At 42.0% G+C, this 52,303-nt stretch carries 47 protein-coding genes and 3 tRNA genes (1 of these 50 cut by a window edge); 6 read left to right on the plus strand and 44 right to left on the minus strand.

What is annotated here, in order from left to right; translation table 11 throughout:
- The 9 genes from ABS301_RS10785 to ABS301_RS10825 form a co-directional block, all read right to left on the minus strand.
- Nucleotides 1-1,020 carry the 5' end (the start) of a YfhO family protein gene (locus tag ABS301_RS10785; RefSeq protein WP_349672236.1) on the minus strand. It extends 1,836 nt beyond the left edge of the window, so 1,020 of the gene's 2,856 nt are visible here — the first part of the coding sequence; the start codon lies at nt 1,018-1,020; the stop codon falls past the left edge of the window.
- Nucleotides 1,021-1,025: 5 nt separating this feature from the next.
- A complete protein-coding gene (locus ABS301_RS10790; RefSeq protein WP_277408954.1) occupies nt 1,026-1,460 on the minus strand; it encodes a GtrA family protein in 435 nt (144 codons plus the stop codon).
- A 68-nt stretch (nt 1,461-1,528) separates the two neighbouring features.
- Nucleotides 1,529-2,530, minus strand: a complete 1,002-nt coding sequence (locus tag ABS301_RS10795) for an FAD:protein FMN transferase (protein WP_349672237.1) — start codon at nt 2,528-2,530, stop codon at nt 1,529-1,531.
- Nucleotides 2,527-3,324: a sirohydrochlorin cobaltochelatase gene (locus tag ABS301_RS10800; protein ID WP_349672238.1), complete on the minus strand. Its 798-nt coding sequence runs from the start codon at nt 3,322-3,324 to the stop codon at nt 2,527-2,529. Before ABS301_RS10800 ends, ABS301_RS10795 begins: the two co-directional genes overlap by 4 nt.
- Before the next feature lie 148 nt (nt 3,325-3,472).
- Nucleotides 3,473-4,663, minus strand: coding sequence for an iron-containing alcohol dehydrogenase (locus tag ABS301_RS10805; protein WP_349672239.1), 1,191 nt, complete (start codon nt 4,661-4,663; stop codon nt 3,473-3,475).
- A gap of 123 nt (nt 4,664-4,786) precedes the next feature.
- Complete coding sequence (locus ABS301_RS10810) at nt 4,787-5,695, minus strand: LysR family transcriptional regulator (RefSeq protein WP_349672283.1); 909 nt, start codon at nt 5,693-5,695, stop codon at nt 4,787-4,789.
- Between the two features lie 5 nt (nt 5,696-5,700).
- A complete protein-coding gene (locus tag ABS301_RS10815; RefSeq protein WP_349672240.1) occupies nt 5,701-6,384 on the minus strand; it encodes a redox-sensing transcriptional repressor Rex in 684 nt (227 codons plus the stop codon).
- A gap of 60 nt (nt 6,385-6,444) precedes the next feature.
- Nucleotides 6,445-7,497, minus strand: a complete 1,053-nt coding sequence (queA, locus tag ABS301_RS10820) for a tRNA preQ1(34) S-adenosylmethionine ribosyltransferase-isomerase QueA (protein WP_349672241.1) — start codon at nt 7,495-7,497, stop codon at nt 6,445-6,447.
- Nucleotides 7,498-7,559: 62 nt separating this feature from the next.
- Entirely contained in the window at nt 7,560-8,375 is an 816-nt protein-coding gene (locus ABS301_RS10825) for a hypothetical protein (RefSeq protein WP_349672242.1), read from the minus strand.
- 112 nt (nt 8,376-8,487) lie between these two features.
- Here ABS301_RS10825 and ABS301_RS10830 point away from each other — a divergent pair.
- Nucleotides 8,488-8,559 (plus strand) — tRNA-Arg (locus ABS301_RS10830).
- 338 nt (nt 8,560-8,897) lie between these two features.
- On the opposite strand, the gene ABS301_RS10835 is transcribed toward ABS301_RS10830, so the two are convergent.
- The 3 genes from ABS301_RS10835 to ABS301_RS10845 form a co-directional block, all read right to left on the minus strand.
- Nucleotides 8,898-9,293: a hypothetical protein gene (locus ABS301_RS10835; protein ID WP_349672243.1), complete on the minus strand. Its 396-nt coding sequence runs from the start codon at nt 9,291-9,293 to the stop codon at nt 8,898-8,900.
- A gap of 262 nt (nt 9,294-9,555) precedes the next feature.
- Nucleotides 9,556-11,673 carry a methyl-accepting chemotaxis protein gene (locus ABS301_RS10840; RefSeq protein ID WP_349672244.1) on the minus strand — a complete coding sequence of 706 codons (2,118 nt, stop codon included), beginning with the start codon at nt 11,671-11,673 and terminating at the stop codon, nt 9,556-9,558.
- The gene (locus tag ABS301_RS10845) at nt 11,663-13,960 is read right to left on the minus strand and encodes an efflux RND transporter permease subunit (RefSeq protein ID WP_349672245.1); all 2,298 of its coding nucleotides are present in this window, start codon (nt 13,958-13,960) and stop codon (nt 11,663-11,665) included. The genes ABS301_RS10840 and ABS301_RS10845 overlap by 11 nt, the downstream gene beginning before the upstream one ends.
- 272 nt (nt 13,961-14,232) lie before the next feature.
- On the opposite strand from ABS301_RS10845, the gene ABS301_RS10850 reads away from it, so the two are divergent.
- On the plus strand, nt 14,233-15,198 hold the full coding sequence (locus ABS301_RS10850) for a DUF5688 family protein (RefSeq protein ID WP_349672246.1): 966 nt from the start codon (nt 14,233-14,235) through the stop codon (nt 15,196-15,198).
- Here ABS301_RS10850 and ABS301_RS10855 read toward each other — a convergent pair.
- From ABS301_RS10855 to ABS301_RS10895, 9 genes are all read right to left on the minus strand, one after another.
- On the minus strand, nt 15,161-15,580 hold the full coding sequence (locus ABS301_RS10855; RefSeq protein ID WP_349672247.1) for a threonine/serine exporter family protein: 420 nt from the start codon (nt 15,578-15,580) through the stop codon (nt 15,161-15,163). The genes ABS301_RS10850 and ABS301_RS10855 overlap by 38 nt on opposite strands.
- Entirely contained in the window at nt 15,574-16,353 is a 780-nt protein-coding gene (locus ABS301_RS10860; RefSeq protein ID WP_349672248.1) for a threonine/serine exporter family protein, read from the minus strand. The genes ABS301_RS10855 and ABS301_RS10860 overlap by 7 nt, the downstream gene beginning before the upstream one ends.
- A gap of 19 nt (nt 16,354-16,372) precedes the next feature.
- Nucleotides 16,373-18,370 (minus strand): ferrous iron transport protein B, encoded by a 1,998-nt coding sequence (gene feoB, locus ABS301_RS10865; RefSeq protein WP_349672249.1) that lies wholly within the window; start codon nt 18,368-18,370, stop codon nt 16,373-16,375.
- A complete protein-coding gene (locus ABS301_RS10870) occupies nt 18,363-18,596 on the minus strand; it encodes a FeoA family protein (RefSeq protein WP_104439758.1) in 234 nt (77 codons plus the stop codon). The genes feoB and ABS301_RS10870 overlap by 8 nt, the downstream gene beginning before the upstream one ends.
- A 131-nt stretch (nt 18,597-18,727) precedes the next feature.
- Entirely contained in the window at nt 18,728-20,713 is a 1,986-nt protein-coding gene (gene uvrB, locus ABS301_RS10875) for an excinuclease ABC subunit UvrB (RefSeq protein ID WP_349672250.1), read from the minus strand.
- A gap of 117 nt (nt 20,714-20,830) precedes the next feature.
- Nucleotides 20,831-22,078 carry a 3-isopropylmalate dehydratase large subunit gene (locus ABS301_RS10880; RefSeq protein WP_349672251.1) on the minus strand — a complete coding sequence of 416 codons (1,248 nt, stop codon included), beginning with the start codon at nt 22,076-22,078 and terminating at the stop codon, nt 20,831-20,833.
- Nucleotides 22,079-22,087: 9 nt separating this feature from the next.
- Complete coding sequence (locus tag ABS301_RS10885; protein WP_349672284.1) at nt 22,088-22,579, minus strand: LeuD/DmdB family oxidoreductase small subunit; 492 nt, start codon at nt 22,577-22,579, stop codon at nt 22,088-22,090.
- Between the two features lie 20 nt (nt 22,580-22,599).
- The gene (locus ABS301_RS10890) at nt 22,600-23,841 is read right to left on the minus strand and encodes a 3-isopropylmalate dehydratase large subunit (protein ID WP_349672252.1); all 1,242 of its coding nucleotides are present in this window, start codon (nt 23,839-23,841) and stop codon (nt 22,600-22,602) included.
- Nucleotides 23,832-24,323, minus strand: a complete 492-nt coding sequence (locus ABS301_RS10895; RefSeq protein WP_349672253.1) for a LeuD/DmdB family oxidoreductase small subunit — start codon at nt 24,321-24,323, stop codon at nt 23,832-23,834. The genes ABS301_RS10890 and ABS301_RS10895 overlap by 10 nt, the downstream gene beginning before the upstream one ends.
- Before the next feature lie 194 nt (nt 24,324-24,517).
- On the opposite strand from ABS301_RS10895, the gene ABS301_RS10900 reads away from it, so the two are divergent.
- Nucleotides 24,518-25,546 (plus strand): threonine aldolase family protein, encoded by a 1,029-nt coding sequence (locus tag ABS301_RS10900; protein WP_349672254.1) that lies wholly within the window; start codon nt 24,518-24,520, stop codon nt 25,544-25,546.
- A 60-nt stretch (nt 25,547-25,606) separates the two neighbouring features.
- On the opposite strand, the gene ABS301_RS10905 is transcribed toward ABS301_RS10900, so the two are convergent.
- From ABS301_RS10905 to ABS301_RS10970, 14 genes are all read right to left on the minus strand, one after another.
- Entirely contained in the window at nt 25,607-26,911 is a 1,305-nt protein-coding gene (locus ABS301_RS10905) for a S41 family peptidase (RefSeq protein ID WP_349672255.1), read from the minus strand.
- Between the two features lie 16 nt (nt 26,912-26,927).
- The gene (locus ABS301_RS10910; RefSeq protein ID WP_502877960.1) at nt 26,928-28,085 is read right to left on the minus strand and encodes a murein hydrolase activator EnvC family protein; all 1,158 of its coding nucleotides are present in this window, start codon (nt 28,083-28,085) and stop codon (nt 26,928-26,930) included.
- A gap of 57 nt (nt 28,086-28,142) precedes the next feature.
- On the minus strand, nt 28,143-29,051 hold the full coding sequence (gene ftsX, locus ABS301_RS10915) for a permease-like cell division protein FtsX (RefSeq protein ID WP_349672257.1): 909 nt from the start codon (nt 29,049-29,051) through the stop codon (nt 28,143-28,145).
- The gene (ftsE, locus tag ABS301_RS10920) at nt 29,041-29,727 is read right to left on the minus strand and encodes a cell division ATP-binding protein FtsE (protein WP_104439749.1); all 687 of its coding nucleotides are present in this window, start codon (nt 29,725-29,727) and stop codon (nt 29,041-29,043) included. The genes ftsX and ftsE overlap by 11 nt, the downstream gene beginning before the upstream one ends.
- A gap of 243 nt (nt 29,728-29,970) precedes the next feature.
- Nucleotides 29,971-31,059 carry a PucR family transcriptional regulator gene (locus tag ABS301_RS10925; protein WP_104439748.1) on the minus strand — a complete coding sequence of 363 codons (1,089 nt, stop codon included), beginning with the start codon at nt 31,057-31,059 and terminating at the stop codon, nt 29,971-29,973.
- Nucleotides 31,060-31,160: 101 nt separating this feature from the next.
- Nucleotides 31,161-32,273: an ABC transporter ATP-binding protein gene (locus ABS301_RS10930; RefSeq protein ID WP_349672258.1), complete on the minus strand. Its 1,113-nt coding sequence runs from the start codon at nt 32,271-32,273 to the stop codon at nt 31,161-31,163.
- A gap of 321 nt (nt 32,274-32,594) precedes the next feature.
- Nucleotides 32,595-33,179, minus strand: coding sequence for a class I SAM-dependent methyltransferase (locus ABS301_RS10935; RefSeq protein WP_349672259.1), 585 nt, complete (start codon nt 33,177-33,179; stop codon nt 32,595-32,597).
- 28 nt (nt 33,180-33,207) lie between these two features.
- The gene (locus ABS301_RS10940) at nt 33,208-34,047 is read right to left on the minus strand and encodes a CvfB family protein (RefSeq protein WP_349672260.1); all 840 of its coding nucleotides are present in this window, start codon (nt 34,045-34,047) and stop codon (nt 33,208-33,210) included.
- A gap of 1 nt (nt 34,048) precedes the next feature.
- The gene (locus tag ABS301_RS10945) at nt 34,049-34,774 is read right to left on the minus strand and encodes an acyl-[acyl-carrier-protein] thioesterase (RefSeq protein WP_349672261.1); all 726 of its coding nucleotides are present in this window, start codon (nt 34,772-34,774) and stop codon (nt 34,049-34,051) included.
- Nucleotides 34,775-34,968: 194 nt separating this feature from the next.
- Nucleotides 34,969-35,041: transfer RNA gene (locus tag ABS301_RS10950), tRNA-Gln, on the minus strand.
- 163 nt (nt 35,042-35,204) lie between these two features.
- Nucleotides 35,205-36,914, minus strand: coding sequence for a glycoside hydrolase family 2 protein (locus ABS301_RS10955; RefSeq protein WP_349672262.1), 1,710 nt, complete (start codon nt 36,912-36,914; stop codon nt 35,205-35,207).
- 13 nt (nt 36,915-36,927) lie between these two features.
- A complete protein-coding gene (locus ABS301_RS10960; protein ID WP_349672263.1) occupies nt 36,928-37,773 on the minus strand; it encodes a carbohydrate ABC transporter permease in 846 nt (281 codons plus the stop codon).
- A 5-nt stretch (nt 37,774-37,778) separates the two neighbouring features.
- On the minus strand, nt 37,779-38,690 hold the full coding sequence (locus ABS301_RS10965) for a carbohydrate ABC transporter permease (protein WP_349672264.1): 912 nt from the start codon (nt 38,688-38,690) through the stop codon (nt 37,779-37,781).
- Between the two features lie 81 nt (nt 38,691-38,771).
- Nucleotides 38,772-40,145 (minus strand): ABC transporter substrate-binding protein, encoded by a 1,374-nt coding sequence (locus ABS301_RS10970; RefSeq protein WP_349672265.1) that lies wholly within the window; start codon nt 40,143-40,145, stop codon nt 38,772-38,774.
- Nucleotides 40,146-40,356: 211 nt separating this feature from the next.
- Between ABS301_RS10970 and ABS301_RS10975 the strand changes: the two genes are divergently transcribed.
- From ABS301_RS10975 to ABS301_RS10985, 3 genes are read left to right on the plus strand one after another with little or no spacing between them, the layout of a single operon-like run.
- Nucleotides 40,357-42,129, plus strand: a complete 1,773-nt coding sequence (locus ABS301_RS10975; protein ID WP_349672266.1) for a sensor histidine kinase — start codon at nt 40,357-40,359, stop codon at nt 42,127-42,129.
- A gap of 2 nt (nt 42,130-42,131) precedes the next feature.
- Nucleotides 42,132-43,658 (plus strand): response regulator transcription factor, encoded by a 1,527-nt coding sequence (locus tag ABS301_RS10980; RefSeq protein ID WP_349672267.1) that lies wholly within the window; start codon nt 42,132-42,134, stop codon nt 43,656-43,658.
- 1 nt (nt 43,659) lies between these two features.
- On the plus strand, nt 43,660-44,772 hold the full coding sequence (locus tag ABS301_RS10985) for a glycoside hydrolase family 88/105 protein (protein WP_349672268.1): 1,113 nt from the start codon (nt 43,660-43,662) through the stop codon (nt 44,770-44,772).
- A gap of 71 nt (nt 44,773-44,843) precedes the next feature.
- Here ABS301_RS10985 and ABS301_RS10990 read toward each other — a convergent pair.
- From ABS301_RS10990 to ABS301_RS11030, 9 genes are all read right to left on the minus strand, one after another.
- Nucleotides 44,844-44,915, minus strand: a tRNA-Gln gene (locus ABS301_RS10990).
- A gap of 95 nt (nt 44,916-45,010) precedes the next feature.
- Nucleotides 45,011-46,438: an anti-sigma-I factor RsgI family protein gene (locus ABS301_RS10995; protein ID WP_349672269.1), complete on the minus strand. Its 1,428-nt coding sequence runs from the start codon at nt 46,436-46,438 to the stop codon at nt 45,011-45,013.
- 8 nt (nt 46,439-46,446) lie between these two features.
- A complete protein-coding gene (locus ABS301_RS11000) occupies nt 46,447-47,025 on the minus strand; it encodes an RNA polymerase sigma factor (protein ID WP_104439735.1) in 579 nt (192 codons plus the stop codon).
- A gap of 76 nt (nt 47,026-47,101) precedes the next feature.
- The gene (locus ABS301_RS11005) at nt 47,102-48,280 is read right to left on the minus strand and encodes a cation diffusion facilitator family transporter (RefSeq protein ID WP_349672270.1); all 1,179 of its coding nucleotides are present in this window, start codon (nt 48,278-48,280) and stop codon (nt 47,102-47,104) included.
- A 24-nt stretch (nt 48,281-48,304) separates the two neighbouring features.
- Nucleotides 48,305-49,042 carry a tRNA pseudouridine(38-40) synthase TruA gene (truA, locus tag ABS301_RS11010; RefSeq protein ID WP_349672271.1) on the minus strand — a complete coding sequence of 246 codons (738 nt, stop codon included), beginning with the start codon at nt 49,040-49,042 and terminating at the stop codon, nt 48,305-48,307.
- Entirely contained in the window at nt 49,039-49,488 is a 450-nt protein-coding gene (locus tag ABS301_RS11015; protein WP_349672272.1) for a VanZ family protein, read from the minus strand. Before ABS301_RS11015 ends, truA begins: the two co-directional genes overlap by 4 nt.
- Nucleotides 49,489-49,493: 5 nt before the next feature.
- The gene (locus tag ABS301_RS11020) at nt 49,494-50,660 is read right to left on the minus strand and encodes an aminotransferase class I/II-fold pyridoxal phosphate-dependent enzyme (RefSeq protein ID WP_349672273.1); all 1,167 of its coding nucleotides are present in this window, start codon (nt 50,658-50,660) and stop codon (nt 49,494-49,496) included.
- A 130-nt stretch (nt 50,661-50,790) separates the two neighbouring features.
- A complete protein-coding gene (locus ABS301_RS11025) occupies nt 50,791-51,402 on the minus strand; it encodes a L,D-transpeptidase family protein (RefSeq protein ID WP_349672274.1) in 612 nt (203 codons plus the stop codon).
- Between the two features lie 24 nt (nt 51,403-51,426).
- A complete protein-coding gene (locus ABS301_RS11030) occupies nt 51,427-52,026 on the minus strand; it encodes a cytidylate kinase-like family protein (RefSeq protein WP_349672275.1) in 600 nt (199 codons plus the stop codon).
- Between the last annotated feature and the right edge of the window lie 277 nt (nt 52,027-52,303).

The following is a 52,303-nucleotide window of genomic DNA, read 5'->3' on the forward strand; positions in this document are numbered from 1 at the left end:
TCTTCCTTCCAGAATCAGAAGTGCCAGGAAATAGAAAACCATAAAAATACATATCATAATAGATATGTAATAATTCGATAAAATTGATATCCCAAGTGCAATGCAGTAAAGAATGCATTTCTTTTCCTGAACCAGTTTTTCTAATCCAAGCATAATAAGCGGGAACAAAAGAATACAGTCCAGCCACATAATATTCCAGCTATACGCTGCCATATACCCGGATAATGCATAAAAGATCCCAAAGAAAGCGATTCCAAAATCAACTGTCCTAAAATGCCTGCGCAGATACCAGGAAAAAGCAAGGCCGCTTAATCCAATCTTTACCACAATCATATAGGTCATGAATTCAATGATAAATTTTTTCGGACAGAGAACGATCAGCCAGTTTAAGGGACTTGCCAGATAATAGGAATAAAGAGCTGCAAAATTAACTCCCATACCAATATCCCAGCTATATAACAGGCTGCCTCCATGAGTCAGCTTATACTGGAACTCAGAGAAAAAAGGCGCATACTGATGATACATATCCGTTCTTAAAAAGCTTTCTTCTCCAAAGGGAAAGATCCCTCTCTGGGCAAATATAATGATCATGATAATAACAGGCACAAAAAAGGCGGCAATCAGACCATCCGAGTCCTTTACCAGACTTCCACTTCTATGCTCTTTTTTCCGAAAGGAACGGGAAACCTCCTGGTGCTCTTCTTCAGAAGGATCTTCCCCGATTTCTTCCTCTGTATTTACATATTCGTCAACGGGATAATATTCACTGTCTTCATTGGAATCATCAAAATCATAAAGTTCTTCCATTCCTTCTACCGGAACCTCCAGCCTTATGACAGGCATGGATTCATAATCCGGTTGTTCTTCTCCCTCGTCCCCCCAAAAACCTGTATCCTGTCTGTCATCCGTTTTTTTCCCTTCCCGGATGTCTCGTGTTTTATCTTTTTTTTCATCTGATGTCATCTTAAGAATATCCTCTAATTCCTTTGAAATCTTTTCAATATCGTCATCGCGTTCCATTTTACTTACCTCTCTTTACAAGGGGGAACCTCACTCTTTCGGAATATGAAAAGCTTACTGAATACATAATTTACAATCACAACAACGATGGACACCAGTATTTTGCTTACATATTCATCCATATTGAGCCAGGAAACCATTATCACCATAAGAACCATTTCCATGACGCCTGATGCAGCCCTGCATGCAGTAAAGGAAATGATCTCCTTTACCACAAATCCCAGATGCAGATCATAGCTTTGAAATACAAAGATTTTATTAACACCAAATGCAAACAGCACAGAAACCAGCCAGGCTGCTGCAGTACTGATCCGATAGTCGACTCCGGCCTTCACCATTCCAACATACACGATCCAGTTGACTACCGTGGTAAGGACACCAAATACCAAATAGGATATGACCTCCCGGTTCATAACCTTGTCCCATATTTTTTTAATCATAATAGCTGTTCTCCTGTAAAACACATTTCCTCTATTGTATTATAGGCGCCGGAAATTGTAAAGGGAATCTAAGGGGACGTTACCAGAAAGTCCTTAGCCCCCTCTGTATAGTGTACCTTGCCATCCTCGGTAATAAAAACGCCATAAACATCATCCATGGAATTTAACAGCTCCATTCCCTTTTCCAGGCCCATAGAAAAACATGTGGTGGATAATGCGTCCCCATCAACCGAAAGCTTTGAAAGAATGGTGACGGAAACCAGCCCGTTCTCATAGGGAAAGCCATCTCTGGGATTTAAAATATGATGATAGTTCACCCCGTCTTTTTCAAAATGGCGCTCATAAACCCCGGAGGATACCACAGACATATCTTCTATATTCAACGTTTCAATGGTCTCATTTCTGTCTGCATAGGGCTTTTGCAGACCAATCTTAAAAGGGCTTCCATCTGGTTTTTTCCCCACACAGAGTACATTTCCACCCAGATTAATCACTGCACTTTTCACTCCCTGCTCAAGAAGATAATCTTTCATGCGGTCTGCTATATAGCCCTTTGCAATTGCCCCCAGGTCAATGGAAGAATCCGGAGATAAAAAGTTAAGGGTATCATCTTCAAGCTTTAAATTCTGGTAACCTACTTTTTTCACCGCAGCACTGATTTCATCCGAAGGGGGAATAACGGGATTTGAAGCAGTAAAGTCCCATAAAGAAGACAACGGTTCAATGGTAATATCAAAATCACCATTGGATATTTTGGAATAATAAAGCCCCTTGGAAAGCAGGGCTGTCATATCCGGTGACAACTTCACAGATGTTTCCTGTTCAGGTCTGTGATTGATTTTATAAACTTCACTGGTTTCAATGGTTTTACTGAAAATATTTTCATAGGAACGGCACAGATCCAGACATTCCTTTAATATTTTAGGATCATCGTTATCATAAAGGGTAACTGTTACAAATGTATTTAACAAAAATCCAGATTTACTGATTGGCTCTATTTTTCTATGACATCCGGTAAGAAGACTGACGGCCAGGCAGACCGCCAAAATCGCTGCTTTTCCTTTTTTCATTCCTGATCCTCCAATTTATTACCGGCTTCCCTTGCGTGTTCCACAAACATCCGGCGTACACCTTCAATTTCCCCCATTCCTTTCAACCGGCAGATCACATCATAACCATCTGCTTCCAGCCGGCTTTTCCACGAATCACTGTCGTTTCCAGCCATATCATTATGAGCATGATCTCCGCATACAATCATCATGGGCTGAAGAACGACTCGTCTTGACTGTTTCCTTTTTAGTGCTTCTATTACATCCTCAATGGAGGGTTCTGCTTCTACCGTTCCCACATGATACCTGGTATATCCCTGTTTCTTTAAAATTCCGGCCAGGCGATCATAGGCGGCATTGGCTTCATGCTCGGAACCATGGCCCATAAACACAATCTCCGTACCTTCCGAATCATATTCCTTTGTATCTTCCGTCAAAATCTCTGTAAGTTTTAAATAATCTTCCTCAGAAGAAAGAAGAGGAGCACCGATCATCAACTGGTCAAACGAATCTTCCTGTTTTTTTACAGCATTGACGATACAGTCATATTCTTCTCCACCCATTACAAGAGTCGGTTGGATCAACACCCGTTTAAAGCCTTCTGCTGCCAGCTTTTCCATGGCTTCTTCTACTCCGTCAATCATAATATTATCCCGTTTTCTTAATATATCTATAATGATCCGGCTGGTAAAAGCCCGTCTTAATTCATAAGTAGGGAATTCAGCTGCTACAGCCTGTTCAATGGCTTCTATGGTCTTGCTTCTGCTTTCGTTATAACTTGTCCCAAAGCTCACTACTAGTAATGCCTGTTTCATCTTTCTGGTCCACACTTTCTAATCTTTTTCCTGACTACCATATCACAGATGATTTTTGCTGTCAAATTCCTTTTTACGCACCACAGGCGCAGAACCAAACGGTTCTGCGCCTGTGATACACATTGCATACATTTTATTGGAGATTATCTTAAAAATCTACCTCTTTATCATAGTAACAACAGGTTAACAGCTTCTCCATCTCAGCCGGGGTAATTGCCCGTGGGTTGGAGCCGGTGCATGCATCACCAACTGCTAACTCAGCTACTGCCGCTAATTTATCATTGAACTCTGCTTCGTCAATGATTCCGCCTTCATATTCCTTAATACAGGTAGGAATATCCAGCACCTTGTTCATGGAACGGATCTCAGCAATTAATGCATCAACCAGTTCTTCATCTGTACTGCCCTCTAAACCAATGAAACGGGCAATCTCACCATAACGCTTTGCTGCCTCAGCGTCTTTGGCATTAAACTTAATAACTTTCGGAAGATACATCGCATTGGCACAGCCATGCACAATGTGTCCGCCGGAATAAGCAGCTCCTGTTTTATGAGCCATGGAATGTACGATTCCAAGGAGTGCATTGGAAAATGCCATACCTGCAAGACACTGTGCATTATGCATACGGTCACGTGCAGCCATATCCCCGTTATAGGAATCAATTAAATCATTATGTATCATCTTGATCGCATGAAGCGCAAGAGGATCGGTATAATCGCAGTGAAGTGTGGAAACATATGCTTCCATTGCATGGGTAATTGCATCCATACCGGTATGAGCTGTCAGCTTTTTAGGCATGGTCTCAGCAAGATCCGGGTCAACAATTGCCACATCGGGTGTTATATTAAAGTCAGCAAGGGGATACTTGATGCCCTTGTGATAATCGGTAATAACGCTGAATGCCGTAACTTCGGTAGCAGTACCGGAAGTAGAAGGAATGGCGCAGAACTGTGCTTTTGTTCTTAAAGTCGGGAAATTAAAAGGAATGCATAAATCCTCAAAAGTTGTATCTGGGTATTCATAAAATGCCCACATTGCTTTTGCCGCATCAATGGGTGATCCGCCGCCGATTGCAACGATCCAGTCCGGTTCAAACTCCCGCATCATCTGGGCACCCTTCATTACGGTTTCAACGCTGGGATCAGGCTCTACCCCTTCAAACAATTTTACTTCTAATCCAGCTTCTTTTAAATATGCTTCCACTCTGTCAAGAAAGCCAAAACGCTTCATAGAACCGCCGCCTACGACAACAATTGCTTTCTTTCCCTTTAAGTTTTTTATTTCCTCCAGGGAGCCTTTTCCATGATAAAGGTCTCTGGGTAATGTAAATCTAGCCATTGTAAAACCCTCCTTGTGAAATTCCTGTCGTTTCTATGAGATAATTGTAGTTCAAACAGAGAGGAATTACAAAGGTAAAAAAATATATATCAGTATATAAATACTGATATATATTTAACATTCTTATTCTGCCAATTTTCCCTTTACACTGCTTAACTGTTCAAGAAATTTCTTATCCCAGCCGGTAAGTGAATACCCTTTCCGGCAAATGACCGAATCCCTGAAACGTTTCTTTTTAACGCATTGTTTTTCCACCAGCTGATACTGCTTTAGCAGCTCTTCCGGCATGGGAGATACCCACATATAGGTCAATTGATTGTCACACAAAAGCTGAAACTGGCTGCCCCGTTCATATACATAAATTCTCTTTGGGGATTTGGGATATTTCATTCCCGCTCCAATATCATCGTTTTTGCTGGAAACAATATCTCCGTGGACTATCTCAATAAAATTCATTAAATCTTCTGCTTCTATCACACTCTTATCTGCAAGAGGATGGACGTTTGACATCAGGACCCTTAAAGAATACTCAAAAACAGATTCCATAATCAGACCCTTTGCAGCAGTCTCCCTTGCATAATACTTTTCAGAAGCAACCGGATACCGGATGATACCAAGATTGTACTCTCCTGTCTCCACATCTCTGATGGTATCTGTGGAATTGGTCTCCCGAAGCCATACGTTCATCATGGATTCTTCGCCGATTTCCTTTATAAAACCAGAAAATGCAGTGCTGATATAACTGGCTCTGGGCATAGATAAAGAAAACTCCACACCGCTTCCATCTCCTGTTTTATACAGATGTTCCATTTCATCGATCTGAATCAGAACATTTCTTGCATGTTCTAGAAAGATTCTTCCTCTGGCAGTGGGCACAACTCCTTTGGAAGTCCGTTTAAAGATAGGCGCTCCAAGGCCTTCTTCCAGAGTCTTGATCGCCTTGCTGAGATTCGGCTGATCCATGTATAAATTAGCTGCTGCCTGTGTAATGGAACCGGTCTTTTCCACTTCAACCGCATACTGCAATAGCACGGTATTCAATCATCTTCCTCCTTTGTCTCCTGCCAACCGTTCTTTTCCACTTCATACAGATACTTTGACAGTGCAGCAAGCGATACTGCCATATTCTCATTTTGAACCAGTATATGGGGCGGTACAGTCAGATGAACCGGAGCAAAATTCCAGATGGCCTTCACTCCTCCTGCCACCAGCCTGTCGCATACCCCCTGGGCATATTCAGCAGGAACGGTAATAATCCCAATGTGTATATTCATACGCTGACAAAGGTTCTCCAGTTTATCCATGGAAATCACCATCTTTCCGCCGATTCTGGTATTCACCTTTCTTCCGTCAGCATCAAAAGCCATAACAATTTCAACTCCGTACTGTTCAAATCCTTTATAGGAAAGCAATGCTTTTCCTAAATATCCCACGCCTACCAGCGCTGCCTGATTGGTGTTATGAAATCCCAGAAATTCCTCCATATCTGCAATTAATTCCTTAATTACATATCCCATTTTAGGCTTTCCTGCTGTTTTGGCTACTAATGCCAGATCTTTTCGGACCTGAACCTCATTTAACTGAAGATCCAAAGCAATGGCAGGTGCGGAAATGGTTTCTAATCCATCGCTGCTTTTCTTTTCCAGATAATGATGATAAACGGGAAGGCGCTCCAGCGATTTTCTGGATATTCCTCCTACCATATGTTTCTTTTCTTCCATAAAATCTTCCCCCAGTCTCATTTAACAAATAACAGATACCGGCAACCCTTTTGTCACTTTTTAATTCACTGTACCCTGATCCTTCTGGTCCGTCAGAAACATGGCATCGCCAAAGCTGAAGAATCGGTACCTCTCCTGAACTGCTTCCTCATATGCATGAAGTACATGATCTCTCCCCGCAAGCGCAGATACCAGCATAATTAAGGTGGATTCAGGCAAATGGAAATTGGTAATCAGACAATCCAGTATTTTAAAACCATAACCGGGATAAATAAATATTTCAGTCCAGCCGCTTCCTGCCTTTAAAATACCGTCATTCGTTGATGCAGATTCCACGGTTCTGCAGCTTGTGGTTCCTACGCAGACAATCCTTCCCCCATTTCGTTTGGCATCATTCACCTTTTTTGCTTCCTCTTCTTCTACAATATAGAATTCAGAATGCATGTGATGAGCTTCTATCTCATCCACCTTAACCGGGCGGAATGTTCCAAGTCCCACATGAAGTGTGACGTGGGCAATCTCCACTCCTTTTTCCTGTATCTTCTTTAATAATTCTTTTGTAAAATGCAGACCTGCAGTTGGTGCGGCAGCAGATCCTTCATTCTTGGCATAAACAGTCTGATACCGGTTTTTATCCTGAAGCTGGTGGGTAATATAGGGTGGCAGGGGCATCTGACCAAGCTGATCCAAAATCTCTTCAAAAATCCCCTCGTAAGAAAACTGGATGAGACGGTTTCCTTCTTCCACCACGTCAATAACGGTTCCTTTTAAAAGTCCCTCTCCAAATGAAATGACAGTTCCGACTTTTGCTTTCTTTCCTGGTTTCACAAGAGTTTCCCAGATATCATTCTCTCTTCTTTTTAATAGAAGGATCTCGATCTTTGCCTCAGTGCCTTCTTTTACGCCAAATAGCCTTGCCGGAATTACCTTGGTATCGTTAATAACCAGACAGTCTCCCTTTTTTAAGTAATCCAGTATATCTTTAAAATGTCTGTGTTCGATCTCTCCCGTATGCTTGTCCAGAACCAGCAGTCTGGAAGCCGACCGGTCCTCTAACGGATCCTGTGCAATCAGCTCCTGAGGTAAATCAAAATAAAAATCTCTGACGTTCATAAAACTACTCTCCTTTATCAAAAATGCTCCTCTGCAGGGTGCCACGCAGAGAAGCATCTGTTTTAACTATTGTTCGACTGGCTGGCTGATTCACCGGCTGATTCACTGGCAGGTTCCCCAGATGACTCACTGTCTGATTCCCCAGTGGTTTCTGCAGCAGCTTCTGGCTCTTCTTCCCCTTTTTTCAGGGTATTATAAACTGCCAGAAGGTTCTCATCGGACTTTAAAGCCTTCTCAAGACCTTCGTTTACCTCTTTTGCCATCTTTTGCACTTCATCAGACTGGTTTGCTTCCTGCATAAATTCAGACTCTTCTTTGCTGTTATCTGCAACCAGGTAGCAGCTTCCATCCGATGCAGTCTTTGCATAGCAGACTATCAGGCTTGGAGCCATCGTTTCTGCCTGACGGAATTTCACATCGAATCTGGCATAAACCACATAGTCACCATCTGCAATTCCAGGTGTAGAAAAGCATTCCAGATTTTCAAAACTCTGATAAAACTTTACCTCTTCTTCCATTCTGGAAGCCAGCTGATCCAAACTCTCTTCCCCGGTTTTACCGCCATAAACTTTAGAAAGTGCGTCCCGGTCGCAGCTCTTTCTGGCGTTAAAGTATGACTTCATCAAATCATTTAATTCGGGCACCGAATCCTTTTGCAGTGCAACTTTTACCTTCTGCGGCTGATTTTCATCGCTTTGCGGTGATGTACTCTCCGCCTTGGCAGAGACCGTTTCCGGCTCATTAACGGGCTGTCCGGCTTTGTCCAAAACAACCACCGCCATGATCAGTATTACTGCAACCAATGGTATGGCGAGAAACTTCAAAAACCGTCTGGTTTCCGCTTTCAGCCCATTCCATTTTCCTAATAAGTCCTTCATTAGACCTGACCTCCTGGAGAAACAATCTCCTCTCTATTCTAACAAAAAAACAGCCAAAAATCAACAAATAACTCTTGCGCTTTAAAACAATCTATAGTAGAATGTAAAAGATGCATCTGTAGCTCAGTGGATAGAGCAGTGGCCTCCGGAGCCGCGTGCGTAGGTTCGATTCCTATCAGATGCACTATAATTATATAGAATTATTAACCAAAAATCCTTGTTTTAAAAGGTTTTTTTTAGTTTACAGTTTCTTAAGCCATTCTGAAGCAGTTTATTTTTAAAATTCATTTTGAATCCTTCTCCTTAACCATATATATCCACTTAAACAAATTTTTAACACTAAAAAATCAAAATATCCAACCTATATAAATATCTCATTAAATAAAAACCAGTCGATAACAATGGACTGTTACCGGCTGGTAAAGTTTATTTTTTCATTCCGCCTATGGCAATTTGCGAAGGAATACAACTATAATAGCTGAAATAATGAGTAGTATAGAAATATTCTGACTATTAAGTTATTCAATTATAATCACTGCCCCCTTCGGTATGCAATACCCCTCCCTCAATGACAAATAGTCCACTCCTGCTTCTCATTACAGAATAATACTCCTTTTGAGTTTTAGGTAAACCATACGCGATCTGAACCGTTTTCCAGTTGCTCCTGTATATATTACCTACTTTAACAACCTCAGGAATACATTCCGTTCTGCTGACTTCCACCATATTCTTATTGTGTATCATATCAATATAATTATATCTGGTTACGGTTATGGACAATATGAGTCCCATAAGTAAAAAGCCGGACAATCCGGTGAGCATCAGCCAGTCCCGCCCAATAAAGAATAACACAAATAACAGAAGCATAACCACTAAATATAACACTCCATAAACTGTAATCCCAACAATATTAGTCATATGTTTTCCCCCAGGATACAAATCATAATCAAGCTATGGTTCAATGGATATCTGATTGAATTATACCATATATTGCCTTAAAAAAACAGATATGTCGGGTAAAATATATCATTCTATCTATTTTTAAGTACAAATAATATTATATGCCATCTGAAAAACATAACTAAATAATAATATTATTATAATTTTTAAACACAAAAAACGAGTGAAGACTAACCATGTCAATCATCACCCGTTTCATTATAATATTTCTTTTGTTCTCTTATCTAAAAATACCCGTAACTGCATTCCACATCTTTGCGAATACATTCTTCACCCGCTGCCATACTCCCACATCCACAGGAGCCGGTTCAATATCAACTGCATTGGTATTTACATCATCTTCTGAGATTTCCTGTGACCTTAAAATAATCTGGATACTGGAAGGAGTCTGGTTCTTATCCGATGTAAAGGATACCATCTTATCATCTAAATTCATTTCCAGCAGATTGCTGTCGTCAGCAATCTTATCCAGTTTCTCATCCAGACTGTTTCTGATACTCTCATTGGCCCCTTTTAACTTATTTGTGGTAGAGGAAGTTTCTGCCGCCTTTTCCAAAATGTCTATTAATCCGTTTAAGGTGTCCTTTGTGCCGCCTTCCACTGCCGCCCGGTTGTTTTTCACGGTGTTTTGAACACTGCGGAACAGGGAAATCACCTGGTTGGTTGACGAACTGATCTGTTCTACAGAAGCCGCCGTATCATCAAGCATTAAATCAAAGGCTGCCTTATTGTCATTTTTTGTTTTATTTAAACTGACTACATCTCCAATGGTGGTATCAATGTCGTATGAAATAGATGCAAGTTTACTTACAACTGCCTTACTATCCTTGACTCCTCCCTGTACATCAATTCCGGATATTGTATAACGAACACTGGATAAAATGTTGTTCATGGAGTTTAAAATTTTTGATAATACAGCTGCTGTCTGTACCAGTGCGGTCGCATTAGGGTTGCTCATACCGGAAGCAGCTACCGACTGAAGCTGGGTACGAAGCTTGGCTACCGCATCTGCCCCCAGGGAAAACTCAAGGTCATCAAGCACATCATTCATATCACTCATAAGCTGCTGCATACTTTCCGCCTGCTCTTTCAAGTCCTCCTCGCTTAAAGCCTGAGATGGAGAAGCAGTTGAACCAAGCTTCTTTAAAACGCTCTGAATCGCATCAAGCTGCTGCTCAATATCTTTAATCTCACCTGTAATCTGATCTGCATCAGACTCCTCCAGGCCGCTTTGCAGATCCCCCAGGGAATCTTTTAAATCTCTTAAGGATGAAGATAAATTATAGAAGTCTTCCCCGGAATCCTGAAGTGTTTCCACCAGAGTATTTACTTTGTTATTTACATCATCAAGTCCCTGCTTATTGGCCATAATGTCCGGCGCAAGCTGGCTGATCTTCTGATTGGCAGCTTCCAGACTGTCTATACTTGCATCTGTTTTTGAGATTATTTCATCCTTCGATGCATCGAAGTTTTCTCTTGCTCCCTGCAGCTGGCTCAGTCCCTTTTTCGTAACATCCATACCGTTGCTGATATTGTGCAGCGTATCCAGCATTTCATTCATACCGTCAAGCAGCTCATCTGCTGAATCCTTAAATGTATCCTTTGCCTCTTTCACATCAGCAATATCACTGATCTGATCCAGGGTTCCCGGAACCATCATCATGATTACTCCGCTGGATTCAAAATCATGGGAACTTATTTCAATATGAAATGTCTTTTCCTGACCTGGAACTGCTGCAAAAAGAACAGCCTTATAAGTACCCAGGGACTGGATCTGTGCTCCGGGGGCTTCAACGGAATTGACATCTTCCATATCTACCATTGTAGCAACCTGTAAAAGCATGTTGTTCTGATAATATATATTGGCATTCTTATTGGGAATGCAGTGAACGTCTATTTCTACCAGTCCATCCGCATGTAAAAGATCCTGGGCTTCTTTTGGTATACCATTTAATTTATAGGAGATATCAAAATCCCATGGAAGAACCACTTCTCCGTTATTTAACTGGCATTCATAATAGAAACGGTCCTTTGTATCTTCGGGAAGCTGCCAGGTCACTGTGTCTCCGTCAACAGCCGGCTCGGCATAATTTGACATATTGGTAACATCCTTATAAGTTCCATAATCAGAAAAGGAACGGATTCCATTTAATGTGACTCCTTTTACCACGCTGCTGTCAGTCTCTTTTCCGTAATAGTCCAGATTTACATATAGTGTTTCGTCCACAGATACAGCTGGCGGTCCTGCGTAAATATTTCCAGCCATATTAATACTGATCATTGAAGTGATGAGTGTCGCTGCTGTCAGCCGATATGCTGCGCTCCATTTACTTTTCATTGTTTTTCACTTCCTCCTGTTCCTGCTTCTTATCTTCTGTGTCCATTTTCTGTCCACCTTGTGTTTTACCGTCTTTTGATTGTTCCGCTTCCAGCAAAGCTTTCTTTTTTTCAATTCTGTTCGCTTTGAAGGCTTTTTTCTTTTCAATTAGAGCCTGATGAGAAGCAACGATCTTTTGCCGTTTTCCTTCCTCCCACATCAACACAGGATCTGCCAGGGTCAAAAGAACCGGCAGCAGGAATAGTACCATAATTACACTGATAAAAGCACCCCTGCCAATTAAATGTCCAAGACCTGCAATGGCAGATACCGATGAGATAAAATATAAACCGTAACCAACTATAGTTAAAATAGTTCCTGAAGTCAGGATAGAAAGTGCACTTTTGGAAACGGTGTGCTTGATGGCCCTTGCCTTTTCCGGATATTTTTTCTTCATATCCATATAGTTATTGGTCATCAGAATGGAATAATCCACCGTAGCACCCAGCTGAAGACAGCTGACAATAATATATCCCAGATACAATATATCCTCTCCTTTAAAATAAGGAATTGCAAAATTGATAAATACAGCGACTTCAATGGGGATCAAAACAACAACTGGTATAATCAGAGACTTAAACGTAATCATAACTACCAGGCCGACTCCCAATATGGAAAGAATATTTACAAAGTTATAATCCTCCGTGATAATTGTCTTGATATTCTGGGTAGATGGGATTACCCCTGTTATATAAGCGCCTTCCGGATAATACTTATTTACAATGGCACTGATCTCATCCGAACATTGAAACGCAAAATCACTTTCATCAGAGGATTTTACATAGATCATAATTCTGCTGTAGTCCTTTGTATGCAGCAGGCTGGTAATGCTTTTAGGTATGATCTTCTCCGGTATACCATCTGGTAAAGTGCCCGCAAGAGATGTAGCAGATCTCACATAGTCAAGATCTTTCAGTTCATCCGTCAAGTTTTTTTCCGTTACCATATTGGTATTGGGAACAACCGCAAGAATTAAATTGCTCTTTCCAAAACGGCTGTTAATCTGCTGTTCATCGTAATATACCTGGGTACCCGGACTGGATCCCAATGCACCGTTACCAAATGTAAATGCATTCATGTTCTGGGCTATAAAAGCCGGTATAACCACAAGTGCGATTGCAGTCAGAACACCATAACGCACCTTATGTACAAGAATTCCAAGTCCATGGAAGGACGGCATAAAAGAACGATGTTCTGTCTTCTTGATTCTGTCTCCCCAACGAAGCAACAGAGAAGGCATTAAAAACAGAACCGTTGCAAGACTGATTACAATTCCCTTTGCCAGAACAAATCCCAAATCGTATCCAATAGAAAAACGCATCAGCATCAGAACCAGAAAGCCAATAATGGTTGTTGCGCCACTTGCCAGTATGGACGGTATGGATTTGTGAAGAGCATTGGTGATTGCCGTTACCGGATCGTCTCCTTTTTCCCGCTCCTTTGTAAAACTGTCCAGAAGAAAAACTGAATAATCCATGGCTACTGCCAGCTGTAAGATAGCAGCCACACTGAACGTAATAAATGATATGGTACCAATCATCAGGTTGGTTCCCATATTAATGATGATTGCAATTCCCATAATCATCAGGAAGAGAAATGGTTCAAACCACGAAGTCGTTGTTGCACACAATACCAGTGCAATCATTACGACTCCCATAGCCATGGCAATACTGATCTCTCTGGTAAGGGTCTCATTTAACGATTTGTTCTGAACCGCCGATCCCATGAAATAGCCTTTGTCGCCTGTCATCTTCTGCATCTGGCTGATTGCAGACTTGGTGAGACTGCTGGAATCCCCTTCTTTAAAAATAATATCCATAACAGCATAATTGTCCTTATAGTAATCCTGGATATCATCGTAATTAATAAATATGTTCGCTTTATAAACATCGGTGGTGGTATCTGCCCACATCACCATATCCACACCGTCTATATCCGCAATCCGGTCCTTATAGGCCTTTGCTTCATATAGAGTAACAGGGCCAACCATCACCCTTGCCGTGCCTGGATATCCAAATTCTTCTTCCATTACATTAAGGCCTTTTTTCGCTGGGGCCCAGTCGGGAAGATATTCGCTCAGATCATAATTAACATGAACAAAGCAGGCGCAGACAGCAGATATAATAACTGCCAGCGCAAATAGTTTTTCAATTCGTCTGCCGTTCTTAACGATCAGTTCAATAAGGCCCGAATGTCTATTCTTAGGCCTGCTTTCATGAAGCTGTTTGTTTTTTTCTTTTGTTTTCACTGTCCTCACCCTTTATTCGTCTTTTCAGTGTATACAATAATACCATTTTCCAATTTTGTAATTATACAATCTTTTTAAGTTGAATGATTTTTCGACAAAATTCCAAATATGTCTAAACATATTGTCATTTTTTATCAACTAATGTATAATGGACTTGATTTTATTGCTTATCCATCTGCTTATCTGGTAATCATTTCTAATCCAATTTTCAACTACTGTGCTGTATCTCGCATCATGCGATTTACATAAATCAAATCTAAGGAGGTATACATATGGTATACGAACAATTTCAAAAAGCAGTAAAGGAATCACTGGAAGAACGTTTTGGCTCTGGCTACAACCTGACACTTCAAAGCATTACGAAAAACAACGGACTGACCCTTAATGGTATCTGCATCAGCAGGCCACAGGAACATACAGCTCCGGCTATTTATCTTCAGACGTTTTATGATACTTATAAAAAAGGGAAATCATTTCCCCAGGTTGTAGATGAGATTATGGAATTATATCAGACACAGCATTTGCCAGATGATAATTTTATAGAAGAACTACACTCAGAAAACCCTTTAACAGACCGTATCATCTTCCGCCTGATCAATGAACCGGCTAACCGTACCCTTCTAACCGATCTACCCCACATATCATTACCAGATCTGGATTTATCACTGATCTTCTGTCTTTCTTTAAACAAGAAAGATGACCAGCTTCTCACAGCCATTATCCACAATTCCCATCAAAAACTATGGAACTTATCCACCGAAGATTTATTTCAGTATGCAAAATTAAACACACCAGAATTATTTCCAGCACAGATCAGTTCTCTTATGGAGGTAATAAAAGAAATCGCAAGAAAATCTTCAGACACGGAAATAAAAGAGGAAGACTGGTCCGGCTTATTTGACCCATCTCCCCTGTCTCCTCCCATGTATGTCCTCACTAATCCCTACGGTGTCCACGGAGCTGCCTGTATGTTCTATGAAGACATATTAAAAGACTTCGCAGATAGCATGGAAGGCGATTTAATCATTCTGCCTTCCAGCATTCACGAAGTCTTGCTAATCCCGCACAGCAATCATATATCCTATGAAGAGCTGGCGGAAACCGTATTTTCCATCAATCAGGAGGAGGTTCCTCAGGAAGACCGCCTCTCCAACCATATCTATCACTATTCCAGATCAAAAAACCACCTGTCCGTTGTTTTTACTTCTTCTTTCCCAATCGGAACAATGAATCCATAATAAAAATTGCCATGGCAATGGCACCGGAAACCTGAAGTGTTTCCACCAGATAATGGCTGGAAAGCACCGGGTCATTGCTAATCACATAGGACACGCTTCGGTATATGGAAGCACCAGGCACCGAAGGCAGGATTCCAGCCACCAAAAACACCGTAACAGGTGCTTTACACACTCTTGCGGAGATATGACTGAACAGCGCTACCAAAAGAGTGGATAAAAAAGCCGCAGCTATGACCGATCCGGCTGCGGCTTGTACAAGAAGGTATACCAGCCAGCCGACTGCACCGATTGTTCCGGAAAGAATCAGATACTTTTTCGGAAGCTCCAGTATCAGAGAAAAGCTGATCACTGCAAGAAATGCTCCAACTGTCTGAATCACCATATAAAATACCCCCCGGCCAGCCACTGATACAGTCCCATACCAGCTCCCACTCCTGCCGCTACTGCAAGAGCAATCACCACAGCTTCCACAATTCTTGCAGTACCTGATGCATAATCCCCGTTTAATGTATCGCGGATCGCTGTGGTAAAGATTACTCCCGGCACTAACGGCATGATGGCACCAATTATAATAATATCACTTTTAATTCCAGATAATCCCCATCTCTCAAGGAAAAGAGTGGTCAATGCAATTAAGAAAGCGCAAAATGCATTGGCACAGAAATCATTTAAACGGATCTTTTGAGAAATCTCCATGGCAACCGCCAGCACAGCTCCGGTTACCGCAGCCGCCACACAGTCCCTTGCGTTACCTCCAAGAAGCAGTGTAAAAAATACTGCAACTCCCATAAAGCCCATATCCTTAAGCCTCTTATGAAACTGAACCGTCTTTCGTATTTCTTTCAGCCGCTCAAATGCCTCTTCCACCGTCATAAGGTCTGCACAAAGCTTTCTTGACACATCATTCACCAGATAAACCCGGTTTAAATTGGTATTTCTGACCGTCACCCTTCTTGCCACTGTAATCGCCTCTATGGACGGATCGTTTAAGGATGCAAAAATGCCTGTGGAAAATACGATGGCTTCTGCCGTATTCAAGCCTGCTTTTCTTAAAATATGGTCAATGGTATCTTCCACCCGAAAGATCTCCGCACCACTTATCAACATAATCTCACCTGCCAGAACAGCAGTTTCCACAAGCAGTTTATCATTCATCAGCTTATCCTCTATCCAATTAAAAAATCAAACTTCCAATCTGGTACACCACTACAGCAAAGAACCAGGCAACCGCCAGCTGAAACAGCACCATACCAAGTGTCCATCTCAGCGATCCTGTTTCTTTCTTTATGGTAGCAACCGCAGCAATACAGGGGGAATAAAGAAGGCAGAAGATCATCAGCGCATATGCATTCACTCCGCCAAATCCCACCTTGCCCAGCAATCCTGATAATTCAACCATTCCTGCTGCCGAATTAATATTACTGATTCCAAATAATACGGAAAAACTGGAAACCACAACTTCCTTGGCAGAAAGCCCGGAAATAAGCGCCACCGCAATTCTCCAGTCACCCAGTCCCGCAGGAGTAAGCACAGGAATTAAAACTCTGCCAATCATGGCTGCAAAGCTTTGTGATACATCTGTGACAAATCCATGAAACCCTGTATTGAGTACAAACCACAATACGATAGAGGCCAGAAATATGGTAGTACCTGCTTTTCCAAGGTAATCTTTCACTTTATCCCACACATAAATTGCAACCGTTCTTGCATTGGGTGTCTTATATTCCGGCAGTTCAATTAAAAGTGTATCCTCTTCCTGGGATTTTATCATCTTATGTGTCACATGAGCAATCAAAATCGCAACCATAAGTCCGATTACGTATAAAGAATAAGCCGCAACCAGCGCATGGTTCGGAAAAAACATCTCTGAAAACAAAACATAAATAGGCAGTCTGGCAGAGCAGGACATAAACGGTGTGATGAGTATTGTCCTTCTCCTGTCCCTTTCACTGGGCAGTGCTCTCGCTGCCATTACAGCCGGCACCGTACAGCCAAACCCTAAAAGCATGGGAAGAAACGCCTTGCCGGAAAGTCCCACCCTTCCCATTATTTCATTCATTACATAAGCAACTCTCGCCATATAACCACTGTCTTCCAAAAAAGCCAGGGCAAGAAACAGAATGAAAATATTCGGGAGAAAGGTAAGGATTCCTCCTACACCTGCAACGATTCCATCCACTACCAGGGAGGTAATCCAGTCCGCTGCATGAATCCCCGTCATCATCTGAAACATAAATGACGATAGATGATCCAGTGCAATCTCAAAATATCCCTTCAGGAAATCTCCTACCGTGAATGTCAGAAAAAACACAAGGGCCATAATACCAAGAAACAAAGGAACTCCCCAGAATGGGTGAGTCAGATAGTCGTCAATCTTATCCGTCATTGCCGCCTTCTGCTCTTTGTTAACCAGGCATTCGCGAATCACCCCTTCTATATAATCGTATTTCTCATTTATAATCTCTTTTTCATAATTATGGTCAATAATATTGCTTAAATCAACCGGATGGTCATTTGCCACCTCTTCATCATATTCCAAAAACTTGATGGCATGCCACCGCAGATTTTTAAGCTTTCCATAATGGGCTTTCAGTACGGTCTCCACTTTGGATACCTTGTTTTCAATTCGTGGTGTGTACGTAACCACCACTCCCTGAGGTCCTTCCTCGTAATGATGAACCACTGCATGCATGAGAACATCAAGACCGGTCCGCTTTCTGGCTGAAACCGGTACTACAGGAATATTCCCAAGCATCTCAGGAAGGCGGTGAAGATCAATCTCCATCCCCCTGTCTTCCACAATATCCATCATATTAAGAGCCAGAATCACTGGCTTTTTCAATTCCAGAAGCTGAAGTGTCAAATATAAATTCCGCTCCAGAGAGGAAGCATCCACAACGTTAATGATCACGTCAACGGATTCATCTTCCAGACACTTTCTTGTAACAATCTCTTCTATGGTGTAGCTGGTCAGGCTGTAAATTCCCGGTGTATCAATCACCCGTATGGTCTGGCCTTTGTAGATGGTCTCCCCTTCCACGCGCTCCACCGTAACACCCGGCCAGTTTGCCACTTTCAGCCTTGCACCGGTAAAAGCATTAAACAGAGTTGTCTTCCCGCAGTTGGGATTACCAACGAATGCAACACGGATTGTTCTGTTGTCATCACTCATGGCTGGTCTCCTCCTTTATCTCAATACCCTCTGAGATCTTCCTGCCCAGAGCCAGACGAGTCCCTCTGACCTTAATAATCACGGTGCCGCTTCCTTTTTTGTTTAATAAGGTAACTGGCGTCATCTCGTTGACGCCTAATGCTTCCAGCCTTCTTGTAATGGCATCTTTCACCATAACACTATATACAATGTAGGTCTTTCCGATATCTCCTTCATGAAGCTTCATAATAATCTCCTCTGAATGCAGCCTGTTCCAAAACCGGCGCACCAGGGTTCTTTCCCTGGATTGCATCCATAGAGATTTTACACTTATTGAGAATCATTGTCAATACTATCCTAATACCTGAAATATATTTTTTACTGGCTGATATCCTGAAGCATCTTTTTCACCTGTACCATTCGGTCACGCAGCTTTGCAGCCTCCTCGAAATTCAGTTCTGCTGCTGCCTGATGCATCTTTTTTGTCAGTTCTTTTGAAAGCTTTTCCAGTTCCATTGCATCCATGGATTCAGGATCTTTTTTAAACTCCTTATCACTGGCTGCTGCAGCCTTAGAGATTGCTATCAGATCACGAACTGCTTTTTTAATGGTAGTGGGAGTAATTCCATGCTCTTCATTATATCGCTGCTGAATCGCTCTTCTCCGGTTAGTCTCTTCAATCGCTACTCTCATGGAATCCGTCATATTATCTGCGTACATGATAACGTGACCTTCCGAGTTTCTTGCCGCTCTTCCGATTGTCTGTATGAGAGAAGTCTGTGAACGTAGAAAACCTTCCTTATCCGCATCCAGGATTGCAACCAGTGTAATCTCTGGAATATCGAGACCTTCCCTTAAGAGGTTGATTCCTACCAGAACATCGAAAACATCAAGCCGCATATCACGGATGATCTCCGAGCGTTCCAGAGTATCGATATCGGAATGAAGGTACTTGACCCGGATCCCCACCTCTCTCATGTAATCCGTCAAATCTTCTGCCATACGCTTGGTTAAAGTGGTTATTAATATCTTATTCTTTTTTTCCACTTCCTTGTTGACCTCGGAAATAAGATCATCAATCTGCCCTTCCACGGGGCGCACGTCAATCTCCGGATCCAGAAGTCCGGTTGGTCGAATGATCTGCTCCACCCTTAAAAGTTCATGCTCTGATTCATATACAGAAGGAGTTGCTGAAACAAACATCATTTGATTAATCTTGGATTCAAACTCTTCAAAATTCAAAGGACGGTTATCAAGAGCGGACGGAAGGCGAAATCCAAAGTTTACAAGAGTGCTTTTCCTGGAACGGTCTCCTGCGTACATTCCTCTCACCTGCGGCAAGGTAATGTGGGACTCGTCCACGATAATCAAAAAATCATCTGAGAAATAATCAATTAAGGTATAGGGCGGCTCTCCCGGTTTTCCCCCGGTTAAATGTCTGGAATAGTTCTCAATTCCGGAACAAAAGCCGGTCTCCTTCATCATCTCTACGTCAAAATTAGTCCGCTCAGAAATTCTCTGGGCCTCTAAAAGCTTGTCTTCACTTTTAAAATACTCCACCTGTTCCTTTAACTCCGTCAGGATTGTCTGTGCTGCATGCTCCATCTTATCCCTGGAAACAACATAATGGGAAGCAGGGAATACCGCAATATGCCCCAGCTCTGCCCGGATCTCTCCTGTCAGCGTGTCAATTTCCGTAATCCGGTCTACCTCATCACCAAAGAATTCCACACGGTAAGCTTCACTTCCGGAATAAGAGGGGAATATCTCTACCACATCGCCTCTGACCCGGAAGGTACCACGTCTGAAATCCATATCATTCCGGTCATACTGAATATCAATCAGCTTATGAACCACTTCATCCCGGTCCTTTATCATTCCGGGTCTTAAGGATATCACCATCTCCTGATAATCGATGGGGCTACCCAATCCATAAATACAGGAAACCGAAGCAACGATAATCACATCTTTGCGCTCTGATAATGCCGCAGTGGCAGAATGGCGCAGCTTATCGATCTCATCATTGATGGCGGAATCCTTTTCAATGTAAGTATCGGTAGATGGTACGTATGCTTCGGGCTGATAATAATCGTAATAGGAAACAAAATACTCCACTGCATTGTCCGGGAAAAATTCCTTGAATTCTCCGTAAAGCTGTGCAGCGAGAGTCTTGTTATGAGCAATAATTAATGTTGGCTTCTGCAATTCCTGTATGACATTCGCCATAGTAAAGGTCTTACCAGAGCCTGTAACTCCCAGTAAGGTCTGAAACTGGTTGCCCTCCTTAAATCCGCTCACAAGCTGGTCTATGGCCTGGGGCTGATCGCCGGTAGGTGCAAATTCTGAATGCAATTGAAACTCCATACGTTCTTTTTACCTCCTTGGTGACAACATCGTACCTGGATTATAACATAGCAGAGTTAAAAAGTATAGGCAGGGGAGGAACATTTGTTCTGATTTTATTTTTTACTGACCGGTTCCCTATTCAGCGCTCACAATCCGGCCGGTTAACGCACAGGCTGCCGCCGTTTTGGGAGAAGCCAGATATATTTCAACTTTAGAAGTTCCCATTCTTCCCAGGAAATTCCGGTTATTGGTAGCCACTACCCGTTCCCCGTCACTTAGAATTCCTCCGGTTCTTCCGCAGCATAATCCGCATCCCGGATGGGTGATAATGGCACCTGCCTCAGACAGAATCTCCATGATTCCCTGCTCCATGGCTTCCTGGTAAATCTTCCGGCTTGCAGGCGTCACAATAAGCTTCACGTAGTCAGCTACCTTTTTGCCCTTTAACACCCCTGCTGCCGCTGCCAGATCCTCCAGACGACCATTGGTACAGGAACCGATAAATACCTGGTCAATAAGGATCCCCTCCAGTTCACTGACGGGCTTGATTTTATCCACCTGGGAAGGGCATGCCATAACGGGAACAAAATTCTCTGCACGATACCGGATTACTTTTTTGTAAACTGCATCCTCATCTCCAGTCAGACTCTTCTGAAATTCGTTCAGCTGTATTTCACAATATTCAGCCGTTTTCTCATCCGGAGTAAACAAGGCACATTTTGCACCGGCTTCAACGGCCATATTGGCTATGGTCATACGGCTTGACACCGACATCTCCTCAACGGTGCTTCCTGTAAATTCAAGAGCCAGATAAGTGGCTCCGTCTGCACCCAGATCTCCGATCAGGCGCAGAATAATATCCTTAGACATCACATCATCCGGAAGTTTTCCTTCAATAACCACCTTAATTGTCTCCGGTATCTTAATCCACATGGTACCGGTACCCAGAATACTTGCCATCTCCGTATAACCAATTCCGGAAGAAAATGCTCCCACACAGCCATATGTAGTGGTATGGCTGTCTGTCCCAAAAACCACATCTCCCGGTTTTACGTATCCTGCCTCCGTCATCAGCTGATGGCAGATTCCATCACTTCTGTGGACATGCTCCATTCCGTATTTTGCTGCAAATGCATCTCCGATCCGAAAATGTCTGGTGTCATCAAGCTGGCTGGCTGGAACCAGATGGTCATAGATCAAGACCGCTTTATCCGGATCCCAAAGCTTTTTAAATCCCATTTCTTCAAATTTATCTGCTACAAAAGGAATAAAAATATCATGAATCATTACCCTGTCTGCTTTTACAGTCACGATATCTCCCGGTTTTCCATTTTGAGCACCTGTATTATGCCTGATTATTTTTTCAATAATTGTGTATCCCATTGCCCCTCCTTAATCCAGTCCGTTGCGTTTTCGCATGGCTTTCACCAGTCCGCCTGCACTGATAATATCAACCAGATTCTGAGGCAGCGATGCGATCTGATAAAATCTGCCCTGATATTCAACATGTTCATTTACCGTAACTTGAATGATGTCACCTTCCGTCATATCATCATATAAATCCGGCTGTTCCATAAGAAGCAGACCATTGTTAATGGAATTGCGGAAAAATATTCTGGCAAAGGATTTGGCTATTACGCATTTCACTCCAAGAGCCTTAATAATTTCAGGTGCCTGCTCCCTGGAAGATCCACAGCCAAAATTCTTACCAGCTACAATAATATCTCCTTCTTTGATCAGCCCAGCCAGTTCCGGCCGGAGAGGGCTAAAGCCATACTGCTTCATCTCATCTATGGTTTTTAGTGCCAGATATTCTGTAGGAATAATGATATCGGTATCAATATCATCTCCAAGAACCCAGACTTTTCCTGTAAATCTCTCCATTGTCATTTCCTTTCCCCTGATTATGCCAGCGTAATTTCTCCTGCAATCGCTGATGCCGTCACTGTGGCAGCAGAACCTAAATATACTTTGGAACTGGGATGACCTGCCCTGCCTTTAAAATTACGGGTTCCGGTACTGATGAGAACCTCATTTTCACCAATGACACCCTGACAGCTTCCCCAGCAGACACTGCAATTGGGATTCATGACAATTGCACCAGATTCCATGAAAATGTCAATGAGTCCTTCCTTTAATGCCTGTTTGTATACGGAAAGGCTTGCCGGAACAACCAGAAACCGGACACTGTCCGCTACCTTTTTACCCTTAATAATACCGGCTCCGATTCTCAGTTCTTCAATCCTGCCATTGTTGCAGGATCCTAAAAATGCTTCGTCTATCTTCACGCCGCAGACTTCTTTTGCAGGAACCACGTCATCTACAAAATCCGGTCTTGCAATCACTGGCTCGATGGCAGACATATCGATGGTATATTCCCTTGCGTAAACTGCATCAGGATCACTTTTATATACAGCTTTTGGCTTTCTCCCCTGCTCTTGCAGGTAGGCAAGGGCGATTTCGTCGGCCTCAAAGATACCGGTTTTTGCTCCTGCCTCGACGGATAAGTTGCATAAAACCATACGGTCATTGACACTCAGTGTTTTTGCGCCCTCTCCGCAAAATTCCATCACCTGATAATTGCAGCCATTGGCACCAATCTGACCAATAATCGTAAGCATAAAATCTCTTGGATAAACTCCCTCTGGAAGCTTCCCAACCAGATTGAATTTAACCGATTCCGGAACCAGCACCCAGGATGTCCCTGTAACCATACCATAAAGAAAATCCGTACACCCAACGCCTGTACCAAAGGCACCTAACGCACCATAAGTACAGGTATGGCTGTCTGCTCCAAAAATCAGTTCTCCCGGACAGACGTAGTTTTCCATCATAATCTGATGGCACACGCCCTTTCCCTCCCAGAAATCAATCTGATGCTCTCTGGCAAAATCTCTCATCTTCTTCTGGGCTGCTGCGGTTTTTGGATTATCTGCAGGCACATTATGGTCCACAATAAAGACCAGTTTTTCAGGATCTGCAATACGGGGATTGGTCAGCTTGTTATGATACATATCAACGGTTAAATGGGTTGTTCCGTCATTGCTCATCAGGCGGTCTAAATTAACAGTATGAATATCCCCCGGCTTTACATGATCCACACCGGCAGCAGCCGCTATTATTTTTTCTGCGATTGTCATTCCCATACCTGTTCCTCCTTATTTAAAGATGCAATCAGGCCGCCCTGATTTAAAATATTCTGCATATATTCCGGAAGTTTCGTACAGGAGTACTCTTTTCCCTTTGCCTTAACGATTCCCTCTGACAAAGACAGCTCCATCACATCACCTGTATTTACTTCATCCGGAAGTTCTTTGCACACAATCACAGGAAGTCCGATATTAATTGCATTCCGAAAGAAAATTCTGGCAAATGATTTGGCTATTACAGCTTCTACACCAAGAGCCTTTAACACACCCGGTGCCTGCTCTCTGGACGAACCGCATCCAAAATTCTCCCCTCCCACTACATAATCTCCCGCCTTTACTTTTTTAGGAAAGTCGGGATCAAGAGATTCAAATGTATGTACTTTCATTTCTTCCAGATCAGGTAATAACAGATACTGGGATCCTATTATCTGATCTGTATCCAGATCATTATGAAATTTAAAAATTGCACCTGTCGGCATAAGGTTTCCTCCTGCTCATACGTAATACATATTCTTTTATTTATTTTACCACAGCCATTAATATAATAATAATACATGATATGAATATTTACTATAACATAAGATTATATTGTTACTTGTCCATCTGCCATTGTAAATCTGTCCCATTTAGTATATCATATTTTTTATACCATCAATCATCAGGAGGACATTTTATGTATAGCTTTAATAACGATTACAGCGAAGGCGCGCACCCAAAGATTCTGGAAGCGATCACACGGACCAATCTGGATCAGAACAGCGGATACGGAACTGACGGGCACTGTACCCGTGCCAGGGAGATGATCAGACGGGAAATCGGGTGTGAGGACGCTGATGTTCATTTTATTGTGGGAGGAACCCAGACGAACCTGATTACTATCAGTACAGCTCTTAAACCGTGGCAGGCTGTAATCTGCGTTGCCCAGGGACATATTAATGTCCATGAAACCGGCGCTATCGAGGCCACCGGTCATAAAGTTCTTGCTATGCCGGGAAAAGACGGAAAGCTGACTCCTGCTGATATCACTCAGGCGTTAAATCTTCATACAGATGAACATATGGTCCAGCCCAAAATGGTCTATATTTCAAACTCAACCGAACTGGGAACCCAGTATTCCAAAGCCGAGTTAGAAGCAATCCGCAGTCTGTGTATGGAAAAAGATCTCTATCTGTTTTTAGACGGTGCCCGTCTGGGTTCCGCCCTGACCAGTGCAGTAAATGATTTAACCATAAAAGATATTGCCGCCTTAACCGACGTTTTTTATATCGGCGGAACAAAAGCCGGTGCTCTGTTCGGGGAAGCTCTGGTTATCAGCCACCCGGATTTAAAACCGGATTTCCGTTTTATGATGAAACAGCGTGGGGCACTGCTGGCAAAAGGCTGGCTCCTGGGCATTCAGTATGAGGAACTGTTCACCGACAATCTTTACTACGATCTGGCTTCCCATGCCAATGCAATGGCGGATATTTTAAGAAAGGGCATCAGCAGCTGCGGCTATTCCTTCGCCGCCCCTTCTCTCACAAACCAGCTGTTTCCCATACTTCCTGAGGAAGTAATAGAAACCCTTCAGAAAGACTTTGTATTTTCCATACAGGAAAAAGGAACCAATGGCCATTCTGTTATACGGCTGGTTACCTCCTGGGCAACCAAAGAAGATGCCTGCAGACAATTTTTAGACGTCCTTAAAACCTGCTCCATGTAATGAAAAAGCCCTTAAGAAACTGGCAATAAGATTGCTGCTGTCTCTTAAGGGCTTTATTTTTTATTTTAAAGCATTAATTGCTTCTATCAGCTGATTGTCTTCATTATGCTCAATCTTAATTTTTGTTTTCAGCTCTTCTTTTAATTCTACGGGAACATCTGGTTCAAGACCCTTTTTGTGAAGATCAAAACCGCTTGGTGTATAGTAATGGGCAATTGTCATCTTAATTGCAGTTCCGTTATCTAACGGGAACAACGTCTGGACAATTCCCTTGCCAAATGTTTTAGTTCCTACAAGCTTCGCTTTCTTGTATGCCTTAAGGGCACCGGAGAATACCTCAGATGCACTTGCAGACTGACCATTCACCAGAACTGCCATTGGAACATCTACCTGATGACCGTCTGAAGCATAATACTGCTCGCCTTTTCCGTTCTTATCCGCCATATAAACAAGAAGGGTTTTATTCTTCTTGGTTCTTACCAGATTGGGATCGCCTTCAATGACCAGATCATCAGGAAGAATGTAATCCAGCATGGATACAACCGCGTCCACAACTCCACCAGGGTTATTTCTTAAATCAACCACCAGTTTTTTCATTCCCTTTTTCTCCAGATCATCAACTGCACCTTTAAACTGATCAGCAGTTACCGTATCGAACTGACTTACTGAAATATATCCAACATTATCTGCCAGCATTTCATATTCAACCGTAGGCACTGTGATCTGCCGGCGCTCCATGGTCATATCGATATAATCGCCTGCCTCCTTACGAAGAACAGTGATTGTCACAGGTGTGCCTTTCTCGCCTTTGATGTAATCCTTTACTACCAGTTCCAGATCAATTCCTGTCACTTCTTTGCTGCCTACCTTATAAAGAATATCACCAGGCAGAATTCCCGCTTCCGCTCCGGGAGTTCCTTCAAATACCTTGCTGACTGTGATTACACCGGTTGAGGGATTCTGACTTACCATCACGCCAATCCCGCAGTATTCTCCAGCCGTATCTTCCATCAGTTTTTTATATTCATCAGCCGTGTAATAAACCGTGTAGGGATCCTCAAGGCCATAAAGCATTCCTTTATAGATCCAGTCTTCCACTTTCGTATTGTCTTCGTCAAATAGATAATACTTATCAATCACACTCTGAATGGTCTGGATCTTAGCCACAATCCGGTTCATATCCAGATCGCCGTTCTGATTCTCTGCCTGAACGGATTCTGCCGTTGTTCCCTTGCCATCAATTGCAGTTCTTCCAATTAAAAAAATACCTAACGACATCCCCACAATTACAAGGGCTGCCAATGTGGTAAGAAGTGCTCCGACTAGGGCACCCTTCCAAAATTTATTTTTACTTTCCACTGTCATTCTCCTATCTAGCTCATTATGGGCTTACATACTTCACTGGATTTACATAACTTCCATTCACTCTGATCCCAAAGTGGAGATGCGGTCCTGTGGAATACCCGGTAGAACCCACTTTTGCAATTAACTGTCCCTGCGACACTTCCTGCCCCGCTGAAACCAGGAGTTCGGAACAGTGCATATAAACAGTATAGACTCCCCCGCCATGATGAATCATGATATAATTGCCGGCAGAATAACTGTATGTAGAGATCGTTACAGTCCCGGAAGCTGCTGCTACAATACCTGCACCGGTTGATGCTCCGATGTCTATGCCCTGATGATTAGAAGAGGCTCCTTCGGTTGGAGATTCTCTGTCTCCGAAGGAAGAAGTGATTCTTGAAGATGACGGGCTGGGCCATATAAAGCTAATATTCCCGATTGCCACCGTATTATACGTTTTTCCAGCCTTCTGGGCAGCTTTCCGTGCTTCTTCCTCTTGTTTTCGTATCTGTGCTTCCATTTCTTTGATATGCTGTTCCTGAGCTGCTATATCTTTTTCCAGTTCGGATAAATTTTCCTGGTTCTTGGCTATCCTGTTCTGATACGATGCAAGTTCCTGGTTTTTTGCCTGTAAAAGTCCCTCAGCCTCCTGCTTTTTGTCTCTGGCAGCAGTCTGGAATCCAAGCAGATTCTCATATTCTGCCTTTAACAGAGCTTCTCTCTGACTGACCTCTTCTTTGGTTCTTTTATAATCCTCCAGCATTCTTCTATCATATGCAGCAATGCTTCTGATATATTCCGCCCGGTTATAAAGCTGGGTGAGATCGGCGGACCGAAACAGCAAGTCCAGATAATTCGTCTCACCCTTTTCATACATATATTGAATTCTGAGTTTCATATTCCGGTATTGATGTTCCTGTGCTTTTTTTGCGGTCTCAAGATCTGCTTTGGCAGTTTTTATCTGCTCTTCTTTCGCTGATATCTGGGAGGTGAGTGCCGTTAGCTGCTTATCATAGACAGCCAGTTTGTCATCCAGACCTTTCACATAAGACGCAGTATCCGCTTTCAGACCTTCCAGCTCTTTTAAAGCTGATTCCACTTCCTTTTTTTGATCCTCCATGGAACTGGCCTTTTTCTTTGCATCATTTACATCATTCTTTGTACCATAGGAGGGAAATATACATGATACGGTCATCAAAAGACCGATTCCCACTGCAAACAGTCTTTTTCCATGATTCACGGACGACTCCCCTTATACTTTTAAATGTTTCCGGATTGTAAAGAAACTGACAAAAAATCCAATTCCAAGTCCCAGTGACAAAGCAGTTGCCGCCATGTAAGGAAATATGGCATCAACGGGAAGAAACTGAAACAATCCGGAAAGAATGCTGAATTTAGTCACTACATACCCAACTGCTGAACGGTAAAGAAAATAAATGGCAATCAGGGGAAGAGATGCACCTACCAGTCCGATGATGACTCCTTCTACCACAAAGGGCGCTCTGATCATATAGTTGGTGGCACCGATCAGCTTCATAATCTGATTCTCATTTTTCCTAAATGCAGCTGCTACGGAAATTGTATTGCTGATTAAGAAAATAGCCACAGCCAGAAGTATACCAATGATCAGCATGGACAGGATTCCTATCACTTTGTTTAAGCTGTTCATACCTTCTGCCGCTGTCTTGGAATAATTAACTTTCCTTACTCCCTCTATTCCATTTAACCAGGATACAAGCTCATCCTGCTGGGTTAAATCAGTTAGAAATATTGTATAGGAAGAAGAATTGGCGAGGGGGTTGTCCTCTTCAAATCCTTCTGCAAGATCCTGCATATCACCGAAGTACTCTTTCTTTGCTTCTGACCATGCGTCTTCCGCAGAGGTGAATTTTACTTCCTTTACTTCTTTTCGTTGTTTAATCTCATTGCCAATCTGGGTGATCTTATTCTTATCAAGACCTTCGTTAAAAAATACAGTAATTCCTACTGTGCTCTCCGTATTTTTTACTACATACTGCACATTTACCATGATAGAGAAGAACAGACAAAAAAGGAAAATGCATGCGGATACTGTTGCAATGGAGGCCAGTGAAAATAATATGTTTCTGCAGATGTTTATTACACCTTGTTTCAGACAATACCAAAATGTACTAATTCTCATACGTATAACCGCCTTTTTTCTCATCGCTTACGATGGTTCCGCGATCCATCATAATTACCCTCTTCTTCATACGGTCTACAATCTCCTGGCTATGGGTAACGACAATTACGGTAGTACCCAGCTTGTTGATCTCCTCTAAAAGCTTCATGATCTCCATGGAGTTGTGCCCGTCTAAGTTGCCGGTTGGCTCGTCGGCCAGGAGAATTTCAGGTTTGTTAATGAGCGCTCTTGCAATCGCCACTCGCTGCTGCTCTCCGCCGGAAAGCTGCTGCGGGAAAAATTTATATTTGGAAGACAGCCCCACCATTTTTAACATGGCGGGCACTGATTCTTTTATACTTCTTGTGGATGCCCCAATGACACGCTGCGCAAATGCAACGTTTTCATACACATTCCGGTCTTTTAACAGGCGGAAATCCTGAAAAACCATGCCAAGCTTCCTACGGTACCTGGGGATGAACCGTCTTGGCATCTTGCCTAAATTCATATCATTTACTATAATCTTACCAGAGGTGGGTTCCACTTCTTTTAACAGCATCTTCAGCAGAGTGGATTTTCCGGAGCCGCTTCTGCCGATAATGAAAACAAATTCACCGTCCGCTACCGTCATATTGATGTTACGCAGTGCCTTGTTTCCCGCCTCGTATGTTTTACTTACGTTCCATAATTCAATCATTTTAGTCCTCTGAGTAATTTTGCATAGCGTGATTTTCTTCTTTGATATATCGTGAAACAGTAGATTCGTTAAAACGCGAGTGTGAAGAACGCGACTCCGCAGTGGAACCTCGATTACGCTTCGCTTCATCTCGGTTCACGGGCTTCGCCCTATGAAAAGAGTCAGCAATACAGATGCTTTTGTGCAAGCACAACGCATCTGTATAACTGCCTCTTTTCACACTGCTCATTGCCAGCGCTAACATTAATAGTCCTGGTTCTCCATATACTTCATATACTTCACTACCATCAGTGCAATCTTAAACGTAATTGCATCCTCAAACACCCGAAGGTCCAGTCCTGTGCTCTTCTGCAGCTTATCCAAACGATACACTAACGTATTTCTATGAATATAAAGCTGTCTGGAAGTCTCGGAAACATTCAGGCTGTTCTCGAAAAATTTGTTGATGGTGGTCAGGGTCTCTTCGTCGAAATCATCTGGTGATTTACCGTCAAAGATCTCTTTAATAAACATACGGCATAAAGGCAGCGGAAGCTGATAAATCAGACGTCCGATTCCAAGCTTGCTATAAGCTACCACATTCTTATTACTATAGAAGATCTTACCTACATCCATCGCCATCTTGGCTTCTTTATAGGATCTGGATACTTCCTTGATCTCATTTACAATGGTACCGAATGCTACATGAACCTGTGTCATAGCCTCTGTGTTCAGCATGTCCAGAACTGTATTGGCTGTTTTCTCCAGATCATCGTAGTTCTCGCCTTCTTTTACCTCTTTAACAAGAATGATATTCTTCTCGTCTACGGCAGTTACAAAATCTTTTGTCTTTGCCGCAAATAAATTGCGCACGGTCTCCAGCGCATTCACATCTTTTTCGTGCTGCGTTTCAATAATAAATACAACACGTCTGATGTTGGTTTCAATGTGAAGCTTTTTTGCCCGGTTATAGATATCCACCAGAAGCAGATTATCTAATAAAAGATTCTTGATAAAATTATCCTTATCAAATCTCTCTTTATAAGCAACTAAAAGACTCTGGATCTGGAAAGATGCTAATTTGCCTACCATATATACATCATCACTTCCGCCTTTTGCAAGGAGGATGTATTCTAACTGATGCTCGTCGAAGACTTTAAAAAACTGATATCCCTGGATCACCTGACTGTCGGCTGGAGAATCCACGAACGCCAGGATCGAACTTTCGTAATCTTCCGCATCAGGAAATGTGGTAGCCAAAACCTTTCCTTCTGTATCGCAAATACACAGATCTATTCTTGTTATTCCTTTTAATCCTTCAATGGTTGTTTGAAGTATTTGATTCGAAATCATGGCATAATCTCCTTTTTCGTAAATTTACCTTATTCTATATTAATGCAAAAAGAAAAAAAAAGCAAGCGAGTATCATACTCGCTTGCATAAAATTTCATTAATTAGTTTAATACAACTAATTCTGTATCCTTATCAAATACATGAACTTTTGATAAATCAAGAGCAAGCTTGATTGTATCACCAGGTCTTGCAGTTGTACGAGGATTAACTCTTGCAGTAAAGTTTACTTCTTCTACATCAAAGTATAAGTATACTTCTGCTCCAAGTAATTCGTAAACTCTGATAGTTGCATCAATTACACTTGCAGGAGAAGACTCAAGGAATGCTTCCTCGTCGTGAAGGTCTTCAGGACGAATACCTAAAACTACAGTCTTTCCAACATATCCTCCATCTTCCAGTTTTTTTGCTTTCTCAGCTGGAAGAGCAATTGTGTTTCCACCAAATGTTAAAGTAACATCGCTGCCGCTCTTAGCAACAGTTGCTTCGATTAAGTTCATCTGAGGTGCTCCGATGAATCCTGCTACGAACTTGTTGCCTGGCTTGTCGTATAAGTTCTGAGGGGAATCAACCTGCATGATGACACCATCTTTCATAACTACGATTCTGGTACCAAGTGTCATAGCCTCGGTCTGATCATGTGTTACATAAACCATAGTAGCCTGAAGTCTCTGATGTAATTTAGAGATCTCAATACGCATCTGTCCTCTCAGCTTTGCATCAAGGTTTGATAAAGGCTCATCCATTAAGAATACTTTTGGATTACGAACAATGGCACGTCCCATAGCTACACGCTGTCTCTGTCCGCCAGATAATGCCTTAGGCTTACGATCTAATAAGTGTTCCAGATCAAGAATTCTTGCAGCTTCATTAACCAGCTTATCAATCTCGTCCTTTGGAGTCTTTCTCAGTTTCAGACCAAACGCCATGTTATCATATACAGTCATATGTGGATACAAAGCGTAGTTCTGGAATACCATTGCGATATCTCTATCCTTAGGCTCTACATCATTCATTAACTTTCCATCGATGTAAAGTTCGCCGGAGGAAATATCTTCAAGACCAGCGATCATACGAAGAGTGGTAGACTTACCGCATCCGGATGGTCCTACAAAAATAACAAATTCTCTGTCTGCAATTTCCAGATTGAAATCCTTTACTGCCTCAAATCCATTAGGATATTTCTTAACAATGTTTTTCAGTGATAAACTAGCCATTTACTAATCCTCCTAAAAATAAAATATATATTCTCTGTTCTGAACTACAAGCCCCCACAGCCGCAGCTCCATGTTTCTGAAATCATCATACATGAATTGTTTTTTTTTTACCATATTCTTATTTACCAAAATCCATTTGGGGCTTTTGGCTAATTTGTATAACCCTTGAAAAAACTGACTGAAACGTCAAAATATCAAGAGACAGGCTCGTACATTTCTGTCTATATTCGATACCCTGTGACTATTTTGCCTCTTATTTGGTTATATATTACAAGGCGATGTCGTTATTTTCGACATCGCCTTGTAATATTTTAAATATATTTATTTCTTTTTCGCAAGAACGTTCAGCCACTTTACGTCAGAATGACCGAAACGAATATCTTCGGTTTCCCACAGCTTCAAAATTTCAAATCTGCCGTTTTCTCTTAAGAGCTGGGAAAAAGAGTCTGCGGTAAAGTCACTGAAATACCGTTCGCCACGGAACCCCTCAAAATCTCCCAGTTTAAAAGACATATATAGAATACCCTTCTCATTTAAGGCCCTTGCTATCTTTGTAAGAATGCCTGACAGTTCCTTTTTCGGAGTATGAAGCAGCGATGCACACGCCCAGATCCCGTCGAATACGTCGTCAAAATCTATTTGCTCAAATGTCATCTGTAGTACATCAAGGCCCGTGTGAATTTCTGCCAGCTTACACATCTCAGAAGATGCATCAAGCGGTGTCACATCATATCCCAGTTCATATAGAGTAAGGCTGTCTCTTCCTGAGCCGCAGCCCAAATCCAGAATTGTATCGCCTTCCTCCAGATAATTTAAAAATTCTCTCATGATTTCTGACATATCCTGATTTACTGTTTCTTCAAATTCCTTTGCCGCATACTTATTATAATAGTCTATCGAGTCCAAAATAATCCTCCTGTTATCCGCTTACCCGCTAATTAATTACTTCTATTTTGTTTTCTGTTATCTTTACTTTACCATCTTTAAGAAGATGTCCCACTGCACGTTTAAAAGCATTCTTGCTCATGGAAAATTCCCGCTTGATTCTCTCCGGATCTGCTTTATCAGTAAATGGCAGACTTCCCGAGAACTGTTCTTCAATGATCTCAAGAACCTTTAGAGAATCCGCATCCATCTGAATATATGCTTTCTGTCTTGGACTTAGATCCAGCTTTCCATCTTCTCTTACCTTAGTGACCCTTGCTGTAATCTCATCACCTTCCCTGTATTTCTCAAAAAGCTCCTTTTGGGGAATCAGTCCATAGTATTTTTTATCTACTGCAACAAATGCACCCAGCGTATCGCTGAATTCATAGATAATCCCTGTGACCTGATCATCCTTTTTATACGGAGACTGATTGCTCATATGGGCATATACCCGCATGGTTGCAGCCAGCCGCTTACTTTTATCAATGTACAGAGTAACAAGAACGTTCTCACCGGTCCGTACTTTATATGTCTGCTCTTTATATGGCAGGAGCAGATCCTTCTCCAGTCCCATGTCCAGAAATGCGCCGATCTTGCCTACTTCCTTCACTTTCAGAACTTCGGTCTCACCAATTAAAAGCTTGGGGACTGCAGTCGTCGCAATCAACCGGTCTTCTGAATCCTTGTAGATAAAGACCGTAATCTCATCTCCCTGCCCCGTTCCTTCCGGAACCTGTTTCTTTGGAAGCAGTACAGATACTTCACTGCCGGCATCTTCTCCTAAATACACGCCGAACTCCTTTACCCTCTGGACTGTGAGGGTCTGCATCTTACCTAATTCAATCATCTTATATCCTCTCTGTTGTTCCACGCAGCCAAATGACTGCGTAAGCTGCCCCCTGTTCATCACACAGAGAAACAACGTATCCTTCCTCTGTCTTACTGACTCTGGGATAGACTGCATCTCCGAAGACTGCTGCCTTTTTATATTCCACTCTCAGTTCCGACACTTCCATTCCATCCGGAAGTACTTCCCTGGCAATCTCCACATATTTGGAATTATTCACATGGTGATTGGTATCAATGTGATGCTTGCCCACGGTAACAGGAGCTGAAACTTCATACTCATCAGGAACTTCTATTCTGCGGGGAGCATACTCCATATCAAGAGGTTTCTCCCATGTGGTTCCGTAACCGCGGATATCATCAGCCTCAATTTTTGCAGGCCGTCCTTTATCCGTATCAAACAAAAACCATACGGAATTGGCCCTTACCAGATAATTGCCCTCCTGATCGCATACTGTAAAATTACGGTATCCGTAAAATCCTTTAAAATCATAGGGCCAGGTGCTGATTATAATCTTTTCACCCAGAGTCGGATAACGGTCCACAACAATCTGCCAGGATGATAACCACCATGCTTTGTGCCTATCGATAAAATATGCCACTCCCAACCCATTATCCTCAGATTGAAAAGTGGAACAATCCTGCAGATAATTCATAATACCGGTTAATGGCAGTTTTCCATATTCATCTGTCTCACTATATCGTACTCTGCTGCCGAATGTATACATTTAAATTTTCTCCTCAAAATTATATAACATTATAAAGCATTTTTTAACGATTGTCCAGATAAAAGAGTAACAGGCTGCACCTCATTTCCCTTAAAAATGCAGAAAGTATTATCTTTTAACATAGATTTAACAGTTCGTCCCGATATCGATCAATCACAAAAAAAAACGAGACCATATCAGGTCCCGCTCAGAAGCTGGGCTACAAGGATTCGAACCTTGAAAATGACGGAGTCAGAGTCCGTTGCCTTACCGTTTGGCGATAGCCCATTAACACAACAAAAGGAATTATACAAGATATCTTTTAAATAGTCAAGTTCTTTTTGATTTTTTAGTTAAAAAATTTACCAGCTGACTTTTATAGCGGTATACTCATGGATAACAGCTCAGCCGGCCTGGCTGAACTGATCCATTGAGACACACCGTCCCTTACTTACTCGTAGCTTTTCTTTCCAAATATCCGTTTCAGTTCTTCCATGGGTAGTTTCGGTGTTCTGTCCTCCCTTAACAGCCCGTTTGTTTCCTGCATCACATCCGTCAGCTGGGTATAACAAAAACCGGAAAATTTTCTGCTCTTAATAAGAAAGTCGGTAACCGGCTCCAGGCGCTTTAGAAACTCCTCCTGGCTTCCCGCTTTATTGTAATAACCCCATCCCTCTTTTTCTGAAGAAAATGCGATACCACCATACTCTGTCATCAGAACAGGCTGTGCCCCATATTTCTGCCCATCAGCCAGAACCATACGGCGTTCTGCATGTCCATTAATAATATCTTCCATAGATTCATATTTTCCTGTATTTTCAGGCATCAGTTCATAATCATGCAATGCCAGTATATCCGTGTTCTCCGTCTGTTCCCAGCCGTCATTTCCGCTGACCAGTCTGGTTCTGTCCAACGCTTTTGCCTGATAATACAGCATATTGGCCAGGCTCTGCTGACTGCTGTCCGTTTTGATATTTCTCATTCCCCAGCTTTCATTGACAGTAACCCACGTAATAATGGACGGATGATTGTAATCCCGTTCAATAAATTCAGTGAGTTCTGCAGAGGTATTTTTCAGAGTGCTGTCTGTATACTTATAACAGCTTGGCATTTCCCCCCATACTAGAAATCCCAGCCTGTCCGCCCAATAATAATATCTGGGATCTTCAATTTTCTGATGCTTTCTTGCACCGTTAAATCCCATCTGCTTTGCAAGTATGATGTCTTTTTTAATGGATTCATCATCTGGAGGCGTTAAAAGGCTCTGTTTCCAATATCCCTGATCCAGAATCAACCTCTGATATAATACTTCACCGTTTAAAAGAATTCTTCCATTTGAAATGCAGACAGACCGGAGACCGAAATAACCTGACACCTTATCATTTAGAAGCTTTGCCTCCATCCCAATCAAATTGGGTTTTTCCAGTGTCCAGATTATCTCTTCCCTGCGCACATCTAAGTCAGGTAAAGCCAAAATGCCTTTTCCATACCCATTTTCGCAGACCACATTCAGACTTCCAAAATCCTTCTGAGTCCCGCCCTCTGCTGGAAGAGTGCTAAACAAAATTTCTGCCTTCACTTTTTCCATGGAAGAAATAAAAATTTCACACAAAACTTCATTCCGTTCCAGATCAGGAGTTGCTTTCATTCGTTTTATATAGGTTTCTCCTGCATATTCCAGCCACACACTCTGCCATATTCCTGTTGTAGGGGTGTACCAGCATGCAAAGTTTTCTCCTGTCCAGGTCTGTTTTCCTCTGGGTTTATCCTCATCGCTATAATCCATTGCCTTAACGGTAATTACATTTTTTCCTTCCACAACCAGTCCCGTAATGTCAGCTTCAAAGGGAGTATGACCGCCTCTGTGACCTGCTGCATGGGTCTGATTGATAAAAATCTCCGCCTCATAATCCACAGCTCCAAATTTTAAAAGCAGGCATTTACCCTTTAATCTGCTTTTCTCAACATCAAATTCTTTCCGATACCAGACAACATGGTGAACATCTGTATCACAGATTCCGCTCATTTCCGACTGATAGCAGAACGGTACCTTGATTTTTTTATCGAATACCGGTTCATCAAATGAAAACTCCCACTCTCCATTGAGATCTGTCCATTCTTCCCTTTCAAAATCAGGTCTTGGAACATTTTTATTTATCATTATTCTTCTCCTTCTATCCCTTTAAACCCGATGTACTGATCCCCTCCACCAGATATTTCTGCAGGCAGATAAAAATAATCACTGCTGGTAAAATGGACAGACTTGCCATTGCAAACATAGCACCGTAATCCGAAGAAGATCCCGGATCGGAAAACAGTTTAAGGGCAAGACTGACCGGATACTTTGCGGATTCATTGATATAAAGCAGGGCTGACAGGAAGTCATCCCATCTCCACATAAAGGAAAATATACTGGCAGTAATTAACGCCGGTGTGATAAGCGGCATGATAATCCGGGAAAATATGCTGTAATAGGAGCAGCCGTCGATCTTTGCGGCCTCGTCAAGCTCCCTTGGAATGCCATCAATAAAATTAATCATCAGGTAAACAAAGAAACCCTGAATAGCAAAACAGTAGGGAAGAATCAGCGGTTTATAGCTTCCTACCCAGCCTAATTTCTGATACCATAAATATTGAGGAATCATAAGCACCTGTGCTGGAAGCATCATAGATACCAGCATGGCTGCAAACAAAATTTTTCTACCGAAAAATCTGCATCTTGCAAGTCCGTAAGCTACCAGAGCGGAAGAAAAAACAGTTCCTAATGTTGCTGCGACAGCTATAAAAAAAGAATTCTTAAAAAAAACTGCAAACGAAATCTTTGCGAATCCTTTCCAGCCGTTTGTATAATTGGTGAACACAAATTTCTCCGGAATCAACTGGCCCGCTGTTAAAAAGATGGTATTTGATTCCTTAAATGAACTCATAAACATCCAAAGCAGAGGATAAATCATTACAAGTCCCAGGCTGCACACAATTACATGGTATAAAATCTTACCTGCCTTTTTTCTGGTCATCATCTGCCTCACACTCCTTCCGTATAAACCCAGAATCTTTTTGTTGCAAACAGAATCACTGTTATCACACAGATCAGCAGCAGCATTACCCACGCCAGGGCTGCACCGTATCCGGTGTTATAAAACTCAAAAGATTGCTGATACATATAAACGGTATAGAATAAGGTGGAGTTAAGGGGTTTTCCCTGGGTTATAATAAAACATTGCGTAAATGCAAGAAAACCGTTAATCATCTGCATAACCAGATTAAAGAAGATAGTTGGTGTCAGCAGAGGCAGAGTGATCTTGAAAAACTGGGAAAATTTATTGGCTCCGTCTACCCGGGAAGCTTCATAAAGCGATACCGGAATCTGCTTTAAAGATGATAAAAAAATCAGCATGGAAGAACCAAACTGCCAGATTGCCAGTATAATGAGAGTCCAGATTGCCGTTTTATTATTTCCAAGCCATGCAAATTTAGTGTGTATCCCTAAAATACCAAGAAGCAGATTCACTACACCATCGGTTGCAAACATCCGTTTCCATAATATGGAAACTGCCACAGATCCTCCTATAATGGACGGAAGATAATAAAACGCACGGTAAAAGCCGGTTGCCTTTGATGATTTCAGCAAAAGCAGGGCTACCATAAGCGCAAAGATCAGACGCAGAGGAACCGATACAAAGGCAAAATAAAACGTGACTCCTATGGTTTTATAAAACACATTATCATCAGTAAACATTTTTATGTAATTTTTAAATCCTGTGAAAACAGGCGGAGATAAAATATTATAATCACATAAAGAATAGTAAAAGGAAATTCCCATAGGTACAACCATAAACAGCAGAAAGCCCACGATAAAAGGAAGGCTGAATACCACTCCCGCTGTGCTTTCTTTGTTCAGGAAATGTCTGAGTCCTGCATCTCTCGTATCTTTCATAGACATCCTCCATTCATAGATAACTGTCTTCTTGACAGAACAGGGGCAAAGCTGTCTCTGCCCCCGTATTCTTCTGATTCCTTATTTCTTACTCATGATTTCATTTGCCCCGTTATAGAATTCTTTAGCGGCTGTTTCGGCATCATATACACTATAGCACACCTGTTCCTGTACCTGGTTTAACAGATTTGAGACTTCGCTGGCACCATCTGGCTGGGGCGGATTAATGGGGGAACAGTTTGGAGTGACTACTTCATTGACATAATGAATGACTTTCTGTTCCACATCACTCATCTTCGGTGCCAGTTCACTGGCAATCACACTGGAAGCCGGAACTCCCCGTTCACCCAGTAAAATGTTATTAGCATCGTTGGAATTGGTTAAAAAGTTTATTACCTTCACAGCTTCTTCCGGATTCTTTGAATGAGCCCCTACAGAAAAGAACTGGCTGGATTTTAAATAACCGGACTTTTTCGGATCTGCTGATGGCCAGGTAGTGATACCGATCTCCATACCTTCCGGAGCTGCTTTTTGCATTGCAGTCAGCTGGTTTGAATTATAAAAAGCACACCATGACATGGTTTCAGGGCTGGAACCGTAAACCAGGGGCTCCTGCTCTACGGAACCGATGGAAAGCTCAGCAAATACGCCCGGATCTATAAACCACCCTTCTTTGATACCTGTTTCATACATCTGGAAGAATGGAAGATAATCTTTTTCCTCTCCGCCCATCTTTTTATCCCCATAGAGAACAACATCATTTCCTCTCATGAAGTAATCCAGAAAAGCACCTGCATTGTAATAGGCAATGTTTGTTTTATACCCGGTCTTCTTATAAACCTCACGGCATAAATCAATAAATTCATCGGTTGTCATATAGTCCTTGACCACAATACCATTTTTATCTAAAAGAGTCTTATTATACAGCAGTGATGGTGCATTAATTCCTGCACAGACCGCATACACGCCTCCGTTCACCGTACCGCTTGCCATGGTATTATCAGAGATATTTGAGACATCCAAAGTGCCATTCTTTATATAGGGTGTCAGATCCACCAGAAGTCCGTTTTTGACATACTGGTCAATAAATGAATAATCCATCTGAACAATATCAGGAATCGCCTGACCTGCTGCAGATGTAGCCAGTTTATTCCAGTAATCAGACCACTCAGAGAACTGTCCCTCTATCACTGTCCCGGGATTCTGCTCTGTATACAAATCAAGTGCTGCCTGTGTTTTCTCGTTTCTGACCTGATTTCCCCACCAACTCATGGTTAGCTTCAGTTTTCCGCTTTCATCCCCTGCAGCTGCCTTTGTGGTTTCTGCTGCTGTAGACCCCGCTGCTGTAGATCCCGCCGTTGTACCTGCGGTAGTGGTTGTACCACTGCCTCCGCATCCGGAAAGGGACGCTAATGCAATCACTGACGCAATAAGTAACGCAACTTTTTTCTTCATATAACCTTCCTCCAATCATTTTTTTGTATATCAGGCGGTTTTTATTATACTTCCCTCTCTAATTCCAGTAAATGATTAAAACCGGCTTCCAGGTTGAAAAAACCGTGTTGTGTGTATAATTTGAATAGTTCTTTGTGCTTACCGGTTGTATTGGCAAAATGTTTTATATATAATTTAGCTGTCATTACTCCAGACCCGAAAGGCGGTTTTTATGAAGCATTTTATAAGAAATCTCTCTTTAAAGAAGAAGATTCATTCCATTGTATTTTTTTGCATTATTCTTTTGGCCCTGGCCTCTCTTTTTAGTATTCAGCTGATTACAAAGGCCAATCAAAAAGTGCTTTATCAGTCTGTGGCTTCCTCTTTATCCTATACTGGCAAAGAGTTAAATAACCGGTTGGATAATATATCTACAATGGCGGATATGTTTCTGGCTGATACCAATATACAAAACGGACTTGGTATTTTAAAAGATTCCTCAAGCATTCAGGACCGTTCCATTGCATACAAATCACTCTACGGAGTTTTAAATGAATATTATTTTACCTTCCGCAAAAATAACATTAACTTTATGAGTCTTTATCAGGACCGGTATTCCATCCATACTCATATTGCGGCTGGAAAAACACTTCCGGAATCCGTGGTTGAGGATCTGGTCAAAAGAGCCGAAGACGCCAGGGGACGAACTATCTGGATTACCGACTACAGCGATCAATATGGTTTATTTATGGTTAAACATTTACTGCGCACAGAATATCTGACTCTTGATCCGCTGGGAACACTAATTGTAAGCATCAACGTTGACGGACTTATTAATGGTGCCACTAACACCAGTCATTTTAATGATGACACCCGTTATATTCTTTCCAGTCAGGAGAACTTAATCTATAATTCTTCCAGTATCAAGACTGACCATAAAACTCTGTTTGGAACGTATTTTCATTCCAGATACGGACTTGTAAATAAAGATGGAAACAGTTTCTTTTACGTCAAAGGAATTATACCGGAATATGGCTGGGATTATGTCTGTCTGATTCCCTATGGCAGCATTGCAGATTCTCTTCGCACAAGCCTGGAAGTCTGTCTGATTATCATTGCTGTCTCCATTGGACTGGCTATCCTGATGTCCTCTTCCTTAATTGACTCAATCACGAGACATTTTGATAATTTAATTTTAAAAATGGAACGCTTTGCAGCAGGGCAGACTGAAATTCCCCAGGTTTCCTATGATTACAGCAAACGTACGGATGAATTAGGGATTCTGCACTCCTGCTTCGACCAGATGGTGGATAAAGTGAATCAGCTGATTAAAACCAATTACCTGAATAAAATACTGATAAAGGAAGCCCAGCTAAAAGCACTGGAGACACAGATGAATCCTCACTTTTTATACAATACCTTAGAATCAATCAACTGGAGGGCAAAAACAATTGGTGCAAAAGATATCTCTTCCATGACAGAATCTCTGGGAACTCTCCTTCGCATCACACTGGACCAGAAAAGCAAGCAGGTACCTTTAAGCAGGGAGCTTGAGCTGGTGCAATGTTATATGACCATTCAGAAATTCCGGTATGAAGACCGGCTGGAATATGAAATATCTGCCCCTGAGAATCTCGTTGGGTGTTATGTGTTAAAACTGACTCTCCAGCCCCTGGTGGAAAATGCAATACGATATGGACTGGAAGAAAATACAGAAGGATGCCGGATTTTAATTACAGCTGAAGCAGACGCTTCTTCCCTCATTGTCACAGTCAGAAATAACAGCTCCGCCTTTGAAGAAGACCTGATAAATAAATTGAAAAACCGGGAAGCAGAACCTCATGGTTTTGGAATCGGCCTGTTAAATATATCAGAGCGAATGAAACTGACTTACGGAGAACACTACGGCCTTACCCTATATAATGAGGACGACCAGGCAGTCGCACAGCTTTCTTTTCCTCTGAGTCTGCCTCCAGAAGACATTTTTAATACGAAAGGAGAATAATTATGCTGAAATTAATAATTGCCGATGATGAACGGGTAATACGGGAATCAATCTCCTCCCTGATTGACTGGAACAGCCTTGGCATTGAACTGGTAGGAACATGCCGTGACGGAATCGAGGCCTATCACATGATTCTCGATGAATCACCCCATATTGTAATGACCGACATTCGCATGCCTGGCCTCTCCGGATTGGAATTAATAGAGCGTATCTATCAAGCCCATATGGACACCCAGTTTATACTTCTGTCCGGATTCGGAGAATTCGAATATGCAAAGCAGGCAATGAAATACCGGGTCCACCATTATCTGCTTAAACCCTGCAACGAAGAACAAATCGTAGAAAGCATGAAAGATATCATAAAGGAATACTATCACCGCCAGGCTTTTCAGGATTTAAAGGAACGCCAGAAGGCGCTGACGGTTAATCTACACCACAGCATAATGGGAAATATTATTAACGAGCAGATTTTTAAGTCTGATCCTGCTAAATTTTCCTGGGATGCTTATTCAGGATTTATGGATTTCTATCAGACGGGATATGAATTATGCTTCCTTCACTATTTAGAAGAAGAATATTTAAATTCCGTTTTAAGCTGCATTTATGACTATATGGCCGAGCATGCCCCCGGCATTGAGCTGTATTGTATCTATGTAAAAAACTCACTGATTCTTTTTTTTGAAAGATACCAGGCTTCCTATGATCAATTCGATTTGTTTATGCAGAACCTAAAACCAAAAGAGCTGCCTTTTCAATTAGACTACAAACGATTCACCTTTAATAACCTTGAACAGCTTTTGAAAAATCTGATCACAAAAATAAGACGTTATGGAATTATTTATTACATGAATGGTCTGGAGCCGGTTCCTATCTGCAATTATAAAAATCTAATTACTAAAATAGAGGAACTGACTGCACGTTTGATCGTAGCAGAAGAACCGGAGCGGAAATCCTGTGTGGAAAATCTTACTGCAACTTTAAACGATATCAGCAATACGGATTTTTTAAAGCAGGCCGGATCACGAATTTTAATTAAGCTGGCTACGGAAAGCAGTTATCTGTCATCGGTGGATACCACAGAGTACCTGATGGACTTAAACCAGCAGACTGAATATTCTGAAATCCGCCGCATGCTTTGCAGAAAGCTAAATGAAATACTGAAAAAGCCTTCCAGCCGTTCCCAGCACTACAGTCCTTTCATTGACAAAATTATTCGATATGTGGTAGAGCATCTGGATGATCCTAATCTTACATTAAAATGCATTGCCGAAAATTATCTTTTTATGAATGTAGATTATGTCAGCAAACGATTCAGTAAAGAAACAAAACAAAAATTTTCAAACTACATCACTGCCCTGCGCATCCAAAAAGCCAAGCAATTATTAGCAGAAGGTCATACAGAACAGATCCAATGGGTTGCCCAGCAGGTAGGGTGTGGAAATAATCCCCAGTATTTCAGTCAGATTTTCAAAAAAAGCACGGGGATGACACCTAGCGCATACGCTAAAAAATTAAATGGAGGAGAATGAAATGACAAACAAGGAATTACTTCCGAAGATCCATCTTGTGATGGACAAACTGATGAATCTGGGAGGTGGTAATTATGAAAACGACCGCTTAGTGGGAAAGGAAGATGCAAGCCGCGGTATCATTGCCAGAGATTTTGGCATTGAAGAATGGGACTGGCCCCAGGGCGTAGGTCTCTATGGATTGTTAAAGCTTCAGGGTTTTTATGGAGATGACCGTTACTTAGAATTTTTTGACCGCTGGTTTCAAAATAATCTTCAGAAAGGACTTCCCAGTAAAAACATAAATACAACTGCCCCCTATCTTGTTTTAGCCCAACTACTGGATGCGTTTCAAAACCCGGATTACGAAAAACTCTGTCTGGATCATGCCCACTGGCTGATGAACGAACTGCCAAAAACGAAAGAAGGCGGCTTCCAGCATGTGGTAACAGCAATAGGAAACCGTGATGGTGTCTTGTTAAATGACGGTGAAATGTGGATCGATACATTATTCATGGCAGTTCTGTTTTTAAATAAAATGGGACATCGTTTCAAAAATGAGGACTGGATAGGCGAAACTCTTCATCAGGTATTACTTCATATTAAATATTTATATGACAAACATACCGGGTTATTTTATCATGGCTGGAGTTTCCCCCTAAACAGTAATTTTGGTGGAATTTTCTGGTGCAGAGGCAATTCCTGGTTTACCTATGGAATTCTGGAGCTGATTGAGTCATTTGATCAAACTCTGGATCCGGGACTTCTCACATATCTGACAGATACCTACAAAGCCCAGGTGAATGCCCTAAAAGAGTTACAGGCTCCTTCCGGGCTGTGGCATACCGTTCTTACTGATCCGGATAGCTATGAGGAAGTATCTGGATCTGCAGCGATTGCAGGTGGGATATTAAAAGGGATTAAAATGGGAATCCTGAATGAAACATATCATGACTGTGCAGCCAGGGCTGTTGAAGGAATCTGCAATAATATAGGGGAAGACGGAACTGTCTTAAATGTTTCCGCAGGAACTGGTATGGGTTACGACGCAGAGCACTATAAAAATATAACAATTCGTCCCATGGCATATGGGCAGTCACTGACCCTGATTTCACTGATTGAAGCATTAAATTAACTCAGCCGAATGTATATTAAAAAAGCGTTGATTTGCTTTCGCAAACCAACGCTTTTTGATTTTTTTCATCACTGGGCTACAAGGATTCGAACCTTGAAATGACGGAGTCAGAGTCCGTTGCCTTACCATTTGGCGATAGCCCATCAGTGCAACGAATGTATTATACTATAGCTTTCTCCTGTGGTCAAGCACTATTTTACATTTTTTTACCAAATATTCGTAAAGCTCAGGAAGAGCCTTATTGTACGGAATGCCCTTCCTGATTCACTGATTCTGTGTTCTTTTTTTCTGCCACGGTTGTATCTGTTTCCGGTGCTTTCGTGGTTGTGGTTTCAGCCGGCTTTGTCACTACCTGCTCGGTAGTCTCCTCTGTTTCCGTGTCATCAGCTTCTCCATTCCCAATTACAGGGGTCTCAAAAACGCCCTTTACAGTGGTCTGCTTACCTGATTTCGGTGATATCCCTCCAAGTACGAAGGTATATTCCCTGTCTCCTTCTAAGCCGGTTACACTGATCTCACAGTAATCTGAGTCGGTATCTTCTATCTTTGATGAGTACGTGTTATTATCTCCATCCTTTACCGAAACTGTAGGATTTTTCCATTTGACTCTCGTTTTAAAGTGAACCATGATTATGCCATTCTCATAGTCCACGTAATCAATCTTTATTTTCTCTGAAGACACCACATCCTCAGATGTAGTTGCTGCTGTCGTCGTTTCCCCGCTTGTGGCCGTAGGCTGGGTGCCTGTTGGCTCTGTATGCACCTGGCTCTGGGTCTCAGCAGATGTTGATTCCGGAGTGGTTTCAGTGACAGACTCTGTCTCTTTCTTAGTAGTGGTCTCCTCCGTTGTCTGAATACTGGTCTTAGTCTCTTCCAGAGTTTCCTCTGAAACCTTTGTCTTAGCCCCAACTGCATAGGATCTTTCTGTTATGACCTTAGCAATCTCTTCCATAGTAAGAGGAGCCAGTTCTCCCATATCTTCCATAGAAAGGGAAGAATTCTGAGAAATCAGTTCTTTTAAGAAATAAGCTTTTCCATAGGATATGTTATATTCCTGGGCCAGCTGCTTCACATCGTCTTCCTCTATGACCTGCTGGTCATACACAACCGCTTTTAATCTTTTTTCCTCCAGAGTCGTCCTGATATCAGTGACCACTGCAGATCTTAAGTTGGAAGCCTTTTTAATGCTGTCATTGGATACAGTAACCAGTATTGCATTATCCAGATCATCAAGAAAGCCATGGGTAACCATGGATCCGATTATGGCGTTAACAGCCACATTTAAATCCACGCCTTCCATATCCATATCCTCAAGTATTGTCATTCCGTCCTGATTGACCGCCTCCGCTTTCAGCACCCTGTTTTTCTTGTTTACAGATAGTTCAACACTTGGGTTCACATCAATTCCTATGACAGAATCCACTCTGCTGTTTTGATAGCTGTAACTTCCTCCGGCAAGCATAATCATGCAAAAGCAGGCTGCAATCAGTCCTGCAATCACCCTCTGCCGTTTAAAAAAAACTGGTTTTGAAACGCTGGTCTCCCCTATCTGGGGAGTGCTTAAATCAATCCGGTCCAGTACATTGGGGATTAAATCATCAGTTGCAGATTTTAAGCAGGCTTCGATCTGTTTTCTATTTAGTTGTTTGTGTTTATCTAAAGCCATATCAAAGCCTACTCCTCTCTTAAATAATTTTCCAGTTTTTTCATAGCACGGTTATATCTGGACAGAGCAGTTGCCAAAGGAATCTTTAAGCTGGCCGCTATTTCCCTGTGCTTCATTCCGGCGGAAGTATGAAGAAGAACGATCTCTCTCTCCTCTTCCTTTAAAATTGACAATGCTGCCAGCAATACCATCTTATCTGCTGCCATCTCTATTTCTGAACAGACCTCTCCGGTTTCCGTTCCAGACAAGTCTTCTAACGTAATGTCCGAGTCATGCTTCTGCTCACGGAATTTCATATAGCATAAATTCCGTGCTATGGTAAACATCCACGCCAAAGGTTTCCCCTGGGATTTGTAACTCTTTGCAGAAGTCCATATCTTTAAATAGACTTCCTGCAAGATTTCCTCCGCATCCTGGGGGTGCTTTATAATGGACAGAATAAAACTGTACATCGTGCGGTCTGTATTCTGATATAAACGCTGAAATGCCTCCTGGTCGCCCTCTGCCACTTTTTTCAAAAGTGCTTCATCGCTTAACAGGCTGTAATCTTCAGCTCCGCCAAAGCTCATCAATCCCATAAACAGCATGGATCCGATTTCCTTTCTATTAGGTTAATGCTGATTTCTGTCATCTTATTGCATAAAATGGAAATATTTTATTACCTTATTTTTCCACACCGAAACCGCTTTCCGCGGTTATGACCAGACAGCAGCGTTTATCTATCTCAGTTACCTTTTTTGTGATCTCTTCCTTTAGCCATTCCCTTTTTTTGCGGTCATATTCCCTGGGAACTACCAGATCAAAGATCAGATTTATCTGATCCTTTCCTTCTATCATTCTAAAATCATGAAATGTGACTCTTTCGTCTGTATCCTGTATCACATTTTCCACCATGCTTCCAAATTCCATTACTTTAGAATCTCTGGTTTCCACAGGATCCATATGAATAACAAGAAAGATCCCAAATTTTTTTAATGCCTCCCGTTCAATCCGGTCGATGATCTCATGGGATACCTCTACATTCACGTCATTAGGAACTTCAGCATGAATGGAGGCCATACTTCTGGTTGGTCCATAATTATGAACAATCAGGTCATGACTTCCCACAATCCCTTCATAGGCTTCCACAAAATCAGTGATTTTCTGGTAAAGCTTTGGATCAATGGGCTCACCGATTAATGGCGTAAGAGTATCTTTTGCTATCCTGATACCCGCCCACATGACGATGACTGAGACAATCACCCCCACCATTCCATCAATATTTAACCCCCAGATACCATAAATAACCACAGATAAAATAGTGGAGGTGGTGGTTATTACATCACCCATAGAATCTGCTGCCGTCGCCTTCATGACAGCTGACTGAATTCGATTTCCAAGAGTCCTGTTAAAAAACGCCATCCATAATTTTACTAACACAGACAATATAAGGATAATAACGGACACCGCATGAAACGACATCACCTGAGGGTGGAGAATTTTATCTATTGAGGTTTTAAACAGCGAAAATCCTACCTGGATAACAAGAAATGCAACAATAAATGCCGCAATGTATTCCACTCTTCCATGTCCAAATGGGTGCTCTTCATCCGCCGGTTTCCCAGCCATCTTCACACCAATAAACCCGATAATGGAGGATGCCGCATCCGATAAGTTATTAAATGCGTCTGCCATAACAGAGATACTGTTAATCAGCAGTCCCGTCAGAAGCTTAGCGGTGAACAAAAGGATATTACAGAAGATCCCCACCACACTTGCCATCAGCCCGTATCGGGTTCGAACCAGGGAATCTTCCATATTTTTATAGTCCTTAACAAATATGCGAACCAAAAAATCAGTCATAGTTCTCCTTTCCTGATTTTAAAGTTAATAGTTGACACTCTCTAAAAAAAGGCCTTCCGGAGGCACGGTATAACCTGCCATTTGCCGGTCCAGTGACTTTAATATACCAGACATCTCCTCAGGTCTTCGTTCTTTCAATCCCACTTCTATTAAAGTGCCCATAAGAATTCTTACCATATTATAGAGAAATCCATCCCCAGTAAAACGAACGAAAAGTCTGGTATCCTCTTTTTCAAATTCTATTTTCTTTAAATTTCTTACTGTTGACTTCTTCATTTTCCGGTTAGAACAAAAACTTTTAAAATCGTGTTCACCGCAGAGTAAAGCAGCTGCCCGTTCCATGGCTTCTACATCCAGGCTTTTATGAAGACCATAAATATATTTACGATCAAACACCTGCTTCTTTTCTCCCATTTCAATACGGTAAAGATATGTCTTTTCCTGTGCATTCAAACGGCTGTGAAACCGCTCCGGCATCTGATCCAGTACCTTTACCCGAATATCTTCCGGAAGGTAATGATTTAAATACTCCATTATCTCCTGTCCCTTTTTATTTATATCAACGTGAAAATTAGCAACCTGATTAAGAGCGTGTACCCCTGCATCTGTTCTGCCTGATCCATGTACCTCCACGCTTTGTCCGCATAATCGCTCTAAAACAGTTTCTATCTTCCCCTGTATGGTCTGATCGGTATTTCCCTGCTTCTGCCATCCATCATAACGGCTTCCGTCATACTCAACTACAATTCGGTAATTTGTCATTTTTTACTCCATTCTTTTGCGTATATAAAAAACAGGAGTGCTGCAATCGCAGTTCCGGCTGCCACTCCTGAACAATCCAGCCATACGTCAGAGATCTGTCCTGATCTTCCCGGTACAAACAGCTGAATGGTTTCATCAATAAAAGGAATCAGAAAACCTGCCATTCCATGGATCAATAACCGCTTCTCCATGTTAATTTCATATGATTTCACACATTGGAACAAAATTATTCCTAACAGCGTATATTCCGAGAAATGACCTGCCTTTCGGATTATATGCTCTGTGAGCCAACGGCTCTCTATGCCAGCAGAGATAAACAGATTTGTTAAATACTCCAAAACATGCCCGCTGTCAACCGATGATAAATCTGCTGTCTTAAGAGAGTTGGAGTAAATAAATAAAATATATAAGACTGCTGTCACTGTCCACACCAATCTTTTTTTCATATGTCTCACCTCAAAATTCCACTTTTATCTACCTGGCCGGCAGCCTGAATGAGGACCTCTTCCTCACGCACCAGCGCAAGTCTTACGAATCCCTCTCCCGAAGGACCAAATGCACTTCCAGGCGTTACCAGTACTCCAGCCTTTTCAAGAAGTTCTCTGGAAAATGTCTCAGAATCTTTAAATTTGTCCGGAATCTTTGCCCATACAAACATGGTTGCCTGAGGCTTTTCCATATTCCACCCAATTCGGGTCATATGTTCGCACAAAGCATCTCTTCGTCTCTCATATGCCTTTCGGGTTGATTCAACACAGGATTGATCTCCTGTAATTGCAGCGATTGCCGCTTTTTGAACAGGCAGAAACATCCCGTAGTCCATATTAGACTTTAAGGTTTTTATTTTTTCAACTATTTCCCGGTTTCCCAGACAGAATCCGATTCTCGCACCAGCAAGTCCATAGGTTTTAGAAAGAGAATTAAATTCCACACCAATCTCTTTTGCACCAGGAAAGCTTAAAAAACTGCCGCATTGACGCTGGTCAAAAACCAGTTCACTATAAGCGTTATCATGTAAAACGACGATGTCATACTTGTTAGCAAATTCAATTAAATTTTTATAGAAGCTGTCAGGTGCCATGACTGTAGTAGGATTATTGGGATATGAAACAATCATGAACCTGGCTTTTATTGCTATCTCTTCCGGTATTTCTGAAAAATCGATGAGATAATCCTTTTCTTTCCTCTGGGGCATGTAAAAAAGACTGGCTCCAGCCAGTAAAGGTCCATCGGCAAATACCGGATAACAGGGATCGGGAACAAGCACTATGTCTCCTTCGTCTATAATAGACAGAGCTATATGCGCCAGCCCCTCCTGAGAACCAAGAAGTGAGCAGATTTCTGATGTAGGATTCAGGGTAACTCCATATCGTCTTTGATACCATAGAGCGACTGCCTCTAATAGTTCTTTCTGATCATGTATGGCATAAATATAATTGTTGGGATCAGCGGCCGCTTCGCAAAGAGCTTCTGTAATATGTCCAGCCGGCGGAATATTTGGTGCTCCCACGCTTAGATCAATTACCGGTTCCCCTTTCTCCTCTTTCTGGCGTTTCAATTCCAGAAGCTTAGAAAAGATCCCCTCTCCAAAATGGTTCATTCTTCTAGCAAATCGCATGGACATTCCACCTCTGTCTTTTATTAATAAAATATAATCTTAGTTATTATAGTACAAAGGTTCTTATATTACAAGGACAGGCACTAAAAAAGTCCCCAAAAACGGCATATACCGAGTTTGAGGACTTCATTTATGGACCGATTGTGACCGGAACACCTAAATTGCAGTAACTCCACAAAACATCCATCACATCATTATCAACCGCTACGCATCCATGAGTTGTGCCATCCGGAACTCTGCATCCATGAATCATAATAGCTCCGCCCAGTGCCGTTTCCCACGGAGGCTGCTGTCCGTTTAAATTAGCATCAATAATTTCATCTCTTTGCTCCTGTGTGATGATTCCCTGCTCAAATCCCCGATTGGCATCTTCAACTCCGGGATAAGAAAGTCCAAGTGCCAGATATGCCACACTTTTGTCATTTCTCGTACAGACGTAAAACTGACCGCTGGGAGTTCTCATATCACCTTCCACCTTTTTGTTTCCGTCAGAAGACGAGGCACCAATGGAAACGGGATACTCTCCGATTAAAGTCCCATTCTGTTTTAATGACAGGATTTTCAACCGTTTGCTCACGTATATGGACACACCATTCACCGATGCAGCATTACCTGCCTTTCCATCTGCTCCCGGTCCGACCGCCTCCTGGGCATAACCGTTTGTTGCAGTCAAAGCTATCAACACAATAGCCATCAGGCCCGAAAAAACTCTTCTTATCTTTTTACTCATTCTTACGTTCACAACCATGCTCCTTCATAACTATAATTAAATACAATGACCTAAATAGCTTAAAACGGCCTGATAACAGCCTTCCACACCAGCTAGACCACTGTCCAGGCAAAGGTGATAATTCTGCGCCTTTCCCCATTCACAGCCTGTATAATACTGATAATAATCTTTTCTTTTTCGATCTGTTTCCCTGATTCTATTCTCTACCAATTCAGGATCCAGATCTTTATTTAAGGAAATAATTCGCTGGGTCCGGTGCTCAATCCCTGCGTATATAAATAGATTGATGCTGTCTTCAAGAACCCGGTCCGCACATCTTCCAACGATAATACACGGTCCCTTTTCAGCCAGACATTTAATCACTCTGGACTGAGCCACAAATACCTGATCAGATATAGGTATTTCATACAGGGGGGAAAATGAGGTATAAAGGGGTGGTTCCAATGATTGCTCTGTTACGGGAATGCTCTCATAATAACTAAGAAACTCAGTCTCAGACAGATTTGTCTCCTGTGCAGTTAAAGAAATTAATTCTTTGTCGTAGAAAGGGATTTCAAGTTTCTCTGACAGCTTCATTCCCAGTTCCCTGCCGCCGCTTCCAAACTCTCTGCTTATGGTAATCACACGATCTAACATATACCCTCCTTATCTTCCGTCAGACAATCCTATTAGTTCCTCTTTTCATAATATTCCATTCATACTGCAGAATATCAGGTATTCTTTTTGGTACATCCATCCGCATTTTATCACATTCTGAAATCTATGTATACCTTATTTCCGTATTTCGTCCATATAATCTATTCTGGAAATAAAAAAAGACCAGAGTCTTCTATTAAAAAAAGACTTCCGGCAAATAAAAAAAGCGCGAGACGGGACTCGAACCCGCGACCCCGACCTTGGCAAGGTCGTACTC

It is taken from the genome of Lacrimispora sp., from assembly GCF_031982545.1.
Classification (GTDB): domain Bacteria; phylum Bacillota; class Clostridia; order Lachnospirales; family Lachnospiraceae; genus Lacrimispora.

Bases quoted from the DNA above. Each gene is read 5' to 3' on its own strand.
- ABS301_RS10850 (WP_349672246.1), top strand. From the start codon at position 14,233: ATGGTATACGAACAATTTCAAAAAGCAGTAAAGGAATCACTGGAAGAA.
- ABS301_RS10905 (WP_349672255.1), bottom strand. From the start codon at position 26,911: ATGACAGTGGAAAGTAAAAATAAATTTTGGAAGGGTGCCCTAGTCGGA.
- ABS301_RS10995 (WP_349672269.1), bottom strand. From the start codon at position 46,438: ATGGCTTTAGATAAACACAAACAACTAAATAGAAAACAGATCGAAGCC.
- ABS301_RS10945 (WP_349672261.1), bottom strand. From the start codon at position 34,774: ATGTATACATTCGGCAGCAGAGTACGATATAGTGAGACAGATGAATAT.
- ABS301_RS10860 (WP_349672248.1), bottom strand. From the start codon at position 16,353: ATGAATGATAAACTGCTTGTGGAAACTGCTGTTCTGGCAGGTGAGATT.
- ABS301_RS10870 (WP_104439758.1), bottom strand. From the start codon at position 18,596: ATGAAGCTTCATGAAGGAGATATCGGAAAGACCTACATTGTATATAGT.
- ABS301_RS10805 (WP_349672239.1), bottom strand. From the start codon at position 4,663: ATGGCTAGATTTACATTACCCAGAGACCTTTATCATGGAAAAGGCTCC.
- ABS301_RS10980 (WP_349672267.1), top strand. From the start codon at position 42,132: ATGCTGAAATTAATAATTGCCGATGATGAACGGGTAATACGGGAATCA.
- ABS301_RS10800 (WP_349672238.1), bottom strand. From the start codon at position 3,324: ATGAAACAGGCATTACTAGTAGTGAGCTTTGGGACAAGTTATAACGAA.
- ftsX (WP_349672257.1), bottom strand. From the start codon at position 29,051: ATGAGAATTAGTACATTTTGGTATTGTCTGAAACAAGGTGTAATAAAC.
- ABS301_RS11030 (WP_349672275.1), bottom strand. From the start codon at position 52,026: ATGTTAGATCGTGTGATTACCATAAGCAGAGAGTTTGGAAGCGGCGGC.
- queA (WP_349672241.1), bottom strand. From the start codon at position 7,497: ATGAACGTCAGAGATTTTTATTTTGATTTACCTCAGGAGCTGATTGCA.
- ABS301_RS10790 (WP_277408954.1), bottom strand. From the start codon at position 1,460: ATGATTAAAAAAATATGGGACAAGGTTATGAACCGGGAGGTCATATCC.
- ABS301_RS11015 (WP_349672272.1), bottom strand. From the start codon at position 49,488: ATGAAAAAAAGATTGGTGTGGACAGTGACAGCAGTCTTATATATTTTA.
- feoB (WP_349672249.1), bottom strand. From the start codon at position 18,370: ATGAGTGATGACAACAGAACAATCCGTGTTGCATTCGTTGGTAATCCC.
- ABS301_RS10890 (WP_349672252.1), bottom strand. From the start codon at position 23,841: ATGGGAATGACAATCGCAGAAAAAATAATAGCGGCTGCTGCCGGTGTG.
- ABS301_RS10900 (WP_349672254.1), top strand. From the start codon at position 24,518: ATGTATAGCTTTAATAACGATTACAGCGAAGGCGCGCACCCAAAGATT.
- ABS301_RS10885 (WP_349672284.1), bottom strand. From the start codon at position 22,579: ATGGAGAGATTTACAGGAAAAGTCTGGGTTCTTGGAGATGATATTGAT.
- ABS301_RS11005 (WP_349672270.1), bottom strand. From the start codon at position 48,280: ATGACTGATTTTTTGGTTCGCATATTTGTTAAGGACTATAAAAATATG.
- ABS301_RS10855 (WP_349672247.1), bottom strand. From the start codon at position 15,580: ATGGTGATTCAGACAGTTGGAGCATTTCTTGCAGTGATCAGCTTTTCT.
- ABS301_RS10925 (WP_104439748.1), bottom strand. From the start codon at position 31,059: ATGATTTCGAATCAAATACTTCAAACAACCATTGAAGGATTAAAAGGA.
- ABS301_RS10930 (WP_349672258.1), bottom strand. From the start codon at position 32,273: ATGGCTAGTTTATCACTGAAAAACATTGTTAAGAAATATCCTAATGGA.
- ABS301_RS10795 (WP_349672237.1), bottom strand. From the start codon at position 2,530: ATGAAAAAAGGAAAAGCAGCGATTTTGGCGGTCTGCCTGGCCGTCAGT.
- ABS301_RS10970 (WP_349672265.1), bottom strand. From the start codon at position 40,145: ATGAAGAAAAAAGTTGCGTTACTTATTGCGTCAGTGATTGCATTAGCG.
- ABS301_RS11000 (WP_104439735.1), bottom strand. From the start codon at position 47,025: ATGCTGTTTATGGGATTGATGAGCTTTGGCGGAGCTGAAGATTACAGC.
- ftsE (WP_104439749.1), bottom strand. From the start codon at position 29,727: ATGATTGAATTATGGAACGTAAGTAAAACATACGAGGCGGGAAACAAG.
- ABS301_RS10840 (WP_349672244.1), bottom strand. From the start codon at position 11,673: ATGAAAAGTAAATGGAGCGCAGCATATCGGCTGACAGCAGCGACACTC.
- ABS301_RS11020 (WP_349672273.1), bottom strand. From the start codon at position 50,660: ATGCGATTTGCTAGAAGAATGAACCATTTTGGAGAGGGGATCTTTTCT.
- ABS301_RS10815 (WP_349672240.1), bottom strand. From the start codon at position 6,384: ATGGAAGAAAAGAAACATATGGTAGGAGGAATATCCAGAAAATCGCTG.
- ABS301_RS10975 (WP_349672266.1), top strand. From the start codon at position 40,357: ATGAAGCATTTTATAAGAAATCTCTCTTTAAAGAAGAAGATTCATTCC.
- ABS301_RS10985 (WP_349672268.1), top strand. From the start codon at position 43,660: ATGACAAACAAGGAATTACTTCCGAAGATCCATCTTGTGATGGACAAA.
- uvrB (WP_349672250.1), bottom strand. From the start codon at position 20,713: ATGGAGTTTCAATTGCATTCAGAATTTGCACCTACCGGCGATCAGCCC.
- ABS301_RS10910 (WP_502877960.1), bottom strand. From the start codon at position 28,085: ATGACCGTATCATGTATATTTCCCTCCTATGGTACAAAGAATGATGTA.
- ABS301_RS10825 (WP_349672242.1), bottom strand. From the start codon at position 8,375: ATGAAGGACTTATTAGGAAAATGGAATGGGCTGAAAGCGGAAACCAGA.
- ABS301_RS10835 (WP_349672243.1), bottom strand. From the start codon at position 9,293: ATGACTAATATTGTTGGGATTACAGTTTATGGAGTGTTATATTTAGTG.
- ABS301_RS10955 (WP_349672262.1), bottom strand. From the start codon at position 36,914: ATGATAAATAAAAATGTTCCAAGACCTGATTTTGAAAGGGAAGAATGG.
- ABS301_RS10960 (WP_349672263.1), bottom strand. From the start codon at position 37,773: ATGATGACCAGAAAAAAGGCAGGTAAGATTTTATACCATGTAATTGTG.
- truA (WP_349672271.1), bottom strand. From the start codon at position 49,042: ATGACAAATTACCGAATTGTAGTTGAGTATGACGGAAGCCGTTATGAT.
- ABS301_RS10880 (WP_349672251.1), bottom strand. From the start codon at position 22,078: ATGGGATACACAATTATTGAAAAAATAATCAGGCATAATACAGGTGCT.
- ABS301_RS10965 (WP_349672264.1), bottom strand. From the start codon at position 38,690: ATGAAAGATACGAGAGATGCAGGACTCAGACATTTCCTGAACAAAGAA.
- ABS301_RS10895 (WP_349672253.1), bottom strand. From the start codon at position 24,323: ATGCCGACAGGTGCAATTTTTAAATTTCATAATGATCTGGATACAGAT.
- ABS301_RS10940 (WP_349672260.1), bottom strand. From the start codon at position 34,047: ATGATTGAATTAGGTAAGATGCAGACCCTCACAGTCCAGAGGGTAAAG.